50 protein-coding genes (2 of these 50 running past the window's edge) are annotated in these 57,671 nt (G+C 34.7%); 38 read left to right on the forward strand and 12 right to left on the reverse strand.

Annotated features, from left to right (window positions below; translation table 11 throughout):
* The 5 genes from F6P99_RS07975 to F6P99_RS07995 all read left to right on the forward strand — a co-directional run.
* On the forward strand, window positions 1–116 hold the final stretch of the coding sequence (locus tag F6P99_RS07975; RefSeq protein ID WP_152286944.1) for a polysaccharide biosynthesis protein. 1,792 nt of this gene lie to the left of the window's left edge; 116 of the gene's 1,908 nt are visible here — the last part of the coding sequence; the start codon falls outside the window, past its left edge; it ends in the stop codon at window positions 114–116.
* Between the two features lie 47 nt (window positions 117–163).
* Complete coding sequence (locus tag F6P99_RS07980) at window positions 164–919, forward strand: polysaccharide biosynthesis/export family protein (RefSeq protein WP_226913044.1); 756 nt, start codon at window positions 164–166, stop codon at window positions 917–919.
* A gap of 10 nt (window positions 920–929) precedes the next feature.
* Window positions 930–3,305, forward strand: a complete 2,376-nt coding sequence (locus F6P99_RS07985) for a GumC family protein (protein WP_152286945.1) — start codon at window positions 930–932, stop codon at window positions 3,303–3,305.
* 545 nt (window positions 3,306–3,850) lie between these two features.
* Complete coding sequence (ccsA, locus tag F6P99_RS07990) at window positions 3,851–7,063, forward strand: cytochrome c biogenesis protein CcsA (protein WP_152286946.1); 3,213 nt, start codon at window positions 3,851–3,853, stop codon at window positions 7,061–7,063.
* A 97-nt stretch (window positions 7,064–7,160) separates the two neighbouring features.
* Window positions 7,161–7,676, forward strand: coding sequence for a DUF2892 domain-containing protein (locus F6P99_RS07995; protein ID WP_152286947.1), 516 nt, complete (start codon window positions 7,161–7,163; stop codon window positions 7,674–7,676).
* Between the two features lie 227 nt (window positions 7,677–7,903).
* Here the strand turns inward: F6P99_RS07995 and F6P99_RS08000 are convergent, their stop codons facing one another.
* A complete protein-coding gene (locus tag F6P99_RS08000) occupies window positions 7,904–8,998 on the reverse strand; it encodes a glycosyltransferase (protein ID WP_152286948.1) in 1,095 nt (364 codons plus the stop codon).
* Window positions 8,982–9,896: a hypothetical protein gene (locus F6P99_RS08005; RefSeq protein ID WP_152286949.1), complete on the reverse strand. Its 915-nt coding sequence runs from the start codon at window positions 9,894–9,896 to the stop codon at window positions 8,982–8,984. The genes F6P99_RS08000 and F6P99_RS08005 overlap by 17 nt, the downstream gene beginning before the upstream one ends.
* 109 nt (window positions 9,897–10,005) lie before the next feature.
* Here F6P99_RS08005 and ruvC point away from each other — a divergent pair, with 109 nt between their 5' ends.
* Complete coding sequence (ruvC, locus tag F6P99_RS08010; protein ID WP_152286950.1) at window positions 10,006–10,566, forward strand: crossover junction endodeoxyribonuclease RuvC; 561 nt, start codon at window positions 10,006–10,008, stop codon at window positions 10,564–10,566.
* Between the two features lies 1 nt (window position 10,567).
* Here ruvC and F6P99_RS08015 read toward each other — a convergent pair whose 3' ends face one another.
* Window positions 10,568–11,446, reverse strand: coding sequence for a DMT family transporter (locus F6P99_RS08015; protein WP_152286951.1), 879 nt, complete (start codon window positions 11,444–11,446; stop codon window positions 10,568–10,570).
* 90 nt (window positions 11,447–11,536) lie between these two features.
* Between F6P99_RS08015 and F6P99_RS08020 the strand changes: the two genes are divergently transcribed.
* The 3 genes from F6P99_RS08020 to aroC all read left to right on the forward strand — a co-directional run bounded on the left by F6P99_RS08020 (window position 11,537) and on the right by aroC (window position 14,593).
* On the forward strand, window positions 11,537–12,274 hold the full coding sequence (locus F6P99_RS08020) for a heavy-metal-associated domain-containing protein (RefSeq protein ID WP_152286952.1): 738 nt from the start codon (window positions 11,537–11,539) through the stop codon (window positions 12,272–12,274).
* 133 nt (window positions 12,275–12,407) lie between these two features.
* Complete coding sequence (locus F6P99_RS08025; protein ID WP_152286953.1) at window positions 12,408–13,445, forward strand: COX15/CtaA family protein; 1,038 nt, start codon at window positions 12,408–12,410, stop codon at window positions 13,443–13,445.
* An 86-nt stretch (window positions 13,446–13,531) separates the two neighbouring features.
* Window positions 13,532–14,593: a chorismate synthase gene (gene aroC / locus F6P99_RS08030; RefSeq protein WP_152286954.1), complete on the forward strand. Its 1,062-nt coding sequence runs from the start codon at window positions 13,532–13,534 to the stop codon at window positions 14,591–14,593.
* On the opposite strand, the gene F6P99_RS08035 is transcribed toward aroC, so the two are convergent.
* Window positions 14,590–15,285 carry a hypothetical protein gene (locus tag F6P99_RS08035; protein ID WP_152286955.1) on the reverse strand — a complete coding sequence of 232 codons (696 nt, stop codon included), beginning with the start codon at window positions 15,283–15,285 and terminating at the stop codon, window positions 14,590–14,592. The genes aroC and F6P99_RS08035 overlap by 4 nt on opposite strands.
* A gap of 201 nt (window positions 15,286–15,486) precedes the next feature.
* On the opposite strand from F6P99_RS08035, the gene rplU reads away from it, so the two are divergent.
* From rplU to F6P99_RS08085, 10 genes are all read left to right on the forward strand, one after another.
* Window positions 15,487–15,981, forward strand: coding sequence for a 50S ribosomal protein L21 (rplU, locus tag F6P99_RS08040; protein WP_152286956.1), 495 nt, complete (start codon window positions 15,487–15,489; stop codon window positions 15,979–15,981).
* A gap of 45 nt (window positions 15,982–16,026) precedes the next feature.
* On the forward strand, window positions 16,027–16,287 hold the full coding sequence (gene rpmA, locus F6P99_RS08045) for a 50S ribosomal protein L27 (RefSeq protein ID WP_152286957.1): 261 nt from the start codon (window positions 16,027–16,029) through the stop codon (window positions 16,285–16,287).
* 103 nt (window positions 16,288–16,390) lie between these two features.
* Window positions 16,391–17,650, forward strand: a complete 1,260-nt coding sequence (locus F6P99_RS08050; protein WP_226913045.1) for a 3-deoxy-D-manno-octulosonic acid transferase — start codon at window positions 16,391–16,393, stop codon at window positions 17,648–17,650.
* Window positions 17,651–17,730: 80 nt separating this feature from the next.
* Window positions 17,731–18,726 (forward strand): GTP 3',8-cyclase MoaA, encoded by a 996-nt coding sequence (gene moaA / locus F6P99_RS08055; RefSeq protein WP_152286959.1) that lies wholly within the window; start codon window positions 17,731–17,733, stop codon window positions 18,724–18,726.
* A gap of 15 nt (window positions 18,727–18,741) precedes the next feature.
* Entirely contained in the window at window positions 18,742–19,200 is a 459-nt protein-coding gene (locus F6P99_RS08060) for a hypothetical protein (RefSeq protein WP_152286960.1), read from the forward strand.
* Window positions 19,201–19,231: 31 nt separating this feature from the next.
* Window positions 19,232–20,440, forward strand: coding sequence for a molybdopterin molybdotransferase MoeA (locus F6P99_RS08065; RefSeq protein WP_152286961.1), 1,209 nt, complete (start codon window positions 19,232–19,234; stop codon window positions 20,438–20,440).
* A 10-nt stretch (window positions 20,441–20,450) separates the two neighbouring features.
* Entirely contained in the window at window positions 20,451–20,927 is a 477-nt protein-coding gene (gene moaC, locus F6P99_RS08070; RefSeq protein WP_152286962.1) for a cyclic pyranopterin monophosphate synthase MoaC, read from the forward strand.
* Window positions 20,928–22,043 carry an NTP transferase domain-containing protein gene (locus F6P99_RS08075; RefSeq protein WP_152286963.1) on the forward strand — a complete coding sequence of 372 codons (1,116 nt, stop codon included), beginning with the start codon at window positions 20,928–20,930 and terminating at the stop codon, window positions 22,041–22,043.
* A 9-nt stretch (window positions 22,044–22,052) separates the two neighbouring features.
* On the forward strand, window positions 22,053–22,940 hold the full coding sequence (locus F6P99_RS08080) for a bestrophin family protein (protein ID WP_152286964.1): 888 nt from the start codon (window positions 22,053–22,055) through the stop codon (window positions 22,938–22,940).
* A 10-nt stretch (window positions 22,941–22,950) separates the two neighbouring features.
* Complete coding sequence (locus F6P99_RS08085; RefSeq protein WP_226913046.1) at window positions 22,951–24,717, forward strand: MutS-related protein; 1,767 nt, start codon at window positions 22,951–22,953, stop codon at window positions 24,715–24,717.
* A 150-nt stretch (window positions 24,718–24,867) separates the two neighbouring features.
* Here F6P99_RS08085 and F6P99_RS08090 read toward each other — a convergent pair whose 3' ends face one another.
* Both F6P99_RS08090 and F6P99_RS08095 read right to left on the reverse strand, forming a co-directional pair.
* Window positions 24,868–25,290 carry a molybdenum cofactor biosynthesis protein MoaE gene (locus tag F6P99_RS08090; protein WP_152286965.1) on the reverse strand — a complete coding sequence of 141 codons (423 nt, stop codon included), beginning with the start codon at window positions 25,288–25,290 and terminating at the stop codon, window positions 24,868–24,870.
* Window positions 25,291–25,403: 113 nt separating this feature from the next.
* Window positions 25,404–25,646: a MoaD/ThiS family protein gene (locus F6P99_RS08095; RefSeq protein WP_152286966.1), complete on the reverse strand. Its 243-nt coding sequence runs from the start codon at window positions 25,644–25,646 to the stop codon at window positions 25,404–25,406.
* A 65-nt stretch (window positions 25,647–25,711) separates the two neighbouring features.
* Here F6P99_RS08095 and queG point away from each other — a divergent pair, with 65 nt between their 5' ends.
* The 10 genes from queG (at window position 25,712) to F6P99_RS08145 (ending at window position 42,092) form a co-directional block, all read left to right on the forward strand.
* The gene (gene queG / locus F6P99_RS08100) at window positions 25,712–26,656 is read left to right on the forward strand and encodes a tRNA epoxyqueuosine(34) reductase QueG (RefSeq protein WP_226913047.1); all 945 of its coding nucleotides are present in this window, start codon (window positions 25,712–25,714) and stop codon (window positions 26,654–26,656) included.
* Between the two features lie 66 nt (window positions 26,657–26,722).
* Window positions 26,723–28,999 (forward strand): NADP-dependent malic enzyme, encoded by a 2,277-nt coding sequence (locus F6P99_RS08105; protein WP_152286967.1) that lies wholly within the window; start codon window positions 26,723–26,725, stop codon window positions 28,997–28,999.
* A 1-nt stretch (window position 29,000) separates the two neighbouring features.
* Complete coding sequence (ruvA, locus tag F6P99_RS08110; protein WP_152286968.1) at window positions 29,001–29,582, forward strand: Holliday junction branch migration protein RuvA; 582 nt, start codon at window positions 29,001–29,003, stop codon at window positions 29,580–29,582.
* Between the two features lie 75 nt (window positions 29,583–29,657).
* On the forward strand, window positions 29,658–36,776 hold the full coding sequence (gene sov / locus F6P99_RS08115) for a T9SS outer membrane translocon Sov/SprA (protein WP_193316034.1): 7,119 nt from the start codon (window positions 29,658–29,660) through the stop codon (window positions 36,774–36,776).
* A gap of 81 nt (window positions 36,777–36,857) precedes the next feature.
* On the forward strand, window positions 36,858–37,238 hold the full coding sequence (gene gcvH / locus F6P99_RS08120; protein ID WP_152286970.1) for a glycine cleavage system protein GcvH: 381 nt from the start codon (window positions 36,858–36,860) through the stop codon (window positions 37,236–37,238).
* Entirely contained in the window at window positions 37,204–37,602 is a 399-nt protein-coding gene (locus F6P99_RS08125; RefSeq protein ID WP_152286971.1) for a VanZ family protein, read from the forward strand. Before gcvH ends, F6P99_RS08125 begins: the two co-directional genes overlap by 35 nt.
* 133 nt (window positions 37,603–37,735) lie before the next feature.
* Window positions 37,736–38,464 carry an energy transducer TonB gene (locus F6P99_RS08130; protein ID WP_152286972.1) on the forward strand — a complete coding sequence of 243 codons (729 nt, stop codon included), beginning with the start codon at window positions 37,736–37,738 and terminating at the stop codon, window positions 38,462–38,464.
* A gap of 108 nt (window positions 38,465–38,572) precedes the next feature.
* Window positions 38,573–39,343 (forward strand): energy transducer TonB, encoded by a 771-nt coding sequence (locus F6P99_RS08135; RefSeq protein ID WP_193316035.1) that lies wholly within the window; start codon window positions 38,573–38,575, stop codon window positions 39,341–39,343.
* A 106-nt stretch (window positions 39,344–39,449) separates the two neighbouring features.
* Window positions 39,450–40,025: an acyltransferase gene (locus F6P99_RS08140; protein WP_152286974.1), complete on the forward strand. Its 576-nt coding sequence runs from the start codon at window positions 39,450–39,452 to the stop codon at window positions 40,023–40,025.
* A gap of 3 nt (window positions 40,026–40,028) precedes the next feature.
* Window positions 40,029–42,092, forward strand: a complete 2,064-nt coding sequence (locus F6P99_RS08145) for an energy transducer TonB family protein (protein WP_152286975.1) — start codon at window positions 40,029–40,031, stop codon at window positions 42,090–42,092.
* Here the strand turns inward: F6P99_RS08145 and F6P99_RS08150 are convergent.
* From F6P99_RS08150 to F6P99_RS08160, 3 genes are all read right to left on the reverse strand, one after another.
* Entirely contained in the window at window positions 42,089–44,044 is a 1,956-nt protein-coding gene (locus F6P99_RS08150) for a protein-disulfide reductase DsbD family protein (protein WP_152286976.1), read from the reverse strand. The genes F6P99_RS08145 and F6P99_RS08150 overlap by 4 nt on opposite strands.
* Before the next feature lie 38 nt (window positions 44,045–44,082).
* Window positions 44,083–45,402: a tRNA lysidine(34) synthetase TilS gene (gene tilS, locus F6P99_RS08155; protein ID WP_152286977.1), complete on the reverse strand. Its 1,320-nt coding sequence runs from the start codon at window positions 45,400–45,402 to the stop codon at window positions 44,083–44,085.
* A gap of 97 nt (window positions 45,403–45,499) precedes the next feature.
* Window positions 45,500–46,792 carry an anthranilate synthase component I family protein gene (locus F6P99_RS08160; RefSeq protein WP_152286978.1) on the reverse strand — a complete coding sequence of 431 codons (1,293 nt, stop codon included), beginning with the start codon at window positions 46,790–46,792 and terminating at the stop codon, window positions 45,500–45,502.
* Between the two features lie 172 nt (window positions 46,793–46,964).
* Between F6P99_RS08160 and F6P99_RS08165 the strand changes: the two genes are divergently transcribed.
* Complete coding sequence (locus tag F6P99_RS08165; protein WP_152286979.1) at window positions 46,965–47,702, forward strand: NRDE family protein; 738 nt, start codon at window positions 46,965–46,967, stop codon at window positions 47,700–47,702.
* Complete coding sequence (locus tag F6P99_RS08170; RefSeq protein WP_152286980.1) at window positions 47,695–48,693, forward strand: DUF6695 family protein; 999 nt, start codon at window positions 47,695–47,697, stop codon at window positions 48,691–48,693. The genes F6P99_RS08165 and F6P99_RS08170 overlap by 8 nt, the downstream gene beginning before the upstream one ends.
* Here the strand turns inward: F6P99_RS08170 and apaG are convergent.
* Together apaG and F6P99_RS08180 are read right to left on the reverse strand one after the other, a co-directional pair.
* Complete coding sequence (apaG, locus tag F6P99_RS08175; protein WP_152286981.1) at window positions 48,690–49,076, reverse strand: Co2+/Mg2+ efflux protein ApaG; 387 nt, start codon at window positions 49,074–49,076, stop codon at window positions 48,690–48,692. The two genes, F6P99_RS08170 and apaG, sit on opposite strands and share 4 nt — an antisense overlap.
* An 86-nt stretch (window positions 49,077–49,162) precedes the next feature.
* Window positions 49,163–50,398 (reverse strand): type IX secretion system plug protein, encoded by a 1,236-nt coding sequence (locus F6P99_RS08180; RefSeq protein WP_193316036.1) that lies wholly within the window; start codon window positions 50,396–50,398, stop codon window positions 49,163–49,165.
* 275 nt (window positions 50,399–50,673) lie between these two features.
* Between F6P99_RS08180 and F6P99_RS08185 the strand changes: the two genes are divergently transcribed.
* From F6P99_RS08185 to F6P99_RS08215, 7 genes are all read left to right on the forward strand, one after another.
* The gene (locus tag F6P99_RS08185; RefSeq protein WP_152286983.1) at window positions 50,674–52,026 is read left to right on the forward strand and encodes a Na(+)-translocating NADH-quinone reductase subunit A; all 1,353 of its coding nucleotides are present in this window, start codon (window positions 50,674–50,676) and stop codon (window positions 52,024–52,026) included.
* Entirely contained in the window at window positions 52,026–53,180 is a 1,155-nt protein-coding gene (locus F6P99_RS08190) for an NADH:ubiquinone reductase (Na(+)-transporting) subunit B (protein ID WP_152286984.1), read from the forward strand. Before F6P99_RS08185 ends, F6P99_RS08190 begins: the two co-directional genes overlap by 1 nt.
* A 3-nt stretch (window positions 53,181–53,183) precedes the next feature.
* Complete coding sequence (gene nqrC / locus F6P99_RS08195; protein ID WP_152286985.1) at window positions 53,184–53,900, forward strand: NADH:ubiquinone reductase (Na(+)-transporting) subunit C; 717 nt, start codon at window positions 53,184–53,186, stop codon at window positions 53,898–53,900.
* A gap of 2 nt (window positions 53,901–53,902) precedes the next feature.
* On the forward strand, window positions 53,903–54,574 hold the full coding sequence (locus tag F6P99_RS08200; RefSeq protein ID WP_152286986.1) for an NADH:ubiquinone reductase (Na(+)-transporting) subunit D: 672 nt from the start codon (window positions 53,903–53,905) through the stop codon (window positions 54,572–54,574).
* 13 nt (window positions 54,575–54,587) lie between these two features.
* Window positions 54,588–55,202, forward strand: coding sequence for an NADH:ubiquinone reductase (Na(+)-transporting) subunit E (nqrE, locus tag F6P99_RS08205; RefSeq protein WP_152286987.1), 615 nt, complete (start codon window positions 54,588–54,590; stop codon window positions 55,200–55,202).
* Window positions 55,203–55,220: 18 nt separating this feature from the next.
* The gene (gene nqrF / locus F6P99_RS08210) at window positions 55,221–56,510 is read left to right on the forward strand and encodes an NADH:ubiquinone reductase (Na(+)-transporting) subunit F (RefSeq protein ID WP_152286988.1); all 1,290 of its coding nucleotides are present in this window, start codon (window positions 55,221–55,223) and stop codon (window positions 56,508–56,510) included.
* A 136-nt stretch (window positions 56,511–56,646) separates the two neighbouring features.
* Window positions 56,647–56,907, forward strand: coding sequence for a hypothetical protein (locus tag F6P99_RS08215; RefSeq protein ID WP_152286989.1), 261 nt, complete (start codon window positions 56,647–56,649; stop codon window positions 56,905–56,907).
* A 12-nt stretch (window positions 56,908–56,919) separates the two neighbouring features.
* Here the strand turns inward: F6P99_RS08215 and F6P99_RS08220 are convergent, their stop codons facing one another.
* Window positions 56,920–57,671, reverse strand: partial view of an SDR family NAD(P)-dependent oxidoreductase gene (locus tag F6P99_RS08220; protein WP_152286990.1) — the 3' portion only. 211 nt of this gene lie beyond the right edge of the window; 752 of the gene's 963 nt are visible here — the last part of the coding sequence; its start codon lies off the right edge, out of view — the gene reads right to left on this strand; the stop codon is at window positions 56,920–56,922.

Raw genomic sequence — 57,671 nt, forward strand, 5'->3', positions numbered from 1 at the left:
ATACAATTACTTCACCGCAACAAACAGTGAGTAGAATGAAAGAGATTGTTCCTGAGTTTTTGTCTCAGAATTCGATCTATACTGAGTTAGATATCGTTAAAAATAAATTTGAATAAAGAGGGTAGCTGCCTACATTCTTTTTATATTTGCCAAAATTTTTTATATGAAACTGAAACATCTAGTCAGAAGCTTAGTTCTTTTGTTGTTCATAGCTTCTTGTGCACCCAAGAAAAAGTTGGTGTATTTTCAAGGGGTTGATGCTTTAGAAGAAGTTGAGAACACAAATTATTCTCCAAAAATAAAACCCGACGATCAACTTTCTATAGCAGTGAATTCGTTGGATCCATCAGCTGCGATTCCGTTTAATAATTTTCAACCTACTCTTGGGGTAAATGCGGCAAATGTTGATTTACTTCCTTATTTGGTAGCCAAAGACGGAACCATTGATTTTCCACAATTGGGGAGTTTAAAAGTTGCAGGTCTGACACGTTTAGAGTTGATGGAGTTGTTAAAGCAGCGACTGGAACCTTTTTTGGTGCAACCTACTGTCAATATTCAAATTTTAAATTTCACGGTGACGATTTTAGGAGAAGTGAAAGCACCAGGTGCCTATAAAATCGACAAAGAACGTATTTCTATTTTAGATGCAGTTGGGTTAGCAGGTGATTTAACCGTGCACGGAATGCGTAATAATGTTTTGGTCATTCGTGAACATCAAGAAGAAAAAGAATTTGTACGCGTCGATTTAACGGCTGCAAATTTGTTTGAATCCCCTATGTATTACTTGCAACAAAACGATGTGGTGTATGTAGAGCCTAACAAACCGAAAGTAAATTCTTCGGCTACCAGTGCAGCAACAGGAGTTTGGATTTCAATTACCTCATTAACGATAGCCATCATTACTTTGATTACGAAATAAAGACATACGGATGAAGAATTTTGAAAATATGGAGCAGCCTATAAACCAGATAGAACAAGATACTTTGAATATTCGTGAGGAATTAGAAAAGTATTTCAGACAATGGAAGTGGTTTGTGTTAAGTAGTTTGGTCACAGTGATTGCAGTCTATTTTTATTTAAGGTACCAACCAAATGTATATGAGGTATCCACTTCGGTATTGATTAAAGAAGATCAATCAGCAATGTCATCTGAGCTAGCAGCATTTCAAGATATAGCAATGTTGGGAGGGGGATCCAGTAGTATTGAAAATGAAATTCAGATATTAAAATCAAGAACTTTAGCATCTACGGTTGCAGAAGACTTAAACTTGACTGTTTCTTATTATAGAGAAGGGCGTGTCAAAGAATCTGAAGTGTATGATGAAGTTTTTGAATTGCGTAGAGAAACGAACAAAATTAATGTTGAAAAAGATTTAGATACATTGATTTATGCAAGGATTTCTTCATTAAATCAATTAGAACTGTTAGATGTAAATCAAAATTTTGTAGCTAAATTATCGTTTGGTGAATCTATAAAATTTGGTAGCGATAATTATTATTTGATTCAAAAGAAACCTGTAAAATTCAATCATTTAGGTACGACCTTGAAGATAAAAATTACGCCTTTAGATAAGGTAGTGAGTAGCTTGATTAAAGGAATCAATGTCTCTCCCGTAGATAAAAAAGCAAGTGTATTAGCTCTTTCAATGAAGAGTAGTGTCAAAAAGAAAGCAGGTGCTATTTTGGATCAATGGGTGCTGAATTACCAAACACAAGAAATAGATGATAAAAACGAAGTAAGTCAGAATACAGCTTTTTTTGTAGGGGAACGGTTGAAGATTATTCGTGCTGAGTTATCCGAAATTGACCGATTGGTTGAGGAATACAAGTTTAACAATGACCTAACTGATATCGAAAAAGAATCGGAGTCATTTATCAATAATGTGAGTACTAGTGAACAAGCGTTGTTCGATGCCAATACTCAACTGAAGTTATTGTCGTTTATGAAGCAGTATTTGAATAAAGAATACCATAACAATGGCTTGATTCCATCTTTGGGTTTTTCAGACGCTTCTATCAATGCATTGGTAGCACAATACAATAGTATTGTTTTGGAACGTAACAGAGTGTTGCGAAACTCAACAGCAAACAACCCATTGGTGATAAATTACGATTTACAATTGACGAATTTACGATTGAGTTTGCAAGAAAGTTTGAACAATTTGGAAGAATCGCTCTCGATTACGATCAAAGAATTGACTAGAAAAGATAATGAGTTGAATTCAAAGAAATCTAGTATTCCGAGAAAGGAACGTGAGTATCGAGATTTGGTACGTCAACAAGGAATCAAAGAATCGTTGTATTTATACCTGTTGCAGAAGCAAGAAGAAACGCAAATTTCTTTGGCAGTTACCGCATCTAATTCTCGTGTCATTGATAAAGCTTATGGGTCGGATATTCCTGTAGCTCCGAAGAAAAAAATCATTTTATTGGCTGGTTTGTTGTTAGGGTTGATCATTCCTTTTGTGGTAATTTATATCAAAGATTTATTAGATACGAAATTACATACAAGAAAAGATTTAGAAGGAATTGTAACGACTCCAATCCTTGGTGATATTCCAATCAACGAAACCAAAGAAAATATTGTGGTTTCAAAAGATGGAAGATCGAGTACGGCGGAAGCTTTTCGATTGTTGCGTACGAATCTAGATTTTATGTTGACAGAGAAAAAAGATACGTGTAAAACTATTTTTTTAACGTCAACAACAAGTGGAGAAGGAAAATCGTTTGTGTCTATTAACTTAGCTTGTACCTTGGCACTGTCAGGGAAAAAGGTAGCATTGCTTGGTATGGATTTACGTGCTCCAAAAATCACTGAATATCTTGGAGTTCCGAATAGAAAAGGGATTACCAATTTTATTTTGGACGATCAAATCACTTTGGATACTTTAAAATTCTCGATTGCAGGTCATGAAAATGTTGACTTCTATGCTTCTGGTGCAATTCCTCCGAATCCTGCAGAATTGTTGATGCACAAAAGAGTAGAAGAGCTTTTCGAAAAAGTCACTTCAGAATATGATTATGTGATTGTGGATACAGCACCAGTGAGTCTTGTTACAGATACCTTAATGTTGAGTCATTATGCAGATTTATTTATTTATATCGCACGTGCAAATTATTTAGATAAACGCTTATTAGCGGTACCTCAGACATTGTATAACGAGAAACGTTTGCCAAATATGGCAATGTTGATCAACGGTTCTGATTATAAAAAAGGTTATGGTTATGGTAACTATGGAGCCTATGGCTATGGGTACGGTAATCAAGCCAACAAACCGTGGTGGAAAACGATTTTTAAAAGTTAGTACCATTTTAAATAATACAAATCTCCTTGTTAAAACAAGGAGATTTTTTTTGAAGCCTAAAAACTATTTGAATAGATGTTTTGAGAATGAAGCTTTCTACACTGTATGATAAGTATTCATTTATTTTAACAGATTTCTAATTATTTATTCCGATCTCAGTTTTTCTTTATACGAGTACTTATCTTATTTCAAAACGAACACTGAGCCCGTCGAAGTGTACCCTCGTCAACTTTTCAACCCCTTAGCTTGTCTTCTCATCGAATCCTTTGCTTGTTGTTGAATGCACGCTAAGCTTGTCATCCCATCGAACCCTGAGCTTGTCGAAGGGTGGGGTCACTTAAACAATAGTTATAAACAGAAAGAGATTCGAACCTTGTAATTGCTAAGAATTCATCAAAAGTTTCTGTTATCGGCAAAGACAATTCAGTCAACTTTGATTAAATTTGCAACTTGTGGTCAGGGATTTAGCATCCCAGATGATAAAAAGAAGTAGCCTTAAATTAAAAAGGGCTACAAAACTCGAGATTTTAGAACAAAACAATACGATGAAAAAAATTCTTGCCCTACTCTTCAGTACACGATTAATGGCTTTGTTATTCTTGATTTTTGCTACTGCAATGGGAATCGCAACATTTATTGAAAATGATTACGGAACTCAAACGGCGAAAGCTTTAGTATACAATGCTTGGTGGTTTGAATGGATCATGGTGTTGTTTGCAGTCAATTTTTTTGGTAATATCTTTAGATACCGTTTGTACAAAAAAGAAAAATGGTCTGTGTTATTGTTTCACTTGGCTTTCTTTTTTATTCTGTTAGGGGCAGGTGTAACTCGTTATATCAGTTATGAGGGAATTATGCCAATCAAAGAAGGTGAAACTTCGAATGTTTTTTATTCAGATCAAACTTACTTAAAAGTTACAATGGATGATAACAAAGACCAACGCGTGGTTTATGATCCGGTTTTGTTATCTTCTTGGGGTCAAAATAATTACAATTTTACAACAGATTTTAGAGGGCAAGAAGCACATTTCGAATTGGAAGCATTTATTCCAAACGCAACAACAAATTTTGCGGAATCTGAAGAGGGAGATTTATACATTCATTTTGTTGAGTCGAGTAGTGGAAGTCGACATGACCATTATATCAAACAAGGAGATATAGAAAATGTTCATGGTGTATTGATCGGTTTTGAACATAAAGAAAATGCCTTGGTGAATTTTGAGTATGTAGACGAGGAATTGAAAATGGAATCAATGTTCGAAGGAACATTTTTAAGGATGGCCGACCAACTGAGAGGGAAAGTCGAAAAGAATAAATTAGAGACGTTTAAATATTTGACCTTGCATAACATTGCCGGGATGAGTTTTGTTGTACCGAAACCTCCATTAACTGGGGCTATGAAAATGACCTCTGGTGATAAAGACCAATTTCCTGAACATCTTTTGCGATTTAAAGTGACGACAAAAAATGAATCAAAAGTGATTGATGTGAATGGTGGGCAGTACACTACAAATCCTCCAACGCAATTTTCATTGGGAGGGCTTAACTTTAGAGTAGGTTATGGAGCAAAAGAAATTTTTCTTCCTTTTAAAATAAAACTAAATGATTTTCAGTTAGAAAAATATCCAGGTTCTGAAAGTGCGATGTCATATGCCAGTGAAATTACAGTAATTGATCCGTCAGAGACATTTGATTTTAGAGTTTTTATGAATAATATTTTGAATTATAAAGGATATAAATTTTTTCAGTCAAGTTATAACATCACACCACAGTACGAAGAAACGCGGTTGTCAGTAAATCATGACTACTGGGGTACAACTATAACGTATTTAGGCTACTTTTTACTATATGCAGGCTTGATGTTGATTCTATTTGTGAAAAATACACGTTTCTCTTACTTACGTCATAAATTGGAAAAAATCAAAGCGAAAAAAGCTTTGTTGTCTTTAGCTGTGTTGGTTTTTATGGCAACTGGAGTTACGGCGCAAGATCATGAACACAACGAGCATGATGGACACGATCACAGTACTCAAAACCATGTACATGAGCAATCAAATAACAAAGATCAAGAACATAGCAATCATATCAATCAAATTACACCGCAGCAAATAGATTCAATTTTACAATCGAATGTGGTTGCTGCAAAACATGCTGAAGATTTTAGTGGACTTGTGATTCAAGATGCAGGAGGAAGAATGAAACCAGTGCATACCTTCGCGTCACAATTGCTAAGAAAGGTTAGTAAAAGTGATACGTACAATGGTTTAGATGCCAATCAAGTATTTCTATCGATTGTTGAAAATCCTAGATTGTGGTTCCAAGTACCGGTAATCTATTTAGAAAGAGGAAATGACAAGTTGAGAGAAATATTGGGCATAGACACAAAGGAAAAATATGCTCGCCTGATCGACTTCATTGATGATGAAGGTCGTTATAAAATAAAAGCTGAGGTGGATGCTGCACAAAAGAATAGCATTAAAAGTAAGTTTCAAAAAGATGTTATCAATGTAGACAAACGCGTTGGTTTGCTCTATTCTGCAATTGGAGGAGGAATTTTAAGAATTTTCCCGATTCCAAACGAACCAAACAATACTTGGGTGTCACAACCAGAATTGTATAGTGCGCCTTTTAGAGGTGTTGATTCGGTATTTGTAAAACAAATATTACCAGTGTATATTCAAACATTGCATGAGGCAAAAACGGCAAGTAATTACGAAGAAGCTGATAAAATATTAGAGGGAATCAAAAATTTTCAGAAAAAATATGGAGCTTCTGTGTATCCTTCTGATGATAAGATCGAATTTGAAATAGCTTACAACAAATACGATGTATTTAAAAAGCTGTTCAAATACTATATGTATGCAGGCTTGATATTATTTATTTTGGTGATTATTCAGATTTTTAAATCGAATAAAGTCATCGAAATACTACTCAAAATTTCAGTTGGTTTTGTGATTTTGTTTTTTACTATGCACACTGCTGGTTTGGGTGCAAGATGGTTTGTGAGTGGTCATGCTCCATGGAGTAATGCTTATGAATCGATGATTTATGTGGGATGGGCAACCATGCTTTTTGGGTTGCTTTTTGGACGTAAATCTGTATTGACAATTGCTGCAACAGCCTTTTTAACATCCATGATATTGATGATCGCACACTGGAACTGGATGGATCCTGAAATTGCGAACTTAGTACCTGTTTTGAATTCTTATTGGTTGATGATTCATGTTGCAATTATTGTAGCAAGTTATGGTCCGTTTGCTTTGGCGATGATATTAGGACTCCTTGCTTTGGTGTTGATGATATTGACAACAAAAAACAACAAGAAAAAATTAGACAATACAATCAATGAATTGACTGTGATCAATGAAATGTCAATCACCGTTGGTTTGGTAATGTTAACCATAGGTAACTTTTTAGGAGGTATGTGGGCTAATGAAAGTTGGGGTCGCTATTGGGGTTGGGATCCAAAAGAAACTTGGGCGTTGATTAGTATTATGATTTATGCTTTTGTTTTGCACTGTAGATTGGTGCCTGGCTTAAGAGGAAGGTTTACCTATAATATTTTATCGGTATACGCTTTTGCTTCAATTATGATGACTTATTTCGGAGTGAATTTTTATTTATCAGGTTTGCATTCTTATGCAAGTGGTGATAAAATTGTAACACCGAGTTTTGTGTATTATTCAATTTTGATTGTTGCGATATTGGGTATCTTGGCATATATAAAACACTTAAAGTTCTATAAAAAAAGTAAGTAGAATTTCTAATTTGAAATTCTTTACATTCCTTAAAAATATGTAAATTCGCAACTTCAATTTATAGCAAATTGAGGTGAAATAATTAAAAAATAAATAAATGTTTAATAAGTATATAAAAATAGTAATTGCTGTATTGATTACAGTTTGGGCTGGTTTTCAATTTGCAGATGAGAATATCGGAAATGGAATTTTAATTTTATTGTTAGCAGGTGTTTTTGTTTTCTTTTTCTTTAAAAACGAGTTTTTATTACTGGCTTTTTTACAAATCAGAAAACAAAATTTTGCAGGGGCTCAAAAATGGTTAGGTTTTATAAAAAATCCAACGAGTGCTTTGAGAAAACCGCAAGAGGCATATTATTATTTTCTTCAAGGTTTGATGGTAACGCAAACGAGCATGACACAAGCAGAGAAAATGTTTAAAAAAGCTTTGAGTCTTGGGTTGTCTATGGATCATGATGTGGCGATGGCGAAATTAAATTTGGCGGGTGTAGCGATGCATAAAAGAAGAAAAAGAGAAGCGACTACTTTGTTAAATGAAGCGAAAAAATTGGACAAACATGGTATGTTAAAAGACCAAATAAAAATGATGAAAGATCAGATGAAAAAAATCTAATCTCATTTTTAAAACGTACAAAAAACAGCCTTCGATTTCGTAGGCTGTTTTTTTATGTGTCTTTTTTGTATATTCGTATAGACCTGAACTTAATCCAATGGCCAGAATTAGAAATCGAAAACAACAAAATTACAAACGTGCTGTTTTGTTGTTAATTTTATTGGTAATTTCTTTGTTTTTTTTATTTAAAATGGATGTTTTGATTGAAAAAATATTTCAATAGAAACCTATTTTTTATAAGCTCTTCCTTTCCATACAAAACCTTTTATTTGCGAAAGGATAAAGATATATGCACTGAAATATGGGTAGATTATGCTACTAGCCAATAAAGGGATGAGATCTATTCTTTGTTTGAAAAAACGAGAGGTTTTTAATAACAACATAGCGTCAATAGTAAATTTTGTGAGGATACAAGTTACAGTAGTTTGCCATCCGAGAAACAGGGAGGCAATGGTTAATAAGTTTGCGAGAAGAACGATGCAGCCAACAAAAATTCCAAATAGGTTTTTATAGGAAGTTGCTTTAGCCGCCCATCGTATTCTTTGATGTGTCAATTGATGCCAGTTTTTTTCGTATTGAGTGGATACGATAGCCTTGTCCGATTTTAAATATCCTACTTTATCTGGGTGTTCCATTTGGATTTTTTCTAATAGAAAAACATCATCACCACTAGAGATATCTTCATTCCCTGTATATCCGTTTACCGATAGAAACAAAGGTTTGTAAAAACAACTATTTGCGGCATTGCTCATAATTGGTTTTTTTAGACCAAAGGTACCTATGGTAGTGCCTTGCAGACTCAAAAACTCTAAGTTTTGAAAGTGTTCAATAAAACGTTTTGGTTTTGGTAATGACACTGGGGCACTTATGTATTGATAGTTGTACTGCTGTAGAAAACTGTTAAAGCTAGATAGCCAAGTTAAAGGGACGATGCAATCTGCATCCGTTGTTACTATCCAATCAAATTTTGCATTTTTTACAGCTAAGGTGATGGCACTTTTTTTTCCTACTCCTTGGTTGTCTAAAACGGAAATACTTGTAGGTTTCGCGATGTGAGTTTCAATGATTTTTTTTGTGTCATCTTCTGAGTGGTCATCAATAAAAATAACTTCATACTTATGTTTAGGGTAATCAATACTTTCAAGATTTTTTAATAGTTTAGGTAGGTTGTTGGCTTCATTTCTACAAGCGATGAGAATAGAGAAGTTACAAACCGGATTCGTTTTTTTATCAACAGTGGTGGGTGTTTTAGAAAATCCAAAAGCAATTGTACCAATGGTTATAGCATAAATAAAACCTGTCAGACTAAGAATTACCAGCATCTTGTAAGTTGTTTTGAGGTTTGTATTTAGCAACGAAAAAGCTTCCAATCAGGGCAGGAAATGCAAAGTTTAACAACCACATAGCAAAAGCAGTTGTAAGAATTATGTTGTTGGGTATATGAATTTCAGAAAAAATTAATAACGCTACAGAGCCTTTGATCGCAAAATCTGTAATCGCAAAACTAGGGATAAAAGAAGCCGTAAAATACATGACACAAACCAAAGGGAATAATGTTGTAAATGTATTCGGTGTTCCTAGCAATTTTAATAGGTAAACATATTGAAAAGAAAATAGTAGGTAGCGCAGAGAACTCAAAACGAATAGTTTCAATTGAGTAATTCTATGTATAGTAGTAAAATATTCAAATAGTTTTTTAATTTTTTTAGAAAAATAGATACTTACTGTTATCAATCCAATCGCAAGAATTGCAATTAGCAAAAACTGAGAATCGATAATTTTTGTAGGTCGGTAATAATAGAAACCAAAACAACCAAACAACACAGTTACCAATAACTGGTATCCGTTAGAAAGCAATGTTAGACTGATTATTTTTTTATGTAATACGGGTTTGAAGAAAAATAATTTCGCTCCGTATTCTCCCATTTTGTTTGGTGTGATAACCGAAACTGTATGTGCTGCCAAACTTTGGATCGCAGCTGTGTGAAATGAAATTGGATTGATGGAACTAACGAGTGTTCTCCACTTCACAATTTCTAAACTCCAATTGCCTAAAGTTAAGCCTATCAATAAGACTAGTTCGTTTATTTGAAAGCTAGGTGCAGAAAAGTGAAAATGGGTGATTTTAGAATAGATAAGATGAAATGCAGCACTAAGGATACTTGTTTTTACAAGATATATGACGAATGTATTGTTTTGAAGTGTTTTGAGTTTATCCAATGTTTAGGTTGCTATTGAGCTAAGGCATTGCCTTCTTTTTTTTATCTTCGTTCTAAGTTACAAAGAAAGCAGAAATAAATTTCTTTTTCATATTAAATACTACAACAATTTGAGTACAGAAAGGATTATTTTAGGAATCGACCCTGGAACCACGATTATGGGGTTTGGTTTGATAAAAGTTCACAAGAAAAAAATGGAATTTATTCAAATGAATGAATTGTTATTGCAAAAATACGATGATCCTTATACTAAGCTAAAATTGATATTTGAGAGAACCATTGAGTTGATTGATACATATCATCCCGATGAAATTGCTATTGAAGCACCCTTTTTTGGTAAAAATGTACAATCTATGCTCAAGTTAGGAAGAGCGCAGGGAGTTGCTATGGCTGCTGGGTTGTCAAGACAAATACCTATTACAGAATACCTGCCAAAAAAAATTAAAATGGCGATTACCGGAAACGGAAATGCTTCTAAAGAACAAGTCGCTTTAATGTTGAAGAGTACATTAAGTTTAAAAACGTTGCCAAAAAATTTAGACGCGACAGATGGGTTGGCGGCTGCTGTTTGCCATTTTTATAATAGTGGTGTAAAAGTAGGAGGTAAGAACTATTCTGGTTGGGCTTCTTTTGTAAAAGCAAATGAAGGTAAAGTGAATAAAGCGAAGTAAATCAGTCTTTATTTTTTTTCTTTTTTTGCGCAATTACAACTCCCCAGATTATTAATACTGCAGCAATTAATTGAATAAATGTTACTTTCTCTCCGTCGATAACTCCCCAAATAACAGCCACCACGGTTATAAGGTATGAAACGGATGCCGAAAAAACAGGACTCGACATTTGTATGAGTTTGTTGAAGAGCAGCATCGCCATACTGGTTCCTAAAGCTGCCAAAATAAAAACATACCCTAAGGAAGTATAGGTGGTTTCTTCAGATATATTTTTTTCGAAAAAACCCGAAAATAACAACACCAAAAAGGCAGGTGGTATTAAAAATGTAAATGTCGCTGAAGTAATGCTTACCGAGTCTAATTTTTTAAATTGTGTTTTGATATAATTGACGCTAAATGCATAGCCTGTAGCAGCAATAAAAATTAAAGCTGCATAAAAATAATTTTTTGATGGGTTCTGAATAGCGCTGTGGTATAATAATATCAACGTTCCGAACAGACCAATAAAAACTCCCAAGACTTGTTTTTTTGAAAAAGAGAAATTAAAAAACAAGACACCCAAAACCATCGTAATCAAAGGAGTCAAAGAATTTAAAACAGCCGCAATCCCACTATCTATTTCGGTAATTGCAAAAGAAAAAAGAAAAACTGGAAAAAATGTTCCAAAAATAGCGACAATGGCTAAAGGTTTCCAGAATTTTTTTTCGATAGATTTTAATTTTTTGAAGCCAATAAAAAACAAAATTACCCCAGCAAAAATGATACGTAATGCTCCAATTTCTACAGGGCTCAAGCCAATCAGGGCTTTTTTTATCAGAATAAAAGAACTACCCCAAGTCAATGCAAGAATAAAAAGGAGTAGCCATTTGATGTTTTTCATTGTACCTTTGTAAATAGAATGTAAAAATCAGCTTTTTTTTCGGATAATTATCAGAATCTGTCTAAATTGCACTTAATAAAATCTCATTATATGAAAGTTATAAAAATTATTTGCCTAAGTATTTTAGTTTCTTTGGCAGCAGTGTCTTGTAAAGAAGCTTCTAAAGATGCTAGTAAAGTCGTAAAAACTACCAATACCGAAAATTTGAAGAAGATTGAAGTAGGTATCGAAGGGATGACATGTGAAATTGGTTGTGCTAAGACTATAGAATCTAAACTTTCTAAAACAGAAGGAATTTCGTCTGTGGCAATTTCTTTTGAAGATAAATTAGGGAAAATTGTGTACGACGAATCTGTTATTTCTAAAGAAGAAATTTCTAAAAAAATAGAAGCAATTGCAGGTGGTGAAACTTATAAAGTAGTTTCTTTAAAAGACGCAAAGCATGCTGCATGTTGTGCAGCTGATCTAAAATCTTGCACAATGAAGTGTAGCAAGGAATGTACAAAAGAAAATTGTGATAAATGTGCTGATAAACAAACTGCTTGTTTAGAAAAATGTGCTACAAAAAAAAATATGGCATGTTGTTCTGCTGATTTAAAAACTTGCACGATGAAGTGCAGTAAGGAGTGTACAAAAGCAGATTGCGATAAATGTGCAGCAAAGCAAGAAGAATGTAAGAAAAAATGTGCTGTGGAGAAACAAGCATGTTGCAAGTCTGATAAAAAATCCTGCGCAGTGAAGTGCAGTAAAGATTGTACAAAAGCTGATTGTGATAAATGTGAGAAAGCTACTGCTGATTGCAAAGCAAAATGTGCGGCAAAAGCATAATTTATCGATATGATAAAATCAAGAGGCGTTTCATTTTTGAAGCGCCTTTTTTTATTTGATAAAAACCAACTTCAATAGTTATAAATTAGAATATTGCGTATTTTTGTAGCCTTGTAATTTTAAACTTTTTTTCTTGAAAAAGCATTTTAAATCTATCGTTAAAGCCGCGTTGATTTCGGTATATATTATTTATATAGCAGGCTCTGTCGTGCGTATGACGGGTTCTGGAATGGGGTGTCCTGATTGGCCGAAGTGTTTCGGTTATTATATTCCTCCCACAGAAGAAGCTCAGTTAGAATGGCACCCTGAAACTACATACGATAAAGGAATGATTATCATTAGAGATGAAACTTTGATTTATGCGAATGAAGATTTTGTGACATCACAGAGTTTTAAAGCAGAGAATTGGAGTCCTTATACGAAACACGATTACGCTATATTTAATGTTTATCATACCTGGACAGAATACATCAATCGCTTGGCATCAGTATTGTCAGGCTTTGTGTTTTTGTTTTTAATAGCTGGTGCAATAACGTATTGGAAAGAGAATAAAAAGGTTACCCTATTGTGTTTCGGAGCATTTGCTTTGATGCTTTTTGAAGCTTGGTTAGGTAAGATGGTAATAGATTCTGTCTTAAAACCTTCAGTAATTACCATCCATATGGTTGCTGGTTTGTTTATTATTGGTTTGTTGCTTAAAGTATTACATCTTCTTTCAGAAAAACAATTAGAAGTCAAGCCCTACAATGCATTTTTTCAAAGGCTATTAATAGTCTCGTTATTGTTGTCAGTAATTCAAATAGCACTTGGTACTCAAGTAAGACAGTTTGTAGATGAACAAGTAAAACTATTTGGTTTTGAAAACAAACAAATGAGTTTGTATAATCCAAGTCTCAAGTTTTACGTGCATCGTTCGTTTACAATCGCTATTGTGTTATTGAATTTTCTAATATATTATAAAAACGAAACATTAAAATTAGGATTTCAATTGCCTAAATACATTATTGGTTTATTGGTGTTCGAAGCTCTTTCAGGAATTTTAATGTTCTACAGTGATTTCCCTTTTGGTACGCAAACCGTTCACTTGTTGTCAGGTACCTTATTGTTTGGAGCACAATATTATTTGTTAATGCAGAACGCCACACTGAAAAGGGGGCAATCACATCAATAATAGTGTTGTGAATTGCATTGTTTTTTGAAATAAATGCAGAGTTGAATTACAAATCTTTTTTCTAACTTCGCAAAAAATTATTTTTTATGTCAAATTCTTTTGGAAAACTTTTTAAAGTAAGCACTTTTGGTGAATCACACGGACCTGCAATTGGTGGTGTTATTGATGGATGTCCTCCAGGGATTGAGCTAGATTTTGAAGCAATTCAAAAAGAATTAGACCGTAGAAAACCTGGACAATCAAAGATTGTTACACAGCGTAAAGAACCAGATGAGGTAGCTTTTCATTCAGGAATATTTGAAGGAAAAACAACAGGTGCATCGATTGGTTTTTTAATAGAAAACACGAATCAAAAATCTAAGGATTATTCGCATATCGCAACTACTTTTAGACCTTCTCATGCCGATTATACATACGATCAAAAGTATGGAAATCGTGATTACCGTGGTGGAGGTAGAACTTCAGCACGTGAAACCGCGAACTGGGTTGTAGGTGGAGCAGTAGCGAAACAAGTAATTCCTCAAATAAAAATTAACGCCTATACATCTGCTATCGGAAATATCAAACTTGACACACCTTATCAAGAATTGGATTTCGATTTGATTGAGTCGAATATTGCCCGTTGTCCTGATGCGAAAAAAGCAGAAGAGATGATTGAGTACGTGTCTCAAATTAAAAAAGAAGGTGATACTGTAGGAGGCGTCATTACATGTGTTATTCAAAATGTACCTGTTGGTTTAGGAGAGCCAATCTTTAATAAATTACATGCAGCTCTTGGACAAGCTATGTTGTCTATCAATGCCGTAAAAGGATTTGAATATGGTAGTGGTTTCGACGGCGCTTCAATGAAAGGTAGTGACCATAACGATATTTTTAATAAGGACGGGTCTACAAAAACGAATCGATCTGGTGGAATTCAAGGTGGAATTAGCAATGGTATGGATATCTATTTCAATGTAGCTTTCAAGCCAGTTGCTACGTTGATTCAAAAACAAATGACGATTGATAAAGAAGGAAACGAGGTTGAGATGATGGGGAAAGGTAGACACGATCCTTGTGTGGTGCCAAGAGCAATTCCTATTGTTGAAGCTATGGCTGCAATGGTCTTGGTAGATTTTATGATGCTAAATCAGGCAAGTAAAATTTAGTATTTTATTTCGAAGTCTTTTTTAGAAACGTCTCTGTTGATGAGAATAGATCTCGTTTGAAATTCTATTTTATTGTTTCCGGCAACCATTAATAAATTTGTTGGAAATAGTAATCCTTCAATTGCTACATAGTTTCCGAAAAATAGTTGTTGTAAAAATGTCTTTCCGTTTTTTTCTTGAATACTAACACCTTTTCTTTTAAGCCCTGTGTCTTTTGAGTAGTAAATTTTGTTGTTTTCAAACTGAATCACATAACAGTCTTGTCGTTCTACTTTTTCTATACCAACGTATTTCGCTGATTTTATATAATTAAATTCAGGGAAAATGCTTCGTTGCTTTTTATATCGTTTTTCTTCGTCTTTGGTGAATTCAATCTCTTCTCCTTGCTGAATAGTCAAACCCTGTTCTCCGTCGAAGATAGTTTTTGAAATGATTTTTTCTCCGATTGACATTGCGTTGGAAAACGAATTCGGAAGCATCATTTTTTGTATCAAAATCAGGTCTTTTTCATGAAGAGTTCCTTTCGCTTCAGAAGAGAAAGAGTGAATTTGTCGTGCTCGTTCTTTACCGCCAATAGCATCGAAATATTTTTCAATAATTGCCTTTACGGTGGTGGCGTTTTTTTGTTGCGCAGAACTACTACTAGTTGCAAACAATAAAAGAGAAATAATAACGACTACTTTGAATTTCATAACACGGTTTGTAAGGTGTAAATATATAAAAGAGTTCGCAGATATATTTTACGAAATCAATTTAGAGCACTTTGGCTATTTTTTTTGTTTGCAAGAGGTGTAACAAAGGTGTTTTTTAAGTAGAATAAAATGTTGTTTATTAATGAAAAAGGAGTATATTTGCACTCGTTTTAAATAAAACAGAAATTAAATTACAAACATATGTACGCAATTGTAGAGATAGCAGGGCAGCAGTTTAAAGTAGCAAAAGACCAAAAGGTATACGTACACCGTTTACAATCTGAAGAAGGATCAAAAGTAACTTTTGATAACGTTCTTTTAGTTGGAGAAGGTGAAAACATTACTATTGGCGCCCCAGCTATAGAAGGAGCCAAAGTAACGGCTAAAGTATTAGGTCACTTAAAAGGTGATAAAGTTATCGTTTTCAAAAAGAAACGTAGAAAAGGATACAAGAAAAAGAACGGACACCGTCAGTTCTTAACTGAAATCCAAATTGATGGTATCGCTGTAGGTGGTGCTAAGAAGAAAGCAGCAGCTAAAAAAGAAGCAGCAACTGAAGAGGCGGCTCCTAAAAAAGCAGCAGCTAAGAAAGCTCCAGCTAAAAAAGCAGCTCCTAAAAAAGAAGCAGCTGAGAAAAAAGCTCCAGCTAAAAAGGCAGCTCCAAAAAAGGCAGCAGCTAAGAAAGAAGAAAAATAATAAACTATACCTTTATATTAATTTAGGTACAAAAAATAAGAAATTATGGCTCACAAAAAAGGTGTCGGAAGTTCGAAGAATGGTAGAGAATCAGAATCGAAACGTCTAGGTGTAAAAATTTATGGTGGTCAAGCTGCAATCGCAGGGAATATTATCATCCGCCAAAGAGGAACGAAACACTACCCAGGTGAAAATGTTTACATGGGGAAAGATCATACTTTACATGCTAAAGTTGATGGTTTAGTGAAGTTCACTAAAAAGAAAGATAATAAGTCTTATGTTTCTATCGAAGCATTTGAAGCTTAAGAAATAAGATTTTTTAAAAATCTAAAAACTCCCTTCCATTTTTGGTTGGGAGTTTTCTTGTTTTAGTTTGTTAAATGTTTTCTTACGAACTAAAGCTACATTTATGTACATTTATCCTATGCAAATACTTTACAATTTTTTGATATATGTGGCAGCTTTTTGTGTCAAAGTAGCCGCGATTTTTAATAGTAAACTAAGGCTTTTTGTTTCAGGACGAAAAGAAACCCTAGGTAAGTTAAGTTCTGAGATTTCAAAAAGTGATAAGGTGTTTTGGATTCATTGTGCTTCCTTGGGTGAGTTTGAACAAGGTCGACCCGTAATTGAAAAATTCAAGCAGGAACACCCTGATTATAAAATTGTTTTGACTTTTTTTTCGCCTTCTGGATATGAGGTGCAGAAAAAATATGATTTAGCTAATGTTGTAGTGAACTTACCAATAGATACTCCTGAAAATGCTAAGAAATTTGTCAATCTATTGAATCCAAAAATTGCGGTATTTGTCAAGTATGAGATTTGGCCAAATATGTTGAAGGAATTGAAAAATAAAAATATTCCTACCTTATTGGTTTCTGGTATTTTTAGAAAAGAGCAAATCTATTTTAAGAATTACGGAGTATGGATGCGATCTAAGTTAGCATCATTTACACATTTCTTTTTGCAAGATGCCGATTCAGCTTCTTTATTGCAGCAGGTTGGTTTTACAAATATTACTGTATGTGGTGACACAAGGTTCGATCGTGTATACGATATTTTAAGCAGAGATAATGAACTTGATTTTATCAATGATTTTGTTCAAAACAATTATGTAACTGTTGCAGGTAGTACTTGGCCCGAAGATGAAGAATTGTTGGTAGATTATATCAAAAACAAAGCTGCTTCAAACGAAAAATTTATCATTGCACCACATAACATAAAAGAGGAAGGTGTAACGCGTTTGCGAAACCAACTGGGGGATTTGGCTGTGTTGTATTCTGAAAGGGAAGGAAAGGATTTGAGCTCGTTTCAAGTGTTTGTTGCAGATACCATAGGGATTTTGACAAAGATTTACAGCAAAGCACATGTTGCATATGTGGGTGGGGGCTATACAAAAAGTGGTATCCATAATATTTTAGAACCTGCAACATTTGGTATTCCAGTGGTAATAGGACCAAATTATAAGAAATTCCGTGAAGCGAAAGATTTGGTTCGGATAGGAGGTTGTATAACAACGAGCGATCAAAAAGCCGTTGATGCTATATTGACTGAATTTAGAGATAATGATGTGTTGAGAAACGAGCGTGGTGCACTGGCTTTAAATTACATCAAAAAAAGTTTGGGTGCTTCCGAGAAAATTTGTCAATTTATCGATAGTACGATTAAATAATTGCTGCTTTAATAGTACTTGATAAATTTTGTTCTTACCTCTTTTTATCAGAACTTTACAGGCTTATAACACTTGTTGAGATGAATACGTTGGTTGATGCTTTTGGGAGACAAATAACTTACTTGCGATTGGCAGTTACAGATCGTTGTAACTTAAGATGTACGTATTGTATGCCGGCAGAAGGTGCGGCGATTGTTGAGCGAAATGAATTGTTGACTTTTAAAGAAATGTATCGCATCACTCGTGTGCTTTCTGAACTTGGAGTCAATAAAGTTCGACTAACAGGTGGTGAACCTTTTGTTAGAAAAAACTTCATAGATTTTATAAAAATGTTATCGTTTAATGAGCGGCTTGACGAAATAAATATTACCACAAACGGAGCGCTTATTTCTGAGCATATTGAAGTTTTAGAAACCTTGAAAATTAAAACGGTCAATTTGAGTATAGATAGTTTAGATGCTCAAAATTTTGCTAAAATTACAAGACGTGATGTTTTTGATAAAGTTTGGGATACCTATGAAAAACTTAAAAATAGTAGTCTCAAATTAAAACTGAATGTCGTGATTCAGTCAGGTGTCAATACCGATGAAATTAACAAGTTTGTAGCACTTACAAAAGAAGAACCCATCGAAATTCGATTTATTGAAGAAATGCCGTTTAACGGAGTGGGAAAAAGAACGACGAATGAAGTTTGGAATTTTACAAAAATCTTAGATGAAATAAAGTCAGTTCACAGCAATGTAAACAGATTGCCTATAAAAAAATCTTCTACCTCACATATGTTTCAAGTTGAAGGGTATAATGGTGTGTTCGGAATCATTCCTGCCTATACAAGAACTATTTGTCACGACTGCAATAGAATTCGAATTACTTCAACGGGACTTTTGAAAAACTGTTTGTTTGATGAAGGTGTGTTTAATATCAGAGATTTTATAAGAAACGGAGCTTCTGATGATGAATTGAAACAGCTATTTATAGATTTGGTAGCGAAAAAACCAAAAGATGGATTTGTAGCTGAAGCCAATCGTTTGAAGAATAAAAATGTTTCAGAAAGTATGTCTTCCATAGGAGGATAATTAAAACTGCGTGCTATGAAAGAAAAAAGAACCCCAAAAAAAATGGCGATTTTAATTATCGTATCAATAGTGTTGTTATTGATTTTTACGAATTTTGATTTAACGAAAGAGCTATTGATCAAAGGTGAAAATTCGAATTACTTGATCCCTGTAACAATCCTTTTTCCAATTTTGTTTGTGTTTTTGTATGCGAATATTTTGTATTTGAAATTTTCATTTAAAGAAGGAAAAACACTCATTCAGAAAATAATTTATGGACTAATTAATGTTAGTATTACAGCGATGATTTTTGGAGTTGGTTTTCAGTTTTGGAAATACAGCCAAGGAGATATTGATGTAGCGTTTAATGGAGAAGTAAAAAAAGCTTTTGAGTTAAATTTTAGAAATTTATTTTTTTGGGTATTTTACCAAAGTATTTTAATGGCTTACGGATTGTCTATTTTGAAAATAGGGGTAAGTAAAATGAAAAAATAATTCGATTAGCAAAACTTTCAAAACGATTAAGATGATTGATGTATCAGAAGCGAGTAAGTTAATTCAAGAAGAATGTCAACAATATGGTACAGAAAAAGTTTTGTTGATGGAATCTGTAGGAAGGGTTTTAAAAGAGGCTATTTTTGCTGACAGAGATTTTCCTCCATTTGATCGTGTTTGCATGGATGGAATTGCGATTTCTAAAAAATCTTTCGATGCTGGACGTCGAACTTTTAAAATTGAAGGTGTTCAGGCAGCTGGAAGTGCACAAAAAGAATTAGTTGATAACGATGCTTGTTTAGAAGCTATGACCGGTGCAGTGCTTCCCAAAGGCACTGATGTAGTGATCCCTTATGAGCAAATAGAAATTAAAAATAACTGTGCTCATGTTTCTGTTGATGCAGTAAAAGAACTACAAAACATACATTTACAAGGAAAAGACAAAGTTAAAGGTGATTTACTGATTGCAAAAAACAGAATAATTACAGCAGCCGAAATAGGTGTATTAGCTACCGTTGGTATGCATGAAGTTGAAGTGGCGAAACAACCGAAAATTTTGATTGTCTCTACTGGAGACGAATTGGTTGAGGTTACGGAAAATCCATTGACGCATCAAATTAGAAGGAGTAACGTATATAGTTTACAGGCGCTGTTGTTGAAGTTGGGAATTGCCTCTAAAACAAAACATTTGCCTGATGATAAACCATCGTTGCTAGCTGAAATTGAAAAAGCACTTGATAGTTTTGATGTTGTGTTGTTTAGTGGTGCGGTTTCAAAGGGGAAATTTGATTATATTCCTGAAGTATTAGATCGTTTAGGAGTTGAGAAATTGTTTCATAAAGTAAAACAACGCCCAGGAAAACCTTTTTGGTTTGGTAAAAGAAACGCCAATAATAATGAGAATAATACCTTGGTTTTTGCGTTTCCAGGGAATCCAGTTTCGACCTATGTAAATTGTTTGAAGTATTTTTATCGATGGTATCAAAAGTCAATTCTAGGTAAGGAGTTAATTCTTGAAGAAGCAATGTTGGGGCAGAATTTTTCTTTCAAGCCTAGTCTTACATATTTTCTTCAAGTGCAATTGAAAAATGAATCAGGAGTAATAACAGCCATGCCTCTTTCGGGTAATGGATCAGGAGATTTGGCCAATTTAACAGAAGCTGATGCTTTGTTAGAATTGCCAGCAGATAAAACAGAATTTTTGAAAGGAGAAGTGTTTCCTATCATCAGATATCGTTAAATAATATAAAATGAGTGAGTTTTCACATTTAAACGACAGCGATCAACCTAAAATGGTTGACGTAGGATCAAAGAAGGTTACAAAACGTCAAGCTACAGCAAAGGCTACTATGTTTTTAGGGAAAGAAATAATTTCTCTATTTGAAAACAACGAGTTGAAAACAAAGAAAGGTCCCGTGTTTCAAACTGCAATTATTGCTGGGATACAGGGGGTTAAAAAAACATCAGAGCTTATACCTATGTGTCATCCTTTATTGATTCATGGTGTAGATGTTACCATTGATATTGTCGATTCAGAACATATTCAGTTGTTGTGTACTGTAAAAATTGAAGGAAAAACAGGGGTTGAAATGGAAGCTTTAACAGGTGTTAATATTGCAGCTCTTACGGTATATGATATGTGTAAGTCGGTGTCGCAAGAGATGCTCATAAAAGAAGTAGTTTTGGTAAAAAAATCAGGTGGAAAATCTGATATCAACAAAGAATAAATGAAAAAACATAGCAAACATACCAAATTAACGAGAAGAAATAATGGTGATTTTGGACCCAATGAATTGGCCTTTTTAGGAGTCAAATGCGGTGTGATAACGAATTTGGTTGAAGTAGTAAGCAAACGATTGCATACGGAAGCGAAAATTGCCTATGCAGATGCTTCACATGGAAAAGACAATACCGCTCCACTGTTTGATACGTATACTTATCACAGTTCTGGAGATATGGCGATTGCTTCCGATGTGAAAAGAAATGTATTTAATGAACGAATTCGTTTTGCCGAATACGATTTGGTTTTGGTGAACGGAAATCATTTTCCGGCGCAAAAACAAGTGATTTTCTTAGATCCAGAAAAAGAAAGTTCGATCGAAAAAAGAATGGATCAGATTACAGATATCCAATTTTTTATTAAAACAGATGAAACCGTTGAAATCTTCAAATCATTACGAGAAAAGTTTCCCAATTGTAAAGATATTCCTGTGTTTGATGTAACAGATATCGATGCTATCGTGGGGCACTTAAAAAGTTATATACATGCCCAGCAGGCTGAATTAAATGGCTTGGTGTTGATTGGTGGTAAAAGTACGCGTATGGGAGAAGACAAAGCTCAGCTATCTTATTATGGAATGCCTCAAAGTGATTACATGGTTCAGTTGCTAGAAAAACAGCAGTTAGATACCTTTGTATCCGTGCGAGCAGAACAAGATGCAAAACAACATAAAACGATAACCGATGCTTTTGTTGGTTTGGGACCTTTTGGTGCTATTTGTTCAGCGTTTATGAAAAACCCAAATAATGCGTATCTTGTATTGGCAACAGATTTGCCTTATGTTTCTGAAGCATTAGTTGCTCAATTAATTGCTGCTCGAAATCCTAAAAAAATTGCTACAGCTATTAAAGGGAAATCAGCTAAGTTTATGGAGCCTTTGGTGACAATTTGGGAGCCAAAAGCGTATCCGATTTTGTTGAGTTATTTGGCACAAGGGTATTCTTGCCCAAGAAAAATTTTAATAAATTCAGATGTTGAAATAGTAGAGGTTGATGATGCTTTGATAAGAAATGTAAATACGCCAGAAGAGTATAAGCAAGTACAAAATGAATTAAATTCTTAACGACAAAATATGATCTTAGAAAAAAGAATTCCCATTAGTTATTGGATACGTATCATTCGAAAAGATATGATTATCATGGGGGTTTTTTCTTCTTTCGTTTTTGTTTTGTCTTTGTATTTACAAGATTTAACCATCCCTTTTCCAATTGTTGGTTTTTTAGGTACTGCGATTTCTTTATTGCTTTCTTTTAAATTGAGTCAGTCTTATGATCGTTGGTGGGAAGCCAGAAAAATATGGGGTGCTATTGTCAATGATTCTAGAAGTTTTGTAGTGCAATTGAAAAACTTTACAGATGGTTCAGAGTCTGAGTTGGTAAAAAAAATGGGATTTCGACAGATGGCATGGTGTTATGTGTTGGGGAACGATCTCAGAGAAGTCGATTCTATCGAAGTGGCCAGAGAATTTATTTCTGATGATGAATTAGAGGTTCTAAAAACAAGTAAAAACAGAGCATTGACTTTGTTGGATTTTCATAATAATGATTTGTTGAAATTACATAAAGCAAAAGCGATTAATGACTTTCAACAAGTTCAGATAGATAGTACGATTGTTAGATTGTGTGAGTCTATGGGGAAAGCAGAAAGAATTAAAAATACATTTTTCCCGAAAACGTATCGTTTGACCTTGCATTTTTTCATTTATATATTCCTAATATCTTTGTCGTTATCGTTAACAGAGTTGCATAATATTATTGAAATTCCCTTTATGATTGCGATATCTTTGCCGTTCTTTTTGTTAGAAAAAATAGCCTTGACAATTCAAGATCCTTTTGAAAATAAACCAGCAGATACACCTGTTACAAGTATCGCTAGAACTATAGAAATAAATTTAAAACAATTGCTCGGAGAGAAAAACATTCCAGAGAAATTAATTTCTGATACCTATTATTCGATGTAAATTTTTCAAGGTGCAAAAGATTCAGTTTTACAAAAAACAACAAGGTGTTTACAACACGAAAGCAGATACGGCGAAAAAACAGCTTATAAGATTAAGTTGGATGCGCTTTTTGTCGTTCGTAGTTACGGTATTCTTTATATATTATTTTTTAGGACAATCAGAATTGATGTTCTTTTCAGTATTGTTAGGGGGCTCGATTTTTTCATTTTTTTTAAAGAAGTATTGGAAAAAGAAAGAAGAAAAATTACATCTTGATGCACTTAAAAATATCAATCAATTAGAGTTGTCTGTTCTAAAGGGAGATGTATCTCAATTAAAATCAGGAGACAACTATAAAAATGCTCAACATGAGTATAGTTTTGATGTTGATTTGTTTGGTAAGGGTTCGTTTTTTCAAATATTGAACAGAACCGTTACAGAAGCTGGAGAAAAAAAACTAGTGGAATTGTTAGAATCTAATGACATACTAGCTGTTCAGAATAAACAAACTGCAGTGAAAGAACTAGCAGAAGCGATTGAATGGAGACAAGAATTTTCTGCGCTAGCGAGTAGTATTAAACCTGAGATTTCTATTGAAGCTATTGTCAAATGGTTGAAAGGTCATAAAAGTAATATCCCAAAGATAATGCGTTGGGTACCGATTGATTTTTCAATACTCTCATTTTTATTGTTAGTTGGTCTTGTTTTTTCTTTTGTTTCAGTTGGTTTGGTAACGCTTTGGTTTTTTATCGGATTAACAATTTCGGGTGTTTACTTGAAACAGGTAAACGAGCTCTATACCAAAGCTGGAAAAGCAAAGCATACATTCGAGCAATATTATAAACTTTTATCTGTGGTTGAAGCATCGTCGTTTCAAGCAGACTTGTTGCAAATTCAACTTCGTAAAATACATACAAGCTCTGAAAGTGCTTCTAGAACTATGAGAAGTTTTTTTCAATATTTAAATGCTCTGGACCAACGCAACAATATCTTTTTTGCCATTTTTGGAAATGCTTTTTTACTCTGGGATGTAAAACAAGCGTATAAAATTGAGTCATGGCTAAAACTGCATGAGAGTGATGTGCAGGAGTGGTTTGATGTTATTTCATTTTTTGATGCCTATAATAGTTTGGCAAATTATACTTTTAATTATCCTAAATTTAGTTTCCCTGAGATCATGGAATCAGATACAGTTTTTAAAGCGGTAGGTTTAGGGCATCCTTTATTGTCTGAAGCCAAGAGAATCACTAGTGATTGTAAGATGATTCAAACAGATTTTTTTATTATCACAGGCGCAAATATGGCGGGTAAAAGTACTTTTTTAAGATCGGTTTCTTTGGCGATAGTTATGTCAAATTTGGGCTTGCCAGTGTGTGCTACTCGTTTTGAGTATACCCCTATAAAGCTTATTACCAGCATACGTAATTCAGATTCCTTGAATGACGAGACCTCTTATTTTTTCTCTGAGTTGAAAAGGTTAAAGCATATCGTTTCAGTGCTAAATATCGATAATTATTTTATCGTGTTAGATGAGATTTTAAAAGGAACGAATAGTATTGACAAGGCAGAAGGTTCTCAAAAGTTTGTGGAAAAATTGGTGGCTTCAAATGCAACAGGAATTATTGCAACACACGATTTAAGTTTGTGCGAAATAGAAAAACAGCACCATCAAATTCAGAATTATTATTTTGACGCTGAAATAAAAAATGATGAGTTGTATTTCGACTATACTTTAAAAAGTGGCGTTTGTCAGAATATGAATGCCTCTTTTTTATTGAAAAAAATGGAAATTGTTTAGGCGCTTCATGTAAAGAGTAAATGGGCTGGCAGTGAGCCAGTCTAAATGTTAGTTTTTGATTCTAGAACTTCGACAGGCTCAGTCTCCTACGAATTCATGTTATTTAGGGAATAGTCGGGCAGTGAGCTTGTCCAACTGCTAACACGATTATTAGGGATGTGCGTTCACCCAAACTTCACCGTCTTCAAAATGTTCTTTTTTCCAAATCGGAACAGTTTCTTTTAAAGTATCAATTGCGAACTGACAAGCTTCAAAGGCTGCAACTCTATGTGCTGCTGAAACTGCAATAATAACTGGGATATCTCCAATTTGAAGCATTCCTTCAGCATGGTGTATGGCAATTTTCAAGACATCAAATTTCTCTAATACTTTTTCAGCTATCAGCTGCATTTCTTTTACAGCCATTGGGCCATATGCTGAAAAGTCTAATTTTTTTACCGATTTCCCTTTGGTGTGGTTTCTCACGGTACCTACAAAAATATCAATTCCACCGCAAGTAGGATTGTCGACAAAGTCGTAACACTCTTTAAGAGAAAGTTTTTCTGTACTTAGTTTTATAGAAATGTTATTCATAGATATTTTATTTATGTGGATAAACCCTGAGCCTGTCGAAGGGTTGTTTTTTAGGAGTTTGCATGAAAGTTACCAGAGCTTGTCGTGGGTGTTACCCTGAGCTTGTCGAAGGGTTATCCCCCACTCACAGGTGGTATCAATGCAATTACATCGTGCTCCACAATCATAGCGTCGTCATTCGCATAAGTCTCGTTTATGGCAACCGCATACGTTGTGTAGTTCTTGAGCTGCGGGTATTTTGAAGTCAAATAAGACTTAAAATCTCTAACCGAGGTTGTTGTGTTGAGGTTTAATTTTAAGGAGTTTTCTCCTATCAAATCTGCGACAATTCCAAAAAGTAAAAGTTCAATTTGCATGTACAATCGTTTTCACAAAAATACTTTTTATTCATTAGTTCGACAAAGGACAACTCTATTATTTGATGTATTTTTGTCTTGCCTTGAATACAAAAGAGAAACATACAAGATTAATCAAAGAAAAAGCATTGGCCATGGGTTTTACCAGCGTTGGTATCTCTAAAGCTGCTTTTTTAGAGGAAGAAGCTCCGAGATTAGAGCAATGGCTTCAGAAGGGTTTTCAAGGAGAAATGCACTATTTAGAGAATAACTTCGACAAGCGATTAGATCCTAGATTGTTGGTTGAAGGAGCGAAGTCTGTGATTTCTTTGAGCTACAATTATTTTCCTGCTAAAGAACAAAGAGATGATTCATTTCATATTGCAAAATACGCTTATGGGCAAGATTACCATCATGTTATAAAGAAAAAGCTACAAGAATTATTGCAGTTTATTCATGTTGAAATTGGGGAAGTGTCGGGAAGAGTTTTTACTGATTCTGCTCCAGTTATGGAGAGAGCTTGGGCTCAAAAATCAGGTTTGGGCTGGAATGGCAAGCATTCTTTGTTGATACAAAAACAGCATGGTTCTTTTTTCTTTTTAGCAGAAATGATTTTAGATTTAGAGTTAGAATATGACATTCCGTTTAAAACAGATCACTGCGGTACGTGTACCAAATGTATTGATGCATGTCCAACTGCTGCCATTTTGCCGAACAATACAGTTGATGGAAGCAAATGTATCTCGTACTTTACGATCGAATTAAAAAATGAGTTGCCGAACGAGGTAAAAGGAAAATTTGATGATTGGATGTTTGGCTGTGATATCTGTCAAGATGTATGTCCATGGAATCGCTTTTCGAAGCCGCATTCTGAGCCATTGTTTGAGCCTCATGATGACTTGTTGTCTATGACGAAAAATGACTGGCAAGAAATAACGGAAGAAGTGTTTCAAAAAGTGTTTAAAAAATCTGCGGTAAAACGTACTAAATTTTCAGGTCTAGCTCGTAATATTAAGTTTTTAAAAGACTGAAAAATAGCTGATATTTCTGTGCTAAATTCGATATATTTGTTGGTTAAATAACCAATCAATTACTACATGTCTGAATCTAGAAAAAGAAGAGAAGCATTAATTTACCACGCAAAACCAACTCCAGGAAAAATAAAAGTAGTACCTACAAAAAAATACGCCAGTCAAAGAGATTTGTCATTGGCCTATTCTCCTGGTGTGGCAGAGCCTTGTTTAGAGATTGAAAAAGATCCAGAAAACGCGTATCGATATACTTCCAAAGGAAACTTGGTTGCAGTGATTTCTAACGGTACGGCAGTATTGGGTTTAGGAGATATTGGCCCTTTAGCAGGAAAACCTGTAATGGAAGGGAAAGGATTGTTGTTTAAAATATTTGCTGATATAGATGTGTTTGATATTGAGGTTGATGTTACAGACGTAGATAAATTTATTGATACAGTAAAAGCGATTTCTCCTACTTTTGGTGGGATTAATTTAGAAGATATCAAAGCGCCAGAAGCCTTTGAGATTGAAAGAAGATTGAAAGAGGAATTAGATATACCTGTCATGCATGATGATCAACATGGTACGGCGATAATATCTGCCGCTGCGTTAAAAAACGCTGCTGAAATAGTTGAAAAGAAAATTGAAGATCTTAAAATAGTTGTGAACGGAGCAGGTGCAGCAGCTATCTCTTGTACGCGTTTGTATATGGCGTTGGGTGCAAAGAGAGAAAATATTGTAATGTGTGACTCAAAGGGAGTTATTCGAAATGATCGTGGTAATTTGACAACGCAGAAAGCTGAGTTTTCTACACATCTAGATTTGAATACACTTGAAGAGGCAATGGTCGATTCAGATGTGTTTATCGGTTTGTCAAAGGGAGATGTGGTGACTCCAGAAATGTTGTTGACGATGGCTAACGATCCAATTGTGTTTGCTATGGCCAATCCTACACCAGAGATCGATTTTAATTTGGCTGTTAAAACTCGTAAAGATATCATCATGGCAACGGGTCGATCAGACCATCCTAATCAAGTGAACAATGTACTTGGATTTCCATTTATTTTTAGAGGAGCTTTGGATGTAAGAGCCACAGGAATCAACGAAGAAATGAAAATGGCTGCGGTTCATGCCTTGGCAGATTTGGCGAAAAAAACAGTGCCAGAGCAAGTGAATTTGGCCTACAACCAATCTAATTTAACATTTGGTAGAGATTATATCATTCCAAAACCGTTTGATCCAAGGTTGATTTACGAGATACCACCGGCGATTGCAAAAGCAGCAATGGAGTCAGGTATTGCTAAATATCCTATTCAAGATTGGGATAAATACAAGCACGAATTGATGGAGCGTTTAGGAACTGGTAATAAAATGGTTCGTATGCTGCATGATAGAGCTAAATCTAACCCGAAACGATTGGTGTTCAACGAGGCAGATAAGCTAAATGTGATGAAGGCGGCGCAGATTGTGTATGATGAAGGAATTGCAATTCCGATTTTATTAGGTAACAAAGCGATTATTCAAGCCCATATAGAAGAAATTGGATTTGAAGGGGATGTAGAAATTATCGATCCGAAAATAGATGAAGAGAGACCAAGAAGGTTTCGTTATGCCGAAATTTATTGGAAAGCAAACCAACGAAAAGGTGTGACGTTGGTAGAGGCACAAAAAATGATGCGTGAGCGTAATTATTTTGCGTCAATGATGGTGAATGAAGGTGATGCTGATGCCATGATTACAGGATATGCAAGAAATTATTCGAGTACAATTAAACCTTTGTTTGAAACTATTGGTATGTTGGATGGTGTTACAAGAATCGCTGCAACAAATATGATGCTAACAAAACGCGGACCTATGTTCTTGTCTGATACCACAATAAATATTGATCCGAATGCGAAGCAATTGGCGAAAATTACGCAATTAACAAGCAGCGTTGTAAAAATGTTTGGTTTAGAACCCGTAGTGGCTATGTTGTCGTTTTCAAACTTCGGAGCATCTACTTCAAAACATCCAACGAAAATTGAAGAAGCAGTTGGTATTTTACACAAAACAAATCCAGATTTGATAGTAGACGGACCGATTCAAGCAGATTTCGCATTGAATTCAGAGATGTTAGAAGATAAATTTCCTTTTTCTTTGCTAGCAGGAAAAAAAACCAATACCTTGATATTTCCGAATCTAGACTCATCAAATATTGCATATAAGATGATGAAAGAGCTAAATGGAGTCGAATCAATTGGGCCAATTATTCTTGGATTAAAGAAGCCAGCACATATTCTGCAATTAGGAGCAAGTGTAGATGAAATGGTAAACATGGCTGCGGTAGCGGTAGTTGATGCTCAAAACAAATCAAAAGAACAGTAGTATGATTACACAATTAAGAGGTAGGTTGATAGAAAAAAATCCAACCTATATAGTTGTTGATTGCAATGGTGTTGGGTATTATTTACATATTTCATTAAATACGTTCAGCGCATTGCCATCTGACGAAGCGATAACCATTTATACGCATTTGTCAATCAAGGAAGATGCGCATACTTTATTTGGTTTTATAACACGACTAGAAAGAGAGATTTTCCGATTGTTGATTTCGGTTTCTGGAGTTGGGCCAAGTATCGCAAGAACCATGTTGTCGTCGATGACATCTGAAGAGATTCAACAGGCAATAGCTTCGTCAAATGTGGCGTTGATTCAATCCGTAAAAGGGATTGGTGCGAAAACCGCACAACGATTAATTTTAGATTTAAAAGATAAAGTTGTTAAAACATTTGATTTAGATGAAAATGACTTGTCTCAGCACAATACAAACAAAGAAGAAGCGTTATCAGCTTTAGAAGTACTTGGATTTGCAAGAAAAATTTCTGAAAAAGTATTAGACCGTATTTTGAAAGAAGATAATTCTCTATCAGTTGAAGAATTAATAAAAAAGGCATTGAAAAGTTTTTAACCAAACTTGAGAAAACTGTTGCTAAAATATAAGGGGGTATTTTTGCTGTTTTGTTGTATGATAAGTTATGCAACAATGTCGGCACAAATAGCGCCTGTCGTTCAGCCAGATCCGGTTGAAGAGACGCCTGATCAAAAACATAGTCTTTTTTTTCAGTTACCTACAACTAAAGAAGTTATTTACGACCCTGCAAGTAAGCGATATATTATCAAAGAGACTGTTGGTGGTGTTGAAGTGAGTACTCCGTTGTTTATGTCTACAACCGAATACAAAGACTATCGTCTCAAGCAAGACATGAAAGAGTATTATAATCAAAAAATAAGTGCTCAAAATTCAGACAAAGAGGGAAGTAAAGAAGCGCAAAAAAACTTATTGCCTACCTACTATGTAAACTCGAATTTGTTTAAAACCATTTTTGGAGGGAATGCTATTGAAACCAATGTTCAAGGTGCTATTGATGTGCGATTGGGAGTTTTGTATCAAAATATTGAAAATCCACAGCTTTCAGAAGCCAATAGAAAAAATATCACCTTTGATTTCGATCAGCAAGTAACCGCAAGTATAGGTGCAAAAATAGGCGAACGATTAAAGGTTACAGCAAATTACGATACCAAATCAACTTTTGATTTTCAAAACCTTGTAAAGATTGAATTTTCTCCCGGATTTGAAACAGCAAATGAGGATGATATTGTTCGAAAAATCGAACTCGGTAACGTAAGTATGGACGTTAGTAATAACTTAATTTCTGGTTCGCAAAGCTTATTTGGTATCAAAACAGAATTGCAATTTGGTAAAACAACGATAACTTCAGTTTTTTCTGAACAAAAATCAGAAACCAAAACGGTTACTGCTCAAGGTGGTTCTTCTTTGAATGAATTTGAATTGCAAACAAGTCAATACGATGCCAATAAATATTTTTTCTTAGCACATTATTTTAGAAACAACTACAACGATGCTTTAAAAAACTATCCGATAATCAATAGTTCAATCAATGTAATTAACGTTGAAGTATGGGTTACAAATAGAGGGTCGAATACCGAAGATGTTAGAAATATTGTTGCCTTAACCGATATGGGTGAAAAGGGAGTTGATTTCTACTATAACTCAGAAACAGGTATTAAAGAATCAAATATTACCAATATGGAAGTTACAGAAACCGTAACCTATCCATACCCAAACCCAGATAATGAAGCCAATAGTTTGACGACTGTTTTTGCAGATACCCGTATCAGAAATATCGGAACTGTAAAAAGTGCTTTGCCACCTTCTATGGTGCAAGGGCCAGACTATACGATTCTTGAAAATGCGAAAAAATTATTACCCAATGAATTTACATTTCATCCACAGCTCGGTACATTAACTCTGAATAGAAGTTTGACGGATGGTGATGTCTTGGCTGTTGCTTTCCAATATACAATTACAGGTAATGAAAGGGTGTTTCAAGTTGGAGAATTAACTTCAGATGGTATTCCTTCAGACGAGAACCTTGTTGTGAAAATGCTGCGATCTGAAATAAAAGAACCCGGAAAGAGGATATGGGATTTAATGATGAAGAACATTTATTCTCTTGGGGCGTATCAAATGCAACAAGAAGGATTTTTATTAGAACTTTTGTATAAAGATGATGAAACCGGAGTTGCGATCAACTCTTTGCAAAATGCAGTTTCAACTTACAACTCTAATGGAGATAATGTAACCGTAAGTGAACGAACACTTTTGAACTTGATGAAACTGGATAGTTTGGATCAAAATAATTTTGTAAAACCGAAAGGGGATGGGTATTTTGATTATGTAGAAGGAATTACGGTGAATTCTGAAATCGGAGCCATATTGTTTCCAACAGTTGAACCATTTGGACGTGATTTAGAAGCAAAATTGACCAATCCATCGGATGATCTTTTCTTGTTTAATGAATTGTATACCAACACGCAAGCAGTCGCTCAAAATGATTATCAAAACAGGGATAAATATTATATCAAAGGGTATTACAAATCCGATGCAAGTAACGGTATTTCTTTAGGAGCTTTCAATGTACCAAGAGGATCGGTAACGGTAACTTCGAATGGAATTGCACTGACGGAAGGCGTTGATTATGTGGTTGATTATTTAAGTGGTCGAGTTCAAATCATCAACCCAGCTGTGGAAGCATCCGGAGCTCCGGTACAAGTTTCTTTGGAAAATAATACATTATTCAATCAACAAACCAAACGATATGTGGGGATTGATGTTGAACATAAATTTTCTGATAAGTTTCAGATGACAGGAACCTATTTGAATGTGAATGAACGTCCACTTACACAAAAGGTGAGTTATGGTTCTGACCCTATCAACAATACGATGCTTGGTTTGACTTTAAACTACGATTCTGAAGTTCCTTGGTTGACAAAAATGGTGAATAAATTGCCTTTTCAAGACACAGATGTTCCATCACAAGTATCGGTAAGAGGTGATTTTGCATATATGTTGCCGGGTACACCAAGTGGTATTGATCAGGATGGTGAAGCTACAACTTATATTGATGATTTTGAAGGAGCTCAAATTCCGTTGAATGTCATGGATGTGAACTCTTGGAAGCTATCAAGTAAACCGTTGAATTTTCCAGGGTATGATTTTGGAGAAGAAGTTGATTACGACGATCCTGAAGATCCGGGGATATTGAATAGTGGTAAGAAAAGAGCCGATTTAGCTTGGTATTCAATCGATAGATTGTTTTATGGAAACTCTTCTTTGACTCCGCCAAATATCAATAATGATGAGCTGTCAAGGGCTGAGGTAAGTCGTGTAGATTATTCAGAAATTTTTCCGAGAACAGATTTAGACAATACACAATCCACAACACTCTCTACTTTCGATTTATCGTATTTCCCTAAAGAGCGGGGTAGTTATAATTATGACACAGATAATTTAGATTTTGATGGTAGTTTGGCTACTCCAGAAGATCGATGGGGTGGAATTACACGACCGTTGACAACCAACGATTTTCAACGCGCGAATGTAGAATATATTCAATTTTGGATGCAAGATCCTTATGAAAATTATTCAATGAATGCGCAAGAAGGAGCTCCAATTACGCCTATAAAAGAGGGAGAGCTTTTCTTTAATTTAGGAAATATCTCAGAAGATATTTTGAAGGATGGTCGTAAGATGTATGAAAATGGATTGCCTGGTGCTGATGAGGTTGATAATACGGACAAATCTGCTTGGGGTGATATTCCGACGAATAATACTTTTTTATATGCGTTTAACGAGTTAGATCAAGATAGATTGGTACAAGATGTTGGATTGGATGGTTTAGGAGATGAAGAGGAAAGAACTAAATTTCCAGGGGTAAATCCTGATGATCCATCTACGGATAACTATCGTTTTTTTAGAAGTTCTGTTTACGATCAAGAAAATGCTTCGATTATTTCTAGGTATAAAGACTATAACAAAACACAGGGAAACTCACCTACGGCTAATTTAAGTCCAGAGTCTTATCCAACTGCTGCTACTACTGTTGCTGATGCTGAAGATATCAATAGAGATCAAACCATGAACTCTATCAATGCCTATTATCAGTACAAAGTATCATTAAATGCCAATGATCTGGCACTAGGAAAAAATCACATTGTAGATGTAAAAAGTGTACAAAGAAATACTCCAGATGGAGGGACGAAAGATGTAACATGGTATCAATTTAGAATTCCTATCAACTCAGGTACTCCAATAAATGGTATTACCGATTTCAACTCTATTCGATTTATGCGAATGTTTTTGACCAAATTTAAAACTCCGGTGGTACTGCGTTTTGGTCAACTTCAGTTAGTCCGTGGAGATTGGAGACGTTACGACAAAAATGTACATGGAGGTGTTCAAGTACCAGACGATGATCTGGATGAAACGGAATTACTGAATTTTACGACTGGAGTGGTCAATATAGAAGAAAATGAAGGAAGAGTGCCTATTCCATATGTGTTGCCACCTGGAATTCAGAGAGAACAATTACAAGGTGCTACGAGGTTGCAATTTCAAAACGAGCAATCGTTGTCGGTAAAAGTTAATGACCTTCAGGCAGGGGAAGCTAGAACAGTGTTTAAAAACCTTATTTCTGATCTTCGAATGTTTAAAAAGTTAAAAATGTTCGTGCATGCCGAAGGTATTGGTACTGATTTGCAAGATGATAAGATGATGGCAATCATGCGTTTGGGGTCAGATTTGAACGATAACTATTATCAAGTAGAGGTGCCTTTAAAAGCTACCTTGTTTGGAGAATCGACAAGTGAAGAGGTGTGGCCAGCAGAGAATAATTTTGAGGTAGATTTGGAGTCTTTAGGTTTGTTAAAAGTACAGCGTTATGCAGAACAAGGCTCTTCTGGTGCTAATGAACTTTACCCATTGCCAGTTCCAGGAGAAGCTCCGATGTACCGCGTTCGTGTAAAAGGAAACCCGAACTTAGCGAACATCAAAACTATGATGATGGGGGTTCAGAATATTTCAACAACACCTCAAAGTGCGGAGTTGTGGTTCAATGAATTGCGCGTTGCAGGTTTCGATAATGAAGGTGGATGGGCGACAACGGTAAGTGCCAATGCGAATTTTGCAGATTTGGCGGATGTTGCTTTAACGGGAAGCATGCAAACAATAGGTTTTGGAGGTGTTGAACAGCGTGTGAATGAAAGAAGTCAAGAAGATGTGAAACAATATGGTGTATCTACCAACGTAAATGTTGGGCAATTGATGCCGAAAGATTGGGGAGTTAAAATACCATTGAGTTATTCAATTTCTGAAGAGTTTAAAGATCCTAAGTACGATCCTAAATTCCAAGATGTAAAATTTGAAGATGCTGAAGAAATCAATGAAAATAGTAGCAGTGCAAGAGATTATACCAAGCGTAGTAGTATTAGTTTGATCAACGTTAGAAAAGAACGTGTCGGAGAATTAAAAAAGAAACCGAAGCCATATGATATTGAGAACTTTTCAGTTTCTTATAGTTATAACGAGTTAAATCATCGTGATTACAACGTGCAAAAAAGATTAGAACAAGATGTAAGAACTTCTGCGAATTATGCATACAATATTCCTGCAAGGCCTATTGAACCTTTTAAAAATTCTGAATCGTTAAATAACAAGTATTTTAAAATAATTAGAGATATCAATTTTAATTTGCTGCCATCTACGATTGGTGTGAATAGTAATATTACAAGAACTTATAACGAGCAAGCTTCTCGAAATTTGGTTACACAAGGAGCGTTGCCTACCTTAAGACAACGAAACTTTTTGTTTGATTGGGATTACAATATTGGTTATAATCTTAGTAGGAACTTAAAATTTAATTTCAGAGCAGCCAACAAACATATTTATGATTCTTTTGAGCAATTAGATGATGCTGAAACTGAAGATATAGGTCTGTATACCGATTTTTTCAATTTAGGAAGGGCGAATAACTACAATCAAAAGTTTGATGTGAATTATCAAATTCCGATCGATAAATTGCCGTATTTAAGCTTTGTAACTGCAGATTATAACTATACAGCGGACTTTAGTTGGCAAGCAGGTTCACAATCGTTTTTATACCAAATTGGGAATTCTATTCAGAATGCAAACACACATAGTTTGTCAACGAATATGAATATGACCAAATTTTATAAAGAAATTGGGTTGAAGAGCTTGTTTACTCCAAAATCTAAGAAAAAGAAGAAAAAGAAAAGTTCGAAAGCAGATGATGGCAAACCAAAATTTGCAACTCCAACTGCTCCAAGAAAAATAGGTTCTTCTAAAAAAACAAGTACAGGAGAAAAGGTGCTAAATGTTGCATACGATTTAATAACTTCTATCAAATCAACACGAATCAGTTATTCAGAGAATAATGGTACATTTTTACCAGGGTACAAGCAGTCAGTTGGTTTTCTTGGACGAAGTAGAACAGATGGTGGATTGGCTCCAACTTTTGGTTTTGTATTTGGAGATCAAACGGATATTAGACAAAGAGCATTGAATAGCGATTGGTTAACGACGAGAAATGTGAACTTGGCTGGAGTTGAAGATGAAGACTATTACTCGAAAAATTTCACCAATACACATTACAAAAAATTAGATTGGTCGATGTCGGTAAAACCCATCAAAGATTTAGACATAACAATCAATGCGAACAGAATAGAAACTCGAAATAGGAATCAGCAGATTGATGCCGTAAAGGATTTTTCGAATCGACCGGATGGAAACTACGATGGTTCTGATGAAAACGGTTCTTTTGTGAGAAGGTTTGAAACAACACAGCTTTCAGAAATAAGTAATTTTAACATGACATATAGCATGTTTAAAACGGCTTTTGATGGAGATGGAAATGATACTTTCCAACAATTCCTAGATAATAGAGCTACCATACAACAACGTTTGGCTGCTGAAAACGGTTTAGATCCTACAAAATATGGCTTGAATAGTCAAGATGTTTTGTTGCCGGCATTTACTTCAGCCTATTCTGGAGGTAGTGCAGACTCTGAAAAGTTGAGTCCTTTTAGAAACTCACCGATACCGAACTGGAGGTTGAGCTATAAAGGACTGATGCGTATCAAATGGTTTAAGAAAAATTTCTCTAGTTTTATTGTAACACACGGGTACCAATCGTCTTATACGATTGCCAACATGAAAAACAATGCACAATACGTAGAAGATGATAATGGAATACCACCGAGCGATATCAACGGAAACTATTTTTCAAAAGTAATTATTTCGACGATTGCATTGAGCGATGGTTTTTCTCCATTGATAAAATTAGACATGCGCTTTAAAAATTCACTGTCTTTTAGAGGAGAAGTGAATAAAGACCGAACTTTAGCTTTGAGTTTTAATAACAATAGTCTGTCTGATATTCGTGGTACGGAATATGTATTTGGTTTGGGGTATATTATAAAGGATGTGAAGTTAAAATCTTCATCGGGTAGAAGAAAGGCCATAAAAGGTGATATCAATATGAAAGCAGATATTTCTTACCGACAAAACTTAACAACCATTCGAACAGTTGATACAGAGAATACACAGATTACGGGAGGTCAAGATTTATTCTCGCTTAAAATTTCAGCAGATTATAATTTGAATAAAAATTTAATCGCGACATTCTACTACGATCAAACGGCTTCAAAATATGCGATTTCAACTTCTTTCCCTCGTCAATCTATTAGCAGTGGAATTAGCATTACCTATAATTTAGGAAATTAATTAGGTCTTGTAACAATTGTTACTAAGAGAAGAGCAGATATTTTTATACTTTTGTTTTCATAAATGATAAAATTATAAACAATGAATTTACCTGAAAATTTAAAATATACAAAAGACCACGAGTGGGTTAAAATAGATGGAGATGTTTTGACAATCGGAATTACTGATTTCGCTCAAAGCGAGTTAGGAGATATTGTGTATGTTGATGTTGATACTTTAGATGAAGAAGTTGAAGAAAACGAAGTTTTTGGGTCTGTAGAAGCAGTGAAAACAGTTTCTGATTTGTTTATGCCGATGACTGGAGAGGTAATCGAGTTTAATGAAGGATTAGAAGATGCTCCTGAGTTGGTAAACACTGATCCATATGGTGACGGTTGGATGATTAAAGTTAAAGCCAGTGATATTTCTCAATATGATAATTTATTAGATGCTGAAGGGTATAAGGCATTGGTACAAGCGTAATGCTTTATGGTTGGCCATTGCTAATACCTTAGTAGTGGTCTATCTAAGTCTTTTTAGAATTAGTTCTATTAGACATATCGTAGATTTTTCATACATCGATAAATACCAACATTTATTGGCGTATTTTGTATTGTGTTTGAGTTGGCTTGTAGTAGTTGCTAACAAAACCAAAAAATACAAATACATCACGCTCTTTAGTATTGTTTTTTTCGGAGGACTCATGGAGGTGCTACAACAGGTGCTTACGGATTATAGACAAGCCGATATTTATGATGTTGTTGCAAATTCTATAGGGGTTTTGATTGGTTTTTTTGTGTTTGAAAAATTATCAAAAACTATATTTAAAGAGTTCTTCGCTGAGTGATTGCAACCATATTTATCGGAGTATATCAAATACACTAAAAAAAAATGATTTTTCTACGTTATTTTATGGTGTTCAGTTTGGATAAGTGGTACTTAAATTATTAAATTAGCGAACTCATTAATTATTTCAACAAATGGAAGTAAAGAAAAATCCTAAGTCCAATCTTGAAAATTATTCTAAATTGTTTATTCAATTAGGATTAGTATTGGCACTTTTTACTGTCTATGTTTCTATCGAACATAAAACATACGACAGGGCAGTGGCTGAATTAGGACCTGCATCATTAACAGGTGAAGAAGTAGAAGAAATGGTAATTACTTCTCGTCCTATTCCGGTAAAACCACCACCACCGCCACCACCACCACCAGCTCCAGAGATTATTGAGATAGTTGAGGATAAGGAAGAAATCGTGGAGACAGTTTTAGAAACTACAGAAACAGACGAAGAAGAAGAGGTTATTGTAGAAGAAATTGTTGAAGAGGTAGAGGCTGAAGAGATCATCGAAGATGTACCTTTTGCAATTATTGAAGATATTCCTGTTTTTCCTGGATGTGAAAAAGGAACAAAAGCTCAAAAGAAAAAATGTTTTTCTGAGAAGATTCAAAAACATATCAATAGAAAATTTAATTCTGGATTGGCTTCAGATTTAGGTTTGTCAGCTGGTAAAAAGAGAATTTTTGTAATGTTTAAAATCGACCATACTGGTAGTATAACAGAAATTCAAGCTAGAGCGCCACACCCTAGGTTAAAGAAAGAAGCAGAACGTGTTGTAAAAACACTTCCTAAAATGACACCAGGTAAACAAAGAGGAAGACCGGTGAGTGTACGTTACTCATTGCCTATTTCGTTCTTGGTAGAATAATTAGAAAGAAATAATGTGAAAACCCCTTCTATTTTTAGAAGGGGTTTTTTGTGTTTTCTAATTGGCATGTTTGTTGAATGTGTTTTAGTAAACCTAAAAAAACACATTATGAAAACAACTAAAAATGAATCAGTGTACACACATCAAAGATGTAATGAGAAATTAGAAAAAAGCTCAAAACTATTTACTTTAATTGGATTAGTTTTGGCTTTATTTGTGGTTTCAGTATTGATAGAATACGAAACAAAACAAGTAGAGATAACCATTGAGCAAACTGCATCTTTAAACGAAAACAATGAGTATATTACGGCTGTTTTCTTCGAGAAGGAAGTAGTAAAAAGGAAACCGAAACAGGCTAAGTCTGACGATCCATTCATGGAAAACCCAGTTGAGTTAACCGAAACACCTATTGTGGTATCCGATATTGACAAGCTACCTGAAATCATCAATTCAGATAAAAGTGAATCTAAGGATATCAACATTGATTCAATTAATGTTGTAGATATTGTTGAACCTATTGTTGATGATTTTCCTATAGATTTTGTAGAGGAAGTTCCTGTTTTTCCTGGTTGTTCTGGTGATAAAAATGAACTGAAAGCATGTTTTTCTAAAAAAGTAAAAAAACATGTAAACAGAAAGTTTAATGCCGGCTTGGGACAGGAAGTGGGATTGTCTTCTGGGAAAAAAAGGATTTATGTTTTGTTCAAAATTGATAAAAATGGTGAAATTCAAGATGTAAAAGTTAGAGCCCCTCATCCAAGTCTTGTAAATGAAGCTGAACGAGTTGTGAAAACACTTCCTAAAATGAAACCAGGAAAACAAGGTGATAGAAATGTGAGTGTTCGATACACTTTACCTATTTCATTTGTGGTGGAATAGTTTTTTTAATAGGATTATTTAAGAGCCTGCCTATTTGGTAGGCTTTTTTTATGGTTAATTATTCGTATTTTCGCTACAAACAGAGCCTACTTAATAAAAATTGGAAATGAATTATTTTGCGCATGAAACTGCTGTTGTAGATGAAGGATGTACAATTGGTGAAGGAACAAAGATTTGGCACTTCAGTCATATTATGCCTGATTGTATCATCGGTAAACGTTGTAATATTGGTCAAAATGTGGTGGTTTCACCTAAGGTAAAATTGGGTACAAACGTCAAGGTTCAAAATAATGTATCAATTTATACAGGGGTTAACTGTGAGGATGATGTGTTTTTAGGGCCTTCTATGGTGTTTACGAATATCATCAACCCTAGGAGCGCTGTTCTAAGAAGAGACCAGTATGTAGAAACGCATGTTGGAAAAGGTGCAAGTATTGGTGCTAATGCTACGATTGTCTGTGGTAACGAAATTGGTGAATACGCTTTAATTGGTGCAGGAGCTGTTGTTGTAAAACCTGTTTTACCGTATGCTTTGGTCGTGGGTAATCCTTCGAATCAAATCGGTTGGGTAAGTGAGTTTGGGCATCGTTTGCACTTTAATGATCAAAACATTGCAGTTTGCCCTGAATCCCAAGAAAAATACAGTTTAACCCATAATAAGGTTGTTAAGTTACAATCATAGCATATGTTGAAAAAAATAACGTGTAGTATAATTATACTTTTTATTGGTTTGACGAGTATAGCTCAAACTCAAAAATTTCCGGTTTACAAAGGTTGTGAATCTAGTTCTTCTGCAGATTTGGAGAATTGCTTTAATAAAACGGTGAAAGCAGATATATTAGAGAATTTTGAAGTGCCTGAAGTGGTGGTTTCTGATAATTTTGAAGGGACGGTAAATGTGCTGTTTTTTGTGAATAGAGCAGGTAATTTTGAAGTAGTGCATGTAAATAGTCCTTATCCAGAATTAGAAAAAGAAGTAATCAAAAACTTTAAGAGTTTACCTACCGCAAGACCCGCTCAGTTTGATGGAAGAGCTGTTGAGATGAGTTTTTCAATGCCGCTCCATTTTCCTGATCCGAAAACAAATCGTTCTGCAATCAGAGCCGAAGAAGCTGCAGAGGCATCTTTCTCAAAGCCTGTTGAGAAAAAAGAATTGACCGCTAGTAGAAAAACGAAAGTTTTAGAACATCAAAGTAATTTAAATATTCCATTTCATCATTCTAGGTATGTTGATATCGAAAGAGGTTATATCAAAGGTGAAAATGTTCATACTTCGGTGAAACCTTATACCTATAACCGTGTCTTAGAATATGTTGATCTAGATGCGCAGAAATCACAGTTTTTAAAAGATAAGTCATCTTGGTTGGGTAGAAAGTTATGGAACGAACACTTGGCGAAAATTGAAGCAAAAGACTTTTGGTTGACTGCGGATTTACTGTTGGATGTTCAATTAGGAAAAGATAATTCCGATGTTGATTATTCGTTTTTAAACTCTAGGATATTGCAAATACAGGGTGAGTTAGGGTCAAAATTCTCTTATTCGGCTACGATATATGAAACTCAAGGTCGTTTTGCCCAATATGTGAATGACGGAATCGATGCTTTTGAAAAAGAAACATTTTCTTCAGATGGCTTGGTGTTTGGTAGAGGAAAGGCGAAAGGTTTTAAAGAAGATTCTTATGATTTTCCTGTTTCTGAAGGATATATCGCCTATCAGCCGAATAAATTTTTTGTTTTTCAAATGGGGCAAGGTAAAAACTTTATTGGAGATGGTTATCGGTCTATGATGGTGTCAGATGCAGCAGCTCCTTATCCTTATTTTAAAATTACGACGAGCTTTTGGAAAATTCAATATACCAATTTATGGATGTGGATGACAGATATACGTAATGAAGTTAGAGTTGGAGATGCACATGCAAGAAAATATGTGTCTTCTCATCACTTGAGTATCAACATAAACAAACGTTTAAATATAGGATTGTTTGAAGCAGCGATTACTGATAATTCAAGGGCAGGAGCTATAGAGATGGATTTTTTGAACCCGATTATTTTTTATAAATCTTTGGAGTTTAACAGAGGAGAAGATGCGGGTAGTTCAGTCTTAGGTATCAATGCTCTTTATAAGTTTTCGAAGAGTTTTTCAATGTATTCACAATTGGTGTTAGACGAGTTTACTTTAGAAGAAATAAAAGCGCAAAATGGTTATTGGGGAAACAAATACGGTTTTCAAATTGGTGCTAAATATTTTGATGCGTTTAAAGTGAAAAATTTGTATTTGCAATTAGAGTATAACTTGTTGCGACCTTATACGTTTTCTCATGGAACACCTATTTATAATTATGGTCATTTTGGTCAAGAAATAGCGCATGCTTGGGGTGCCAATTTTAGAGAGGTGGTTTTTATCGGTAAATATGCTCAAAAACGATGGACAGCAAACCTAAAAATGATCTATGGATTGAAAGGTTTTGATCCGCCAAATTTAAATTACGGAGGTGATATCTATAAGTCATACGATACAAGAGTACAAGATTACGACAATAAAATTGGGCAAGGAGCAAAGGCGACTATTTTAAATACCGATTTACAAGTTTCTTATTTGATCAATCCGCTGACCGATTTAAAGGTATTTGCAGGTGTAATTTACCGTCAATTTTCACCTGAAGATTTGGTTAATTTTCAAGAAGATCAAACAACATGGTTTACTTTTGGTGTAAAAGTAGACTTGTTTAATTGGTATTTAGATTTTTAATCGAGATTTGTTAGCCCCGTCTTTAACCAATTAAGATAACTGTTAGTATCTGTATATTTTTCAGGGTGATTTAATAGCTTTAAATCCGGTGATAATTGAACGTAAAATGGTTGTGATGCTGTTTCGAAATTTATGGCTTGAAAAGTAGCCCATTTAGCACCTATAGTTTTGATGTTCTTTGTTTTTCCGTTTGATTTTTTGAATCTGAATTGTTCCTCTTTCGGAAGTTCTTTTCTGTCATCTACATAAAGCGAAATCAAGACGAATTTTTCTAATTCATTGTAAACTTCTGGGTTGCTCCAAACATTTTCTTCCATTTTTCGGCAATTAACACATGCCCAACCTGTAAAGTCTAGCAAGATGGGTTTGTTGGTTGCTTTTGCATATGCCAATCCTTCATCAAAATCTTTAAAGCAGTTCAAGTCTAGCGGGCAATCTGTTTTAGTCTCATAGATGCTGTAGAATTTAGGAGGTGCAAAACCACTCAATAACGAAAGAGATGTGTTGAAAAACAATCCTGAAATTAAATAGAAGCTAAACACAGTAGAAGTAATACCTGTTAGTTTTCTTCCAAGACTTAGTTTTTGTATTGGGCCGTCATGCGGAAACTTTATTTTTCCGAAAGCATAAAGCGACAAACCAATAAAAACTACAATCCAGATTCCAACAAAGACTTCACGCTTTAAGAGACCCCAATGTTGTACCATATCTGCATTCGAAAGAAACTTCAATGCCAGAGCAACTTCTAAAAACCCTAATACTACTTTCACGGTATTCAACCATCCTCCTGATTTTGGTAAGTTGTTTAGCCAATTTGGAAATAAAGCAAAAAGTGTAAATGGTAGTGCCAGTGCTGCTCCGAATCCTACCATACCGAAAGTAAGTTGCATGGCTCCTCCGTCAGATGATAAGGCTCCTACAAGTAGTGATCCTAGAATTGGACCAGTACATGAAAACGACACGATAGCCAACGTTAAGGCCATAAAGAAGATTCCGATAATACCTCCAATATCAGAAGCAGAATCCATTTTATCTGACCATGAGTGGGGCAGTGTAATCTCGAAATATCCAAAAAATGAAAATGCAAACATCATAAAAATTACAAAGAACCCAATGTTTAACCAAACATTTGTGGAGATGCTGTTTAGTATTTCAGGGTCGAGAGAATCTAGAAAGTGAAATGGTAAGCTCAATAATAAGTAAATAAAAGTGATGAAAAACCCATACAATAAAGCATTGGATACCCCTTTTTTCTTACTACTAGATTGTTTTGTGAAAAAGGACACGGTTAATGGAATCATCGGAAAAACACACGGTGTCAATAGTGCGATCAAACCTCCGAAAAAACCTAATAAAAAAATGGTCGAAAGTCCTTTTCCTTCTGTTGAGTTCTCGTCTTCTGAGGTTAAATATTTTTCTCTGTTACCAATGTTTAAATCAAGAGCTGCAGATAGTTTTTCACTCATGACAGTTATTTTTTCTGATACATTTGGTTGTGTTCCATTTTCAGATAAAGAGAATTCTAATAGTTCTCCCGGTTCAAAAGTACAAGCTTGATCATCACAAGTTTGGTATGCGGCAGATATTGTGATGTTTGTAATATTGGGTGCGAGTGTTTTTATTTTTTGTTTGAAAATTGCCTCATGTTCAAAGTAGGCAGTTTCCATTTCAAATATTTCTTCATAGGCCGAGTGCGTTTCGCTTTCTTTGGTCGTTCCAATGAGTTCATAATCTACCCCAGCTTTTTCAAAAGTAAATTCCGTTGCAAGTGGACCACCTTCTTCTAGGTGTTGCGAGTATAAGTGCCATCCGTCTTTTAGTTTTGCTTTGAATAGTAAAGTATATTCATTTTCTGCAGTAGCTTCTACATTTGTTTCCCATTTGATAGTGCTTTCTTGAGCATAACTTGTAAAGATAAACCCAATTAAAAATGCGATGTATATGTTTTTCATGTCTTGTTTGATTAGCTAGGTTTCTTTAAAGAAACGAATTAACTATTGTATTCAATTTGTAGGATGATTTTGGTTGTCTTGCTAACTTTGAATCGATTATCCATTCGTTTTCCGATCACCCAAATAATCGAATCTTCATCACAAAGTAACCAAGTGTTTTCTTTTTCTAAAAGAGACATTTTTTCGTCTTTAAAATACTTGCTTAACTTTTTCTTTCCGTTCAATCCAATTGGATAGAAATAGTCTCCCTTTTTCCATTTTCTTACAGTAAGGGGGAATTTTATAAGACTTTTGTCTAAATAAGCACAGTTTGTTTCAAAAGTATCCACTGCCTCAATTTCTGAAATTTTTAAAGAGATTGGCGTGTCAATACTTTTGGTTTTTTTTGTTACTTGGTAAGTAATATCGTCATTATTTGATAGTTCAGAAACAATCAAAAACTTACGATCTTTTAGAATTCGATGTGTTTTAGATGTAATCTGTTTGCCAGCTTGAGAGAAGAGCAGTGTTTCGATGTCTTTCCAAGCCGTAAAATTATACTTTGCTAATAACTCATATAAATAAATCTCAGGTTTTTTTAGGTCTTTTAGTTTTTCAATAGAAAGAAATAAATTTCCTGCATGGTCTTGGGTTATAATCTCATTTTTTAAATTATCAATGTTTTGTTTCACGATAAATTGACTGCCTTTCAAGTGAGAAAGGGTGGTATCAAAAGAGTCTAAGAAATTGGGATTTAATTCTTTTAGAACGGGAACAATTTTATGTCTAATTTTATTTCTAAAATATTTCGTTGAAGCATTGCTTTGGTCTTCTCTCCATAGAATTTCATGTTCTTTTGCAAAGGCTTCAATTTCTTCTCTAGAAAAAGGTAACAACGGTCTAACGATATTTCCGTTTTTTTCAGGAATTCCTGTTAAGCCATCCAACCCTGTCCCACGTGTGAAGTTTATCAATAGCGTTTCTAAAACATCGTCTTTATGATGCCCTGTAACCAAATAGTCCAAACTGTTTTTTTCAATAATTTCATCAAACCATTCATATCTTAATTCTCGAGCGGCCATTTGAATGGAAAGCTTTTGCTCTTTAGCATACAACTCTGTCTTGAATTTTTTATGGTGGACTTGACAATTCAAGAAACTACCTAAGTTTTTGACAAAAGTTTCGTCTAGATCACTTTCTTTACCTCTCAGCATAAAATTGCAATGCGCCAATGAAAAATCAACATTGTTTTTTTTGAGTAGAAATGCCAAAACCGTACTGTCAATTCCTCCTGAACTCGCGATGAGAATTTTTCGTTTTAGTAACAAAGGAAAATTTTGAAGTAAGTGGTTTTGAAACTTTTTTTGCAAACTATCCATCTTGTTTAGTACGTTCTATAAAAGAAATAATAAATTCAAAGATAAGTTTTTCTAAAGAATAAAGAACTGCGCAATTGATAGGAATAAAGCTAAGAGTTTACCCTAAAACTTCTCGCATGGCTTTTGCTTTTAACAAACATTCTTCTAGTTCTTTTTCTGGAGTGGCTAGTGATGTAATGGCACTACCAACAGAGAAGGAGATGTATTTTTTTTTGGCATTGTATAAAATACTTCTAATCACAACATTAAAGTCAAAATTGCCATTTGGTGCAAAATACCCAACCGACCCAGAATAGAGTCCACGTTTGCTCTCTTCTTCTTTTTCTATGATTTCCATCGCAGAAATTTTTGGAGCTCCTGTCATACTTCCCATTGGGAAAGTGTTTTTAATGATGTCAACAGGATGTGCCTCTATCGGAGAAGAAGTACTTATGGTAGAAATCATTTGATGTACTTGCTTAAAACTATAGATGCCGCAGAGTTCTTCGACTTTGGTGCTTCCTTTTTCTGAGATTCTAGACAGGTCGTTTCTAACCAAATCTACAATCATAATATTTTCTGCTCTTTCCTTAGGATCTTGCTCAAGATTCGATTTTAGTTTTGTGTCTTCTGAGAAAGAATTCGAACGTTTTGCAGTTCCTTTAATAGGCTGAGAAATTACCTTTTTGCCTATTTTTTTTAGATATCTTTCAGGTGAAGCCGATAATAAAAAATGGTTTTGCTGTTTGAGAAAAGTAGCAAAAGGAGGTTTCGAAATTTTGTTTAGGTTTGAATATACTTGTAATGGGTCAATGGTTGAATTTTCAGCATAAAACTCTTGGCAGAAAGTAACTTCATATAAATCTCCGTAATGTATATTGTCAAGAATTCTATTTACTTTTTCAATATAGGTGTCTTTAGGGATTCTTAAATTGATGTTCGTTTTTACAGTGTTCGTAGTTGTTGCCCTAAATTCGTGAGAGGATATTTTTTCATAATCTGCTGATATTTCTTCAGCAACATTAGTCAGGTATTCAAAAGTGATAGAATGACCTGATATAAAAATTATTTTTTTTGGTTGAAAAAAGAAGAGATCCGGAAAATCAAGAACGTCTCGATTGTTAGAGTTTAAATCTTCAATGTCATTTTTTAGATCGTATCCGAGGTATCCGAAGAGATAATCTTTGGTTTTATCGTGGTATGTTTTTAATTTATCGAACGCATTTTTATACGATGTTTTAATACTAGTATTTGGTTCAAATGCCAGTATAGCCTCGTGTTCAGCGTATTTTTCTTGGTGTTCGTTAGAGTCGAGCCAAACGAGAGTTTCGAACTGTTGAGACCAATCTAAAAGTTGTCTTTTAAATAGTGTTGGATTGTCTGTGGTATAACGAGCTTTTACTCTTTTCATTCAATATTGAAAAATTCAAAAAAGCAAAGTTAGGATATAATTAGAAATCAATCAGACATATTGCTTTTATTTTGTGATGACTCTCAACTATTTTGTTATTTTTGAGCAATTGCTGTAATTTTTCGAGGTCTTATGAGACTCATGGAATTCAGTTGAAAATTGATAGATTACTATGTGCACTGTTACCTATATGCCAAAAAACAATGGCGACTTTATATTTACTTCAAACAGAGATGAAGAACCCTCTAGAAATACTTTATTACCTGAGTTTTATGTCGTAGATGATGTTGCGTATTTGTATCCAAAAGACGAAAGAGCAGGCGGAACATGGATTGCGCTTTCAGAACACGAACGATTGGTGTGTTTGTTGAATGGTGCCTATGAAGCCCATGAAATAAAAGGACCATATGCCTACAGTCGTGGTTTGGTCGTAAAACAAATTTTAGAAGCTGAAAATGCGAAATGGGCTATCGAGGATATCGATTTAGAGGGTGTAGAACCATTTACCCTCATTGTCATTGATTGGTCATTTATGCCAATTTGTATTGAGTTGATATGGGATGGAGTAAAAAAAGATATTCGCATCTTGTCGCATAGTGCAAAAATTTGGTCCTCTTCAACTTTGTATGATAAAGAGATAAAAAAGGAACGCCAGCAATGGTTTGAGGATTTTAGAAAAGAACAAGAAAGTGTTTCTCAGGAAGCTGTTTTGGGGTTTCATAATAATGATACGTTGGGAACTCCCGAGATATCTATCAAAATGAAGCGTTCTTATGTAGAAACAACAAGTATTACTTCTATCGAAAAAAATGGAGATCATGTAGTGATGCATTATTTTGATTTGTTAACAGGTGAACAAAAATCAGTTGATCTCTTTTCGTATCGTGCACAACTGTCAGTAAATGAATAATAACGGTTTCATTGTCATTTTGGCTTATCCAGATGTGGTTGTTAGGATTGCAAATGGTGAAGTCATTAGTAAACTTTGGCCCTTGTTTGGAATTGGTGGCCGAAATAGGGTAATGGCTGGTCATGCTGCACTTTTATTGGTCTCTAAAGAAAATAATAGCGTTCGATATTTTGATTTCGGTAGATATATTACTTCTAATACTTTTGGAAGGGTTCGGTCTGAGGAAACCGACGATGAGGTGCATATTCCATTTAAAGCTCAACATAATGATGTTGAAATTTTGAATTTGGAAGAGATTGTTTTGTATTTGGATAAACACCCAGAAAAAACTCATGGAGAAGGTAGGCTAGTGGTGGGTGTCAATCATGAAGTGGATTATGAAAAAGCATTGCATTATTTGTTAGCGTTGCAATCAAGAGTAGAGGTTCCATATGGGGCTTTTAAGAAAGATGCTAGTAATTGTGCTCGGTTGGTAACTGACGTTTTGATTCATTCATGTACGAATCGAAAAACTGTAAAACGTTTGAAGCGTTCTTATACGATTACTCCAAGTCCGATTAGTAATGTTATCAATGGAGCTTCTAAAAAACAAACAACTATTTCAGTGCAAAATCAGCTGGTAGAAAAGTATTGTAATACATCGATTCTTCGAGAGTATAGAAGAGGTCTGTTTGCAAAAGTATCACAAGAATTATGTGATATAGGTACGATAGAGCCAGATTTGAAAAAATTTTCTTGTAGTAATAGTCAGTGGCTTGGTGGTATTGGTAGCGGGGCGTGGTTCGAAATACGAAAATCAGATAGGTTGCAGCACTATACAATCATACGTCGAAATGCGGAAGGGGTAATTGATATGGATGCTGAGTTTATATTGGGTCAAGAAGGATTATGCCTAGATAAGCCTTTTGAATTTAAATATGGGTCAACATGTAAAACCTGCTATATTGAGCAAGACAATAAACTCTATGTTCTCGAAAGAATAAACAATTAGTTTAATGTGTCAAGCACATTTAATTGAAATGTTGGTATGGCAACCTTAAAATGTGTTTTTGAAGTGAAGTTGATCATATTGAAATAACCTCTCATAGCACCGATTCTAGATTCTAACAAACAATTAGATCTATAAGTATAGGTTTCATTTGGCTCTAAAATAGGAATCTGACCAACCACACCGTCGCCGACTACAGTTTCTTTTGAATTCATAGAATCAAAGATTTCCCATTTTCTTGAAAGTAATTGAACCGTATCTGTACTTTGGTTTTCGATCGTGATAAAATAACTAAACAAATGGTTGTTGTATTCACCACGAGATTGCACACCTTCGTAATTGGTCTGTACAGATATCTTAATGCCTTTTGTTATTTTTTCTACCATTTTTGTTTACTTAACAAGATAAATATAAGTAAAATAATAGAACCTAGTTGTTAACATAGGTTGCAAATTGCGTTAGAATTGCAAATTTATTGCTTGCTATTGATTGTGGCAGCTCCAACAATTCGCTCCATACGTTGCCCAAAAGGTTTGAAATAGATAAGTATCGTATAACTGTTTTCTGTTTCTTGATACGATCCGTTGATTGAAGAGATGTCTACGGAGTTGTCTTGTTTTATTGCATAACAATAGTTGTAAAAACCTTGTTTGAATAACATTTCAGTTTCGAGATGTTTACTTTTTTTATTGTATATCAATCGATTTTCTTCGGTAAAAGCGTAATTATTGAAAGCCCCATATACGTATATGTTTTCTTGTTTTTTTAATGTTTTATCAGCTTTTAGTGAAAAGTGTACATTGGTATATTCGCTTTCTGTCGTGGCTTCACTGCCGTTTAATGTTCGTATGGTAAAACCACCATTGATATCTGGAAAATAGGTGTATGGTAAATAGTTTCTTGGAGAGTTTGGGTATAAATAGGTATTGTAATAATGGTTTTCTAGTACGCTTTTAACAATGTTTACATTACTAGAATTAAAGTTTTTTGTGTCAAAATGTAAAAATTCATTGCCGCCCAAAAAACTGGTTTCGTCATTGTAACGGTAAACAATTTCGTTTTTTCTGTAGTATTGAGGTTTGATGCGTTTTTTTACAAAGTTCCAATCATTGTTTTGTAAGATTTGAATGTTGATTTCTTTTGAGGGATTGTTTATCACAACATTTGGATGAAAGATGGAAAACTGTACAACCTGTTTCTTGTTTATTTGTTCAATACTTCGATCACGAACGGTTTTCGCACTGATTACAACCAGGGGCTCGTAATAAACAAACCTTCTTTGTATGCAGATTTCATCATCTTCGTTAAAAACAGTCAGTAAAAAATTTCCACTGATTTTGATTCTAGTATTTCTATTTGGAATTTCAAACTGATGATGCGTGTAGTTTTGATATGTTCCGAAGGAGTTTTCTAAATCTAATATTTCAAAAGATTGAAATCCATTGATGTATTCTGTGGGTTGTAAATTAGAAATTTCCCAATCATAAGTGCAATGTTGTATACTATACCTGTAATTTTTTTGATCTGCTTCAAGGTCATCAAAAGCTATTTTGATAGGGCTTCCTAAAGGAAGAATTGGATTCAGATTTTCATCGGTATTAAATGTTACCGTTTTTATAAAAGCCGCTGTGAAATTTTGTCCACTGACCCAAAGAATATTACCCGAAAAAATAAAAAGGTAAATCAGTATTTTATTAAGGTGTTTCAAAATATTTGATAAGTTGATTCGCACAAATATAAGTATAAAATTATACCTATGAATAGGTTTTTAAGATGTCAAATCATTGCATTTAATTCAAAGATTTTTCAGTTTCGTTGAATAAAAATTAATGAATTTTAGTTTTTTCAAAACATTTTCAAATGCTAATTTAGAATAATTATAAATAAAATAAGAAGCTAATTTAAAGGGGCTTATTTGCAATTAAAAAATTTCAATTTGTTTAAATTTGCACTGTTTTATACAGATTAACTTAAATTCTAAATATGTCAGAAGACATTCGAATAAAAAAAGGCTTAACCATTAAGCTAAAGGGAAAAGCAGAAGAAACTATTTCTGCTGCACCTCGTTCTGGGATTTTTGCAATTCAACCAAAAGATTTTCATGGAGTCACACCTAAGCTAACTGTTAAAGTTGGAGCTGAAGTATCTGTGGGTGATGTTTTGTTTTATTCAAAATCGAACGAGCAAATCAAATTTACATCTCCGGTATCGGGTACCGTAACCGAGATTAGAAGAGGTGCAAAAAGAAGGATATTAGCAGTCGTAATTGAGGCTAAATCTGAAGATCAATTTAAGAATTTTGGCAAAGCCGATCCTTTAACTCTTTCAAAAGAAGAAATTCAAGCAAAGATTTTGGAAAGTGGTTGTTGGAGTTTTGTAAATCAACGTCCATATGATGTGATTGCAAATCCTGAAGACGAAGCCAAAGCTATTTTTGTTTCTTCTTTTGATACCGCTCCTTTAGCCCCTAATTATGCATTTGCATTGAAAGGAAAAGAAGCAGCATTTCAAGCAGGAATCAATGCTTTGACAAAGTTGACAAAAGGTAAAGTGTATCTTTCAGTGAATGAAACAGCTTCTTTCTTTAGCAAAACTCAAAATGTTGAAGTTGTCAACGTTAAAGGGAAACATCCTGCAGGAAATGTTGGAGTTCAAATTTCTAAAATTTCTCCGATAAATGCAGGGGAAAGAGTTTGGACAGTGAACCCTCAAGATGTTGCGATTATTGGTGAGTTGTTCTTGTCTGGAGAATACAAACCAAACAGAGTTTTGGCTCTTGCTGGTTCAGAGGTGAATGCTCCTCAATATTATTCAGTAACTGCTGGTCAAGGATTGGATAGTTTGTTAGAAAACAAGATCAATAAAGACAACGTAAGAATTATATCTGGAAATGTATTGACTGGTGATAAGGTTGCAACAAACGGTGATTTCTTAGGTTTTTATGATAATATAATCTCTGTGATTCCAGAAGGAAATACGCACCGATTTATGGGGTGGATGCCTTTCGTAGGAAGTGGGAGTATACACAGTGCATCGAAGACTTCTTTTTCTTATTTAATGCCAAATAAAGAATACACGTTAAATACCAATTTACAAGGTGAAGAACGTGCTATGGTAGTTACAGGTGAAATGGAAAAAGTAATGCCTATCGATATTTTTCCAATGCAATTGATCAAAGCTGTTTTGGCAAAAGATATTGAAAAAATGGAAAATTTAGGGATTTACGAAGTAGCCCCTGAAGATTTTGCTTTGGTGGATTATACTAGTTCTTCTAAAATTGAAGCACAAACGATCATCAGAGAAGGTTTAGATATAATGATAAACGAAGTAGGATAATGAAATTTATTAGAAATACATTCGATAAATACAAACCTCTTTTCGATAAGGGAGGGAAGTATGAAAAAATGGCTCCAGCCTTCAATGCATTTGATACGTTAATGTTCGTGCCAAATCATACAACGAAGCAAGGAGCGCACATTAGAGACGGTGTTGATTTGAAACGTGTCATGATTACGGTAATACTAGCTTTAGTACCTGCCTTAATTTTTGGGATGTGGAACGTAGGATACCAACATTTTTCTCAATTAGGTGAAGCAGGAACATTTATAGATTACCTAATCTATGGTTCAGTGAAATTTATACCAATGGTCGTAGTTTCGTACGGAGTTGGATTAGGAATTGAATTTGCCTTCGGAGTTTTTAGAGGTCACGATATCAATGAAGGGTATTTAGTTTCAGGAATGTTGATTCCATTAATTATGCCAATTGATCTTCCTTTATGGATGTTAGGGATTTCTGTAGCTTTTGCTGTTTTAATTGGTAAAGAAGCATTTGGTGGTACAGGAATGAATATCTTAAATCCGGCATTAGTAGCACGTGCTTTTGCATTCTTCTCATATGCCCCAAGCATGTCAGGAGACAAAGTATGGGTTTCAGATGCAGCGACAGTTGATGCGATCTCAGGAGAAACAATTTTAGGTTCATTAGCGCAAAACAAAGAAGCTGGTTACAGTGTATTAGACATGTTTATGGGATACATTCCAGGTTCAGTTGGTGAAACTTCAGTATTGATGATTTTAATCGGAGCAGCGTTCTTGTTGTTTACAGGAATTGCAAGCTGGAGAATTATGGCTGGTTCAGTTATCGGAGGAGCTTTAATGGGATTGATTTTTAATGCACTTGGGTTGAATGCTTTGATGAACTTCCCTTGGTGGCAACATTTATTAGTTGGTGGTTTTGCGTTTGGAGTTGTGTTTATGGCTACAGATCCTGTATCGGCTGCACAAACAGACAAAGGAAAATGGATATATGGATTCTTTATTGGTTTGTTAGCAATTATGATACGTGTATTCAATGGTGCATACCCAGAAGGGATGATGATGGCGATTTTGTTGATGAACGTTTTTGCTCCAACTATTGATCACTATGTGATTCAAGGAAATATCAAACGTCGTAAAAAACGTCAAAAAACTAATTTAGAAACAGCTTAAGACATGGATAAAAATAGCAACGCATATACGTTTATTTTTGCAATTATCATGGTAACAGTTATTGCTGGTTTGTTGGCATTTACTGCAACGAATTTAAAGCCATTGCAAGAAAAAAACGTAAAAGCAGAGAAAATGCAAAACATTTTAGGAACCATTGGTGTTTCTGATGTTTCGAGAGACGACGCTGAAGTAGAGTTTAACAAATACATCAAACAACAATTAGCATTGAAAGCTGATGGGACTGTAGATGCTGAAACGAATGCTTTTACGTTAAGTTTGAAAAAAGAATTGAAAAAATCTGATGCAGAGCAACGCTTCCCACTTTATATCGCAGAAAAAGACGGTAAAACGTTTTATGTAGTTCCTTTATACGGTGCTGGATTATGGGATGCCATTTGGGGATATGTAGCTTTAGATGGTGATAAAAACACCATCATTGGTGCAAACTTCGGACATAAAGGTGAAACTCCTGGTTTGGGGGCTGAAATTACAACAGATTGGTTTCAAGCACAATTTGCAGGAAAATCTTTGTTAAAAGATATTAGTGCAGGATTTACAGCAGATAACTTTGTGTCTGTAAAAACAGTTAAAGGAGGTGCTAAAACTGGTGATGCTCATGGTGTAGATGCCATTTCAGGAGGTACAATTACTTCAGATGGTGTATCTAACATGATCGAAGAGAGATTGGCACGTTATTTACCATATTTTAAAAATAATTAATCATGGCAGAGGAAAAAGAACCATTGTTTTCTAAACAAAATAGAGCGTTGTTAACAGATCCGTTGGATGATAACAACCCCATTTCGGTACAAGTACTAGGTATTTGTTCTGCATTGGCAATTACGGTACAATTGAAGCCTGCTTTGGTAATGTCAATCGCCGTTTTATTTGTAGTGATTTTTAGTAACGTTATCGTTTCTTTGATTCGTAACTTAATTCCTAGTCGTATTCGTATCATCGTTCAATTATTGATCGTTGCTTCTTTGGTAATTTTAGTAGATCAAATACTAAAAGCTTATGCATACGATGTAAGTAAAGAGCTTTCAGTATTCGTAGGTTTGATTATCACAAACTGTATTGTTATGGGACGTTTAGAAGCATTTGCTTTGGCAAACGGACCATGGAAATCTTTCTTGGATGGTGTTGGTAACGGTGCTGGTTATGCATTGATTTTAGTATTGGTAGCTTTCTTTAGAGAGTTGTTAGGATCTGGGAAATTATTTGGATTCGAAGTATTAGGTCATAAAGCTAAAACAATTGCAGATTCAACAGGCTTGTATGCTCTAGGATACGAAAACAACGGATTTATGTTGTTGTCGCCAATGGCATTGATTACTGTAGGAATTATCATTTGGTTCCAAAGATCAAAGAATAGAAAATTAATCGAAAACTAATAAAATATACAAAATGGATTATATTAATATTTTCGTAAAAAGTATTTTTATTGATAACATGGTATTTGCATATTTCTTAGGAATGTGTTCTTACTTAGCAGTATCAAAAACAGTAAATACAGCAGTTGGTTTAGGAGCAGCGGTAATCTTCGTATTGGTGGTTACGGTGCCCGTAAACTTTTTAATGGATACTTATTTATTAAGACCAGGAGCGTTGTCATGGTTAGGTGAAGAATATGCATCTATTGATTTAAGTTTCTTGAGTTTTATTATGTTTATCGCAGTAATTGCCTCAATGGTGCAATTGGTAGAAATGATTGTTGAACGTTTTGCACCTGCATTGTATGGAGCGTTAGGAATCTTCTTACCGTTGATTGCTGTAAACTGTGCGATCTTAGGAGGTTCATTATTTATGCAACAAAAAGATTTCTCTAACGTAGGAGAATCTGCAGTATATGGTTTGGGTTCAGGAATTGGATGGTTTTTAGCAATTTTAGCAATTGCTGCAATCCGTGAGAAAATTGCTTATTCAAATGTACCAGCTCCATTAAAAGGATTGGGAATTACATTTATCATTACTGGTTTAATGGCGATAGGATTTATGAGTTTCTCAGGAATCAAATTATAAACAACTAAGATTTTATAGATGACTATAGTAGTAAGTATTATCGTATTTTTAATAGTAATTTTAATTTTGACAGCTGTATTGTTGACTGCCAAAGCGAAATTACTTCCATCTGGAAAGGTTAAAATTACGATCAACGGAGAAAAAACAATTGAAGTTGAAACCGGTGGTTCTTTATTAGGAACATTAGGTAATGAAAAAATATTTTTACCATCAGCTTGTGGTGGAGGTGGAACCTGTATCCAATGTGAGTGTCATGTGCATTCAGGTGGAGGAGAAGCTTTGCCAACTGAAACACCTCACTTTACTCGTAAAGAGTTAGCAGCTGGGGCTCGTTTAGGATGTCAAGTGAAGGTGAAAAATGATATGGAAATTTCTATTCCTGAAGAGATTTTCGGAATTAAGAAATGGAAAGCGAAAGTAGTTTCTAACTACAACGTTGCTTCTTTTATCAAAGAGTTTGTTGTTGAAATACCAGAAGACATGGATTACAAAGCGGGTGGGTACATCCAAATTGAAATCCCTAAAACTGAGGTTAAATATTCAGATATGGATATTACAGCACACCCTAAAGATCATCCAGGTGAGCCAGAAAAATTCCATGAAGAATGGGATAAGTTCAAATTATGGCCATTAGTGATGAAGAATGATGAAACTATTGAGAGAGCATACTCTATGGCTTCTTACCCTGCAGAAGGACGTAACATTATGTTGAATGTACGTGTGGCTTGTCCTCCTTTTGATAGAGTGAAAGGTGGATGGATGGATGTAAATCCTGGAATCGCTTCTTCTTATATTTTCAACTGTAAACCAGGAGATGAAGTTACAATCTCTGGACCTTATGGAGAATTCTTTATCAACGAAGATTCTGATGCTGAAATGATTTATGTTGGAGGTGGAGCCGGAATGGCACCGATGCGTTCTCACTTATACGAGTTGTTCCATACGATGAAAACTGGTCGTAAAGTATCTTATTGGTATGGTGGTCGTTCGAAACGTGAGTTGTTCTACTTGCACTATTTCGAAGCGTTAGAAGAGCAGTTCCCTAACTTTAAAATGCATTTAGTATTGTCTGAGCCTTTAGAGGAAGATAATTGGAATGTGAAGAAAGATATCAATGACGAAGGAGATGGATTTGTCGGATTTGTTCACCAAGCATTGATAGATAACTATTTGAACGCTCACGAAGCTCCAGAAGATATTGAGTTTTATTTCTGTGGCCCACCAATGATGAATCAAGCAGTTGTAAAGATGTGTGATGATTTTGGGGTACCACCAGAAAATGTTCGTTTTGACGATTTTGGAGGTTAAGATCCTTAACTATAATACTAAAAAGCCTGATACTTGTATCAGGCTTTTTAATTTCATTGAAAGTATTTTTCAATGCTCACGACAAACTTTCTATATTTCTTTGTTATTTAAAAATTAATCAGTCAAATCAATTATTATGCAAACAAACTCTAAATATTCTTCTATTCTTTTATATGAAGCACAAATGAACCCTGTGAATGAAGTTGTGTACTTCGACGAAAACATGGAAAAAATAAAGATTCAAGATTCTGTATCAAAAATTCTAAATAAAAACACTGATAATGAAATTGTGCTTTTTAAAAGTGGTTTAGAAATTCCTATCGAAAAAATTTATCGCATCGATATGGAGCTTTCTCCTTACCATTCAAATGATACTTTTAGCTGTGACTGTGTATAAATTAATTGCTATCTAAGACAGCGCGAATTTTCCAGTAGTTTCTTCAAGTAGATTCCAAAGTTCAGTTTGTAAACTTGGATCTGTGATAGCGGTATTCATAGGCTTTTGATCCGTTATTTTTCCCAAAGTCTGTTTTTCTGGAGCTCCCAGCACATCCCCATTTGTTCCAATAACTCCACTTAAGGCTTTTGCAAATTTGGCACCTCCATCGCCTGGACTTTGCGCTTTTCCTATCAGACGCATAAGTCCAAACCCTATGTTTTCCATAGCCCATCTTTTTATAGGTGTCATTTTTGACAATCCATTAGTGCCATAAGTCAATCCAGGAGAGAACCAAATAACATCAAAATTTCTGTTTTTTATTTTGGATATTTTGATCGTCCATAGCGCCCCCAATAGTTTTGATACGCCAATAGCATTCATTGGATTGTAAGCAGAGTTTGAACGGCCTTTTAAGTACTCTCTGAACTCTTGAGTGCTGTTGTATGTTGGTTTTTGTATCATTCCCGGGATTCCTCTTGCGCCTTCTCCTCCAGCATATACCACTCGTGCATTGTCAGCCAGTAATTGTTGCTGAATTAGATTGTGGAGTACGATATGTGCTCCAAATAAATTTTGGTAACTCGTTTTTTCAATATTCGTACCATTGATCTCTATGGTTGGATATGCTGTGTCTATGATAATGCCGCCTGCTGCCAAAAAAACGACATCAAAGTTTTGTCTAGGAAGATTTATAATGGCATTTTCAATAGATGTTTTATTCA

The sequence above is a fragment of the Flavicella marina genome, from assembly GCF_009193215.1.
Taxonomy (GTDB): Bacteria; Bacteroidota; Bacteroidia; order Flavobacteriales; family Flavobacteriaceae; genus Flavicella; species Flavicella marina.

Excerpts from the sequence above, each read along its gene's own strand:
- tilS (WP_152286977.1), bottom strand. The coding sequence starts at position 45,402 with ATGGATAGTTTGCAAAAAAAGTTTCAAAACCACTTACTTCAAAATTTT.
- moaC (WP_152286962.1), top strand. The coding sequence starts at position 20,451 with ATGAGTGAGTTTTCACATTTAAACGACAGCGATCAACCTAAAATGGTT.
- F6P99_RS08035 (WP_152286955.1), bottom strand. The coding sequence starts at position 15,285 with ATGAAATTCAAAGTAGTCGTTATTATTTCTCTTTTATTGTTTGCAACT.
- F6P99_RS08020 (WP_152286952.1), top strand. The coding sequence starts at position 11,537 with ATGAAAGTTATAAAAATTATTTGCCTAAGTATTTTAGTTTCTTTGGCA.
- F6P99_RS08215 (WP_152286989.1), top strand. The coding sequence starts at position 56,647 with ATGCAAACAAACTCTAAATATTCTTCTATTCTTTTATATGAAGCACAA.
- F6P99_RS08190 (WP_152286984.1), top strand. The coding sequence starts at position 52,026 with ATGAAATTTATTAGAAATACATTCGATAAATACAAACCTCTTTTCGAT.
- F6P99_RS08090 (WP_152286965.1), bottom strand. The coding sequence starts at position 25,290 with ATGAATAACATTTCTATAAAACTAAGTACAGAAAAACTTTCTCTTAAA.
- F6P99_RS08000 (WP_152286948.1), bottom strand. The coding sequence starts at position 8,998 with ATGCTGGTAATTCTTAGTCTGACAGGTTTTATTTATGCTATAACCATT.
- F6P99_RS08080 (WP_152286964.1), top strand. The coding sequence starts at position 22,053 with ATGATCTTAGAAAAAAGAATTCCCATTAGTTATTGGATACGTATCATT.
- ccsA (WP_152286946.1), top strand. The coding sequence starts at position 3,851 with ATGAAAAAAATTCTTGCCCTACTCTTCAGTACACGATTAATGGCTTTG.
- F6P99_RS08065 (WP_152286961.1), top strand. The coding sequence starts at position 19,232 with ATGATTGATGTATCAGAAGCGAGTAAGTTAATTCAAGAAGAATGTCAA.
- F6P99_RS08150 (WP_152286976.1), bottom strand. The coding sequence starts at position 44,044 with ATGAAAAACATATACATCGCATTTTTAATTGGGTTTATCTTTACAAGT.
- F6P99_RS08060 (WP_152286960.1), top strand. The coding sequence starts at position 18,742 with ATGAAAGAAAAAAGAACCCCAAAAAAAATGGCGATTTTAATTATCGTA.
- F6P99_RS08130 (WP_152286972.1), top strand. The coding sequence starts at position 37,736 with ATGGAAGTAAAGAAAAATCCTAAGTCCAATCTTGAAAATTATTCTAAA.
- F6P99_RS08185 (WP_152286983.1), top strand. The coding sequence starts at position 50,674 with ATGTCAGAAGACATTCGAATAAAAAAAGGCTTAACCATTAAGCTAAAG.
- F6P99_RS07995 (WP_152286947.1), top strand. The coding sequence starts at position 7,161 with ATGTTTAATAAGTATATAAAAATAGTAATTGCTGTATTGATTACAGTT.
- apaG (WP_152286981.1), bottom strand. The coding sequence starts at position 49,076 with ATGGTAGAAAAAATAACAAAAGGCATTAAGATATCTGTACAGACCAAT.
- F6P99_RS08050 (WP_226913045.1), top strand. The coding sequence starts at position 16,391 with ATGTACATTTATCCTATGCAAATACTTTACAATTTTTTGATATATGTG.
- rpmA (WP_152286957.1), top strand. The coding sequence starts at position 16,027 with ATGGCTCACAAAAAAGGTGTCGGAAGTTCGAAGAATGGTAGAGAATCA.
- nqrC (WP_152286985.1), top strand. The coding sequence starts at position 53,184 with ATGGATAAAAATAGCAACGCATATACGTTTATTTTTGCAATTATCATG.
- F6P99_RS08170 (WP_152286980.1), top strand. The coding sequence starts at position 47,695 with ATGAATAATAACGGTTTCATTGTCATTTTGGCTTATCCAGATGTGGTT.
- F6P99_RS08160 (WP_152286978.1), bottom strand. The coding sequence starts at position 46,792 with ATGAAAAGAGTAAAAGCTCGTTATACCACAGACAATCCAACACTATTT.
- nqrF (WP_152286988.1), top strand. The coding sequence starts at position 55,221 with ATGACTATAGTAGTAAGTATTATCGTATTTTTAATAGTAATTTTAATT.
- F6P99_RS08165 (WP_152286979.1), top strand. The coding sequence starts at position 46,965 with ATGTGCACTGTTACCTATATGCCAAAAAACAATGGCGACTTTATATTT.
- gcvH (WP_152286970.1), top strand. The coding sequence starts at position 36,858 with ATGAATTTACCTGAAAATTTAAAATATACAAAAGACCACGAGTGGGTT.
- nqrE (WP_152286987.1), top strand. The coding sequence starts at position 54,588 with ATGGATTATATTAATATTTTCGTAAAAAGTATTTTTATTGATAACATG.
- F6P99_RS08075 (WP_152286963.1), top strand. The coding sequence starts at position 20,928 with ATGAAAAAACATAGCAAACATACCAAATTAACGAGAAGAAATAATGGT.
- ruvA (WP_152286968.1), top strand. The coding sequence starts at position 29,001 with ATGATTACACAATTAAGAGGTAGGTTGATAGAAAAAAATCCAACCTAT.
- F6P99_RS08145 (WP_152286975.1), top strand. The coding sequence starts at position 40,029 with ATGTTGAAAAAAATAACGTGTAGTATAATTATACTTTTTATTGGTTTG.
- F6P99_RS07980 (WP_226913044.1), top strand. The coding sequence starts at position 164 with ATGAAACTGAAACATCTAGTCAGAAGCTTAGTTCTTTTGTTGTTCATA.
- queG (WP_226913047.1), top strand. The coding sequence starts at position 25,712 with ATGTATTTTTGTCTTGCCTTGAATACAAAAGAGAAACATACAAGATTA.
- F6P99_RS08105 (WP_152286967.1), top strand. The coding sequence starts at position 26,723 with ATGTCTGAATCTAGAAAAAGAAGAGAAGCATTAATTTACCACGCAAAA.
- F6P99_RS08140 (WP_152286974.1), top strand. The coding sequence starts at position 39,450 with ATGAATTATTTTGCGCATGAAACTGCTGTTGTAGATGAAGGATGTACA.
- F6P99_RS08135 (WP_193316035.1), top strand. The coding sequence starts at position 38,573 with ATGAAAACAACTAAAAATGAATCAGTGTACACACATCAAAGATGTAAT.
- rplU (WP_152286956.1), top strand. The coding sequence starts at position 15,487 with ATGTACGCAATTGTAGAGATAGCAGGGCAGCAGTTTAAAGTAGCAAAA.
- F6P99_RS08095 (WP_152286966.1), bottom strand. The coding sequence starts at position 25,646 with ATGCAAATTGAACTTTTACTTTTTGGAATTGTCGCAGATTTGATAGGA.
- F6P99_RS08125 (WP_152286971.1), top strand. The coding sequence starts at position 37,204 with ATGCTGAAGGGTATAAGGCATTGGTACAAGCGTAATGCTTTATGGTTG.
- aroC (WP_152286954.1), top strand. The coding sequence starts at position 13,532 with ATGTCAAATTCTTTTGGAAAACTTTTTAAAGTAAGCACTTTTGGTGAA.
- moaA (WP_152286959.1), top strand. The coding sequence starts at position 17,731 with ATGAATACGTTGGTTGATGCTTTTGGGAGACAAATAACTTACTTGCGA.
- F6P99_RS08015 (WP_152286951.1), bottom strand. The coding sequence starts at position 11,446 with ATGAAAAACATCAAATGGCTACTCCTTTTTATTCTTGCATTGACTTGG.
- sov (WP_193316034.1), top strand. The coding sequence starts at position 29,658 with ATGTCGGCACAAATAGCGCCTGTCGTTCAGCCAGATCCGGTTGAAGAG.
- F6P99_RS07985 (WP_152286945.1), top strand. The coding sequence starts at position 930 with ATGAAGAATTTTGAAAATATGGAGCAGCCTATAAACCAGATAGAACAA.
- F6P99_RS08200 (WP_152286986.1), top strand. The coding sequence starts at position 53,903 with ATGGCAGAGGAAAAAGAACCATTGTTTTCTAAACAAAATAGAGCGTTG.